Consider the following 57,671-nt stretch of genomic DNA (forward strand, 5'->3'; position numbering starts at 1 on the left):
ACGCGCCGCGCTCGACCGGATGAAGGAGGCGTTCGACCTGCTCGGCGCGTATGTCACCGAGCAGGGCTACGATCTGCGCTTCGCCATCGAGCCCAAGCCCAACGAGCCGCGCGGCGACATCCTGCTGCCCACCGTCGGTCACGCCCTGGCCTTCATCGAGCGGCTGGAGCGGCCCGAGCTCTACGGGGTCAACCCGGAGGTCGGCCACGAGCAGATGGCCGGGCTGAACTTCCCGCACGGCATCGCGCAGGCGCTGTGGGCGGGCAAGCTCTTCCACATCGACCTCAACGGCCAGAACGGCATCAAGTACGACCAGGACCTGCGGTTCGGCGCGGGCGATCTGCGGGCCGCCTTCTGGCTGGTCGACCTGCTGGAGACCGGAGGCTACGAGGGCCCGCGCCACTTCGACTTCAAGCCCCCGCGCACCGAGGACATCTCGGGCGTCTGGGCCTCGGCGGCGGGCTGCATGCGTAACTACCTCATCCTCAAGGAGCGCGCGGCCGCCTTCCGCGCCGACCCCGAGGTCCAGGAGGCGCTGCGCGCCTCGCGCCTGGACCAGCTGGGCCTGCCGACCCTGGACGAGGGCGAGACCCCGGCGGCGCTGCTCGCGGACCGCACGGCCTTCGAGGACTTCGACGTCGAGGCGGCCGCCGAGCGCGGTATGGCCTTCGAGCGCCTTGACCAGCTGGCCATGGACCATCTGCTGGCCGCGCGCGGCTGACCGCGTCCGGCTGGGCGTGCTCGGTTGACCGCGTCCGGCTGGGCGTGCTCGGCTGACCGCGTCCGGCTGGGCGTGCTCGGTTGACCGCGTCCGGCCGACCCTGTCCGGTTGACCGCGTCCGGCCGCTGGTCCCGCCCCCCGACGGGACCGGCGGCCGGGGCTCTCACCGGCTCAGGACTCCGGCAGCCGACCGCTCAGGACGACGGCTGCCAGCCGCCGAGCCAGTCGGCGATCTCGTAGTCCGCGGCCTGGGCGTCGGTCAGCTGCGGACGGTCCGTGCTCGCCGCACCGGAACCGGCGCCGGTGTTCTTGTACTCCGCGAAGCGGTCGTCCTTCCAGGAGAAGCCGCTCATGTCCGTCCACGGTGTGGTCTTGATCGCCGCTGACAGATCCGTATTGCGGACGATCGCCTGCGGATCGAGGCTGGCGTCGCCGCCCGCGTGCCAGGGACGGCCGAGATAGAACGACCGGCTGCTGACATCCCCGGTGATGTTGCTGTTGATGAACAGGAAGCCCTTCTTGCCGGCCGCCGTCGAGGGCGCCGCGACATAGCCGCCGGAGCTGCCGTCGTAGCGCTTGACCAGCCGGATCGCCGACTTGTTGATCACGGCGGAGGCCCGGCCGAAGATGAAGTCGACATTCCCCTGGATCCAGGCGTTGTTGACGTACACCCGGCCGACCTTGTCCTTGCCCGCGGAGTCCAGCAGCAGGGTGTCCTGGTCCCCGACCGCGCCGATGTTGTCCAGGACGATCCGGTCGCCCGCGGTGCGCAGCGCGACCGCCTGCTTGTCGGTGATGCTGGTGTTGCCCTCGTTGAAGTCGTTCACGAATTGCAGATTGCGGGCCTGGAAGTCATCGGCCTCGATAGCCACGGTCGCGCTGCCGCTGGTGCCGTAGGTGCCTCCGCCGGGCTTGGGGGTGCCGGAGGCGTTGTTGTAGACGATCGTCACATCGTTCTTGCTGCTCGTGGTCCCCACCAGCCGGATATGCGGCTTGTTGGCGGGAACCTTCACCGTCTCGCGGTACGTACCGGGCTTGATGGAGATGGTGACGGCGGACGGGTTGTTCGCCGGCACCGCGTCGACGGCCGCCTGCACGGTGGTGTAGGCGCCGCTGCCGTCCTTGGCCACCACGATGGTGGCCGCCGCGGCCGTGGGCGTGTCGGCTCCGGGCGTGGCGGCGTGGGCCGGGGCGACGGCGAGCCCGACGCCGGTGGCCAGGGCCAGGGAGCCGATGAGCGGAGCGGGGCGGCGGCGCCGGGGGCGCCGTGGACTGAGGGTCATGGTCGGTGACTCCGTCCCGTGGAGGCGTGCCGAGGGGGTTGACGCCTTACGGTCTCCACGGCCCGTCCAAAGGTTGCCGCCCCGCCGCTTTCGGCGTGGCCGGCTCTTCGGCCCGGCTGGCTCTTCGGCCTGTCTCGTCCACGGTCACCGGCCGCACCGGACGGGGCAACGCCGAACCGTGGTCCGGCCGCCCGTGCGGGCCGGCCCTTTGAGGCGTACTTCGGCCGCCCCGCGAGCCGGGGCGGCGGCCCGGGCCGCATCCTTCCGTACGGGCGGCCGGGCCCGCTACTTCCCTGAGGCCGGGCCTCGCGCCGTCCTTACCGGCAGCACCATCGGGATCGGGCAAACCTCCGAGCCCGAGGCCCGGTACCGGTGGCGGAGGGATACTGCCACCGGTACCCGGCCGCGTCAGCCGTCGGAGCCGGGCATCGCCAGCGCCGCCGCCGGGTCGTGTCCGGCCGGGCCCGCGGGCCACCAGCGGCCGCGCTCCCTGCGGTACGGCCACCAGCGGCCGTCGTGGCCGTAGCGCACCTGGAGATCGGCGCCCACCACCGTCCACCGGTTCGCCGTGGCGCGCAGCCGGGGAGCCCGCTCGTCCCCCTCCCAGGCGGCCGCGAGCTGGGCCCGAGCCCGTGCGAGGGCCTCCGCGTCCGGTGTCCACTCCTCCTCCAGCACGGTGAGCGCGGCGGCCCCGCCGTGCTCCCAGGCGCGGACGGCCCGCGCCAGATCGGTGCGGTCGCGCCCGCAGCCCGTCGCGAGCCGGGCGGCGACCGGGGCCGGGGGACCGGCGGCGGTCAGCCGCACCGCGTCCTGCCACACCGTCAGCCCGGCCGGGACCGGGGCGGTGGCGTGGCCGGGGGCGAGCGCCTCGGCCAGCAGCCGCTGGGCGCGTACCGCGGCGTCCGCCGCCAGGAACTCCAGCGCGGCCACGTCCAGCCCCTCGGCCGGGTCCGTGCCGCCCGCCAGCGCCGGAGGACGGCCGGGCGCCGCGACGGCGGGCGGGGGCCCGGGCAGCGGCGGCGGACCGGGCGCGGCGAACGCCTCCCGGGCCGGTACGCCCTCCGGAGCCGACGGAGCGGCGTCGTCCGCCGCCCGCGGAAGGTGCCGGGCGGCCCGCGCCGCGCTGCGCACCTGGAGCTCGTCCAGCAGCTCCCGCTCCCCACGTCCGCGCATCAGGAGCAGCACATACGGATCCTCGTCCAGCAGCCGGGCGAGCTGGTAGCACAGCGCCGCGGTGTGCGGGCAGTGGTCCCACGCCTCGCAGCCGCACTCCGGTTCCAGGTCGCCTATCCCCGGCAGCAGTTCGACGCCCACGGCCGCCGCGTCCTCGGCCAGCTGCGGGGGCATGTCGCGGTCCAGCAGGGCGGCGATATGGCCGGAGCGGTCCGCGACCACCTCCAGCAGCCGGTCCCATTCCGCGCCCGTGAACTCCCGCAGCAGCACATCGGACCGGTAAGGCGTGCGGTCGCGGTCCCGCACCACGGCGGTGACCCGGCCGGGGCGTACACACACCGCGCCCACCGCTCCCTCGCGCGCCTGCTTGCGGCCGCGCCTCAGCTGCTCGCCGTCCAGCGCCGTGTCCTCCAGGGCCTTCAGCCACGCCTGGCCCCACCAGGTGCGGGCGAAGCCGCGGCCACGGGCGGGCGGCAGTGCGGCGAAGGTGCGCTCGGACTCGGTACCGCTCATCGTTCGGTCCCCCTCAGCTCCACGAGCTCCGCCAGCTCGGAGTCGGTCAGTTCGGTCAGCGCGCCCTCGCCGGAGCCGAGCACGGCGTCCGCCAGCTCCCGCTTGCGCGTCAGCATCGCGGCGATGCGGTCCTCCACGGTCCCCTCCGCGATGATGCGGTGGACCTGCACCGGCTGGGTCTGGCCGATGCGGTACGCGCGGTCGGTGGCCTGCGCCTCGACGGCCGGGTTCCACCAGCGGTCGTAGTGCACGACATGCCCGGCCCGGGTGAGGTTGAGCCCGGTGCCCGCCGCCTTCAGCGACAGCAGGAACACCGGGACCTCGCCGTCCTGGAAGCGCCGCACCATCTCCTCGCGCCGCGCCACCGGCGTACCGCCGTGCAGCAGCTGGGCCGGCACCCCGCGCGCGGCCAGGTGGCCCTCGAGGATGCGCGCCATCTGGACGTACTGGGTGAAGACCAGGACGCTCGCGCCCTCGGCCAGGATGGTGTCCAGCAGCTCGTCGAGCAGCTCCAGCTTGCCGGACCGCCCGGGGACCACCGGCCGGTCCTCCTTCAGGTACTGCGCCGGGTGATTGCAGATCTGCTTCAGACCGGTGAGGAGCTTGACGATGAGTCCGCGCCGGACGAGACCACCGGTGCCGGAGATCTCGGCGAGGATCTCGCGCACCACCGCCTCGTAGAGTCCGGCCTGCTCCTTGGTGAGCGCGACGGCCCGGTCCGTCTCGGTCTTGGGTGGCAGCTCGGGGGCGATACCGGGGTCCGACTTGCGGCGCCGGAGCAGGAAGGGGCGGACCAGTTTCGCCAGCCGCGCGGCGGCCTCGGGGTCGCTTCCGCTCTCCACGGCCTGGGCGTAGCGCCTGCGGAACGCGCTATGGGTGCCCAGCACCCCCGGCGTGGTCCAGTCGAGGATCGCCCACAGCTCGGAGAGGTTGTTCTCGATGGGGGTTCCGGAGAGCGCCACGCGGGCCTTCGCGCCGATGGTGCGCAGCTGCCGCGCCGTCGCCGAGAACGGGTTCTTCACATGCTGCGCCTCGTCCGCGACCACCATGCCCCACGGCCCTGCCTCCGCCAGCCGCTGTGCGTCGAGCCGCATCGTGCCGTAGGTGGTGAGGACGAACTCGCCGTCGTCAAGGCCGTCCAGGCTGCGCGCGGAGCCGTGGTAGCGGCGCACCGGGGTGCCCGGCGCGAACCGCTCGATCTCCCGCCGCCAGTTGCCCATCAGCGAGGTGGGGCAGACCACCAGAGTGGGCCCGGAGGCTTCGGGGGTGCCCATACGGTGGAGATGGAGGGCGATCAAGGTGATGGTCTTGCCGAGCCCCATGTCGTCGGCGAGACAGCCGCCGAGGCCGATCGAGGTCATCCGGACCAGCCAGTCCAGGCCGCGCAGCTGATAGTCGCGCAGTGTGGCGGCCAGGGCGGAGGGCTGGGGCGCGGGCGCCCGCTGCGCGCCGGCGGTCCCCTCGGGGTCGGCGAGATGGTCCCGCAGGGCCGCCAGCCAGCCGGTGGCCCGCACCTCCACATCGGTGCCGTCGGCCTCCGTACGACCGGTAAGGACGGCACCGAGGGCGTCTGCGGGGGTGAGCTTGCGGTCCTGCCGGTCCCGGACGCGGCGCGCCGCCTCGGGGTCGAGGAGGACCCATTGGTCGCGCAGCCGTACCACCGGCCGGCTGGCCTCGGCGAGCCCGTCGAGCTCGGCGCGGGTGAGCTCCTGGTCGCCCACGGCGAACCGCCAGCTGAACCGCAGCAGCGCGTCGGCGGAGAGGAAGGCGGGGAACCGGGGCCCGGCGTCGTCCCGTGTCTCGTCCTCGCCGTCCGGGCCGATGACGGCGCGGGCGGTGAGCCCGCGGGCCAGCTCCCTCGGCCAGTGCACCTGGACCCCGGCGGCGTCCAGCGCCCCGGCCGCCGGACCGAGCAGCTCGGTGACCTCCTCGTCGGCGAGGTCGAGGGCGTCGGGCACGGCGGCCGACAGCAGCGGGGCGAGCGGCGCCCAGGCGCGGGCCGCGCGCCGCAGGGTCAGCAGGGCGTCCATACGGGCGCGCGGACCGAGGGCCGGGGTGATGGGCGAGGTGCCCGCCCAGACATCCGCGGCGTCCGCGACCAGCGCCGGATCGGTGAGGCTGTGCAGCTGGAGGACGGCACGGAAGCGCGGCCCGTCCGCCTTACCGTTTCCACCGACGCCGTGCAGCAGCTCGATACGGATCGAGAGCCGCACCCCCGCGTCATGCCCGGCGGCCACATCGGCGGCCCAGGCACGCTGTTCGGGCAGCCGCCGTGGCGCCGGGGCGGCGAAGGCGGGGCCGCCCGCGGCCAGCGCCGCCGCGGGCGAGCGCGGCAGCCCGTCCGCCACCGCGTCCAGGAACGCCCGCAGATGCCGCTCGGGCTCGGGCAGCAGCACCGGCCCGGAGACGGGCAGCGGCGTGGCGTGCGCCGTGGGCGGCATGGCGGCGGCCAGCTCACGCACCCGCGTCAGATCGTCGGGGGTGAGCGGGCCGACCCGCCAGGCGTCGTGGTCGGTGGCGCTGAGCCCGGGCAGCAGCCTTCCGCGGGCCGCGAGTTGGAGGGCGAGTACGGCGGCGGCGCCCCAGAAGGCCGTGGCGGGGTCGCACCGCCCCGGACCGGCCTGTGCGGCCCGCGCCCGGGCCCGGGTGAGCACCGGCAGTGCCTCGGCCAGGGGCAGCACGAGCGCCCTTACGGTGTGCGTCCGGACGTCGGGAGTGGTGGGGCTGGGGCCGGTGGGGTCGTCATGGGGAGCGTCATCGGTGCCGTCCACCGGGACGACGACCGTCAGTTCCTCGGCGGAGCCGGTGGCGGGGCCGGGCGGAGGCGCGCCGCCCGGCCGCCAGAAGGCGACCCGGCCGGTGCGTGCCGGGTCACCGGGAAGGAAGACCGCGGTGCAGCGGGAGAGTTCTGCGATGTCGGAGGGTGTTGCCGCGGAGGGTGGTGTCACAGCGCTGAGCGTTCCTCAAATTTGACTAGTCAAGCCGGGGCCGCCCGAGGGTACAGGATCGCGGCGCGGGGAGGAACCGGGTGCCGTCGGTGTCCGTTGTGTGGAGTGAGTGCGGCTATGGGCCGTGAAGGAGGCGGGTGAGATGTCCACACGCGCGAAGGTCGCCACCGGTGGTGTGGTGGCAGGTGTGATCCTGCTCTGGGTGTTGCCCTTCTGGGCTGCGCTGCTGGTGATCGTGGGAGTGCCGGCGGCAGCCTATCTGCTGCTGGATTCCTCCCAGCGCCGCAGGCTGAACAGGGTCACCCGTAAGCAGCTGGGACGCTGAAGCGGCCGGCCCGCCGAGCGCGGGGGCGTAAGGCGGCCGGCTGGGCCAGGGGCCACGGGCGGAGCGCACCCGGGAGTGACCGTGCAGTACCGATCGCGGACCGCCCGCGACCCTGCTCCGGGCCCGGCCGGGTGGGGGCGGTCATGCTCCGCCGAGGTCGGGGTGGCGTTCGGGGTCGCAGAGGGGACGCGGGCGGCCGTACGGGTGACGGGTCGCGTGCGTCGGCGTCGTGACCAGCCGGTCCGGCGTCCTTGGCCGGCCTCGTAGGGGACGGGGCAGGGCGTCAGGTCTCAGTGGGGCCGTACGGCGAGCTTGTCCAGAGCCGTCAGCAGCCCCGGCAGCTCGGGGCCGCGACCGACCGGCAGCACCTCGCCCGGTGCGTCGTCCAGCAGCACGAACGCGATGTCGTCGGTCCGGGCCACCATGCTCCAGCCCGGTCCGTCGGCCCGGAGCGTGCGCGCGTCACCGGAGGCGAACGCCGAGCGGATCCGCCCCAGCGGCGGGGGTGAGTCCAGATAGCCGCGCGCCTCTTCGAGCACCCGCCGCACGCCCCCGTGCGGCTTCTCGCCGGGGGACACGAACGTCACATCGCTGTCGACCTGCTCACGCCAGATCGCCCACTGGAGCGCGATCTCATCGGCGCCGAGCCGCCGCTGGGCCGGGCCCCACCGCTCGGAGTCCGGCGGCGACAGCGGCGCCCGGGAGGCGTCTCCCCCCAGCTCGGGGTCGGGCGCGGGATCATGGGGAGCCGGTACGCCCGGGGCGGCCACGGCCACCGCGAGCGGCCAGCCGGGAAGCGACGCGACCACCGTACGGTCCTCGATGGCCAGGGCGTACTCCATGCCGCAGTCCCAGGTCGCGATGGCGATGGCCACGAGCGATACATCGTCGGTGACCACCGTCCAGCGGGCGCCGCCGCCGTCCTGTCCCAGCACCAGTCCGTAGCCGGTGTCGTACGGCTCCAGCCCGAGCGCGGCACATGCCTCGGGATAGTCGTCGCCGAGCACGCTCGGGAATTGAGCGGGTGTCAGCAGCACCGCGGTCAGCACATACAGCGCCTCGTCGCGTGACTCCTCCGTGGCGGGCACGACATCCTCCTCTTGCGCATGCGGATCCGATGAGCGATCCGTCGTCGCGCACCTTAACCACCCAGTAGCCACGGAGTCGAGACATCGGGAGGCGGTCGGCCCTCAGTCGTCGGTCGCCGCCCGGAGCGTGTCCAGTGTGCGCCGCAGCCAGGAGAGTTCCGCCTGGCTGGTGGCCCGGGCGATGGTGAGGATGCCGCGCCGGAACGGATCCTCGACCTCTTCGGCCCGCAACGGGCGGTCGCCCTCGTAGAAGAAGCTCGACGGCTGCCGCAGAAAGGCCATCCGGCGCTCCAGCACCTCCGCCTGTGCCGACGGGTCGTCGAGGTGGCGAAGGAACGCCAGCACGGTGAACCAGCGGTTCTCGTCGGTGATGTCGACATCCGCCGGATGCGCGAGACGACGGCGCAGCTCCGCCTGCCCCTCGGCGGTCAGCGTGAGCACGTGCCGGGGCGCGGCCCCCGCGCCCGGCTGGGTCCGGCGGGCCAGCAGACCGGCCTTCTCCAGCCGCTTGATCGCCGGGTAGAGGGTGGACTCGGCCACGGGTTTCACATGTCCGGTCAGCGCGGCGATGCGCTTGCGCAACTCATAGCCGTGCAGTGGGACGTCGTGGAGGAAGCCCAGGATGGCGAGTTCGAGCATGACCGCATTGTGCCGCAACACCGCTGTACCTCGCGGATGCAGTACATCGGCAACGATGTACTGCATCCAGTCTACGGTCTGCTCGGGCCGGCAGGTCCGTTCCGGTCGGCCCTTCCGTTCCGGTCGGGCCTTCCCCTCCCGTTGGCCCTTCCGATCCTCAGCCGACTTCGCGGACGGCGAGCGCCAGAAAGCGTGTGTCCTCGTCGGTGTACGAGTCCAGGCGCCAGCCGGCGTCCGCCAGCAGCGGCCGCAGCTGGGGCTCCGCGCGCAGGTCGTCGGGGGTGAGGGTGCGGCCGTGGCGGGCGGCGAGAGCGGCCCGTCCCACCGGATGGAACAGCGCGAGCCGCCCGCCGGGGCGCACCACCCGGGCCAGTTCGCGCAGGTTCTCGCGGGGGTCGGAGAGATGGGAGACCAGCCCGGCGGCGAACACCGCGTCGAGGCAGCCGTCACGCAGCGGCAGCCGCGCCACATCGGCGAGGGCGAGGCCCGCGAAGCCGTCCCGGCCCTCGCGCAGGGCGGCGTCCAGCATGGCCGGGGTGAGGTCGACCCCGAGGACGGTCCCCTCGGGGCCGGCCGCAGCGCGCAGCGCGGGCAGCGCACGCCCTGTTCCGCACCCCGCGTCGAGCACCGCGTCCCCGGGGCGGAGCCCGAGGTCGGCGACGGCGGCGGCGTAGGCGGGACCGTCGTCCGGGAAGCGGCGGTCCCACTCGGCCGCCCTGGGGGTGAAGAAGTCCCGTACGGCGGCCGCACTGCTTCCACGGGAGGGCTCATGTGGCACGGAAACTCCTCGGGACACCTTGGACACTCGGGACACCTTGGATGCGACGGTGAAGCGCTGCGCTGAACAAGCAGCCTACGTCCGCTTTGAGTGCAGATTCGGACGCTCATCGATCGCTCTGGCATCTGACTCTGTCAATTTTCAACAGGTTCCGTAATGCGCCCTCAATGTGCGCCACTGCCGGGGCTAGCGTCCCTGGCCCAGGGGGGACACCTGGAGCGCCGCCCGGCGCGGCGCATCCCGACCGAGGGAGACCGCCCATGACCAAGCCGCGCAGCACCGCCGCACGCTCCATGGCCGATCTCGACCGGATCCTGGACGATCTGGTGGCCCGGGCCGCAGGCGTGCGCCATGCCGTGGTGCTCTCCCGGGACGGGGTCACCGTCAGCGCGTCCGGTGGGCTCTCCCGCCATGAGGCAGAGCACCTGGCCGCCGTCGCCTCCGGATTCCACGGCATCGCCGCGAGCGCCGGGCGCCGGGGCCGCGGCGGCCCGTCCCGGCGGACGATGATCGAGATGGCGGCGGGCACCCTCTTCGTCGCGGCGCTGGCCGACGGCGCGTGCCTGGCCGTGCTGGGCAGCGCGGGCGCCGAGCCGGCCGTGCTCGCCGAGGAGTCGGCCCGGCTCGTGGACCTGGTGGACCGGGGCCGCGGCTCATGGTCCCGCCGACGGTTCGGCCGGATGCGCCGGGGTACCCGAAGTGGCCCTCGGAAGATCGTTCCGACGACCACGGCGAAGGGATGCGGTGATGCGAGCGGTGACCTGGCAGGGCCGACATGATGTGCGGGTCGAGACGGTGCCTGATCCCATCATCAAGGAGCCGACGGACGCGATCGTCCGGATCACCACCACGGGGCTGTGCGGGTCCGATCTGCACCTGTACGAGGTGCTCACGCCCTTCATGACCCCCGGCGACATCCTCGGCCACGAACCGATGGGCATCGTGGAGGAGACCGGCCCGGAGGTGACGCACATCAAGCCCGGCGACCGTGTGGTGGTCCCGTTCCAGATCGCCTGTGGACACTGCTGGATGTGCCGCTCCGGTCTGCCGACGCAGTGCGAGACCACTCAGGTCACCGAGCACGGCATGGGGGCGGAGCTCTTCGGCTACACCAAGCTCTACGGCGCGGTGGCCGGCGGCCAGGCGGAATACCTGAGGGTGCCGCAGGCCCAGTACGGCCCGATCAAGGTGCCCGAAGGGGTCCACGACGACCGCTACGTCTATCTGTCCGACGTACTGCCCACGGCATGGCAGGCGGTCGAGTACGCGGAGGTGCCGCGCGGCGGCACGCTCGCGGTCCTGGGGCTTGGTCCCATCGGGAACATGGCCTGCCGGGTGGCGAGGGTCCAGGGCCTGGCCGACCGGGTCATCGGCGTGGACCTCGTCCCCGAGCGGCTGCGCCGGGCGCGCGCCGACGGCGTCGAGGTCCATGACCTCAATGACTTCTCCCGCCAGGAGGACCTGGTCGAGGCCGTCCTCTCGACTACCAGTGGCCGCGGACCGGACACGGTCATCGACGCGGTGGGGACGGAGGCCCACGGCAGCCCGCTGGGCCGGACCGCCCAGCGGGCCACGGGTCTCCTGCCGCGGGAATGGGCCGCCAAGCTCACGGAGAAGGCCGGGGTCGACCGGCTGGCGGCGCTGCGGCTGGCCATCGCGCTGGTGCGGCGCGGCGGAACGATCTCCCTCAGCGGGGTCTACGGCGGGATGGCCGATCCGCTGCCGCTGCTGACCATGTTCGACAAGCAGATCCAGCTGCGGATGGGACAGGCGAACGTGCGGCGCTGGGCCGACGACATCCTCCCGCTGCTGACGGACGACGACCCGCTGGGCGTGGACGGGTTCGCCACCCATCGCGTCCCGCTGGAGGAGGCACCCCGCGCCTATGAGATGTTCCAGCACAAGGAGGACGGTGCGATAAAGGTCCTCATGCGCCCGTAAACGTCGGATGGGCGGGGGTGCGTCATGAAGGGATGGATTTCGGTCGAATCTCGCTACTCGGCGACCCCGGAGAGCCCGAGCGCCTTGTCGATGCGCACCCTGACCAGCAGCTCACCCGGCACGCCGTTGCGGGCGCCGTACTCCTCCGCCCGGTCCTCTCCCATGTACCGGGCGGCGATCCGGGTGGCCCAGTCGCGGACCTGCCCCAGATCGTCGATCAGCTCGGCGCGCCCCCGCAGGGTGACGAAGGCGAACGGCGGCCTGTCGTCGTCCACGCAGATGGTGAGCCGGTCGTCCCGGGCCAGGTTGCGTCCCTTGACCGTCTCCTGACCTGTGTTGAAGACGAGGTCGTCACCGTCGAGCAGGAACCACACGGGGGCGAGGTGTGGACTTCCGTCGGCCCGCACGGTCGCCAGCTTCGCGGTGCGGGTGCCCTCCGTGACGAACTTCTGCCACTGATCCTTGGTCATGTTCTGTGCCATGTACCCATCCTGCGTCAATCAGCGCACAAGCGTGGGGTGCCGGGCGGGGCGGGTTGCCCAGACGGCGGCAGTGAGAAAGGCTGGCACGCAGCTGAAGGGGAATCGGGGAGGAATCGGATATGGCAGTGAACAAGGGGCTCGACTGGTTACTGGACGACCTGACCGAGCGGATCGCGGAGATACGGCATGCGCTGGTGCTGTCCAACGACGGCCTGGTGACGGGGGCGAGTTCCACGCTGGTGCGGCAGGACGCCGAGCACCTGGCCGCGGTGGCCTCCGGGCTGCACAGCCTCGCCAAGGGGTCCGGGCACCACTTCCGGACGGGCCGGGTGCGGCAGACGATGGTCGAATTCGACGAGGGCGTCCTCTTCGTCACGGCGGCGGGGGACGGCAGCTGTCTGTGCGTGCTCACCGGGCCCGACGCGGATGTGGGGCAGGTCGCCTACGAGATGGCGCTGCTGGTCAACCGGGTGGGGGAGCACCTGGGAGTCGAGGCCAGGCAGGAGAGCGGCGCACCCAGCTGATGCCGCGCGGAAGTTATCCACAGGCCTGACCGAGTGGCTTGCTTCGCGGCTATCGTCGTCACTGTCAGTGATTGAGGCAGTGCGGGGGAGGACGTCGCATGGCAGTGCGGGTGGATCAGGAGCTGAGGGAGAGCCAGGGGCCGTGGAGCCCGGAGTGGCTCGGCGAGCCGAGCGTACCGGGACGGGCGAGCGGGCCGGGAGACCCTGGCGGGCCGGCGGGGCCAGCGGGGCCGGGCGGATCGGGCGAGAGCGTCGCGTTCGGCGCGGCGGCCCGGGCGCTGGGGCTCAACACGCGGGAGTTCGAGCTGGCCGTTCAGCTGGGGAAAGTGCGCACCGTCAGCACCGGCCTGGGCCGTCGGGTGGCGTGCGGGGAGTTGCGGCGGCTGACCACCGCCGAGGGCTTCCCGGAGGCGCTCATCGCCCGTCTCCGCGTGGTCGGCACGGCAGAGGGCGCGGAGCTGCTCGGCATCACCCAGGGGCGGCTGACCCGCCTCGCGCGCGGGGGCTTCTTCGCTCCCGTCCGGTTCTATGTCAATCGCTATCGGGCCGTCGTATGGCTCTATCTGGCCTTGGACCTGACCGAGTTCGCCGTCAGGCAGCCGGAGTTGCTGAGCGGCCGCACCCCGCCGGGGCTGAGCGCCGCGTTGGCCGCCGGGGAGGACTGGCGGGCCGCCAAATGGCGCAGCCGAAGGATCGGCCAGCTGCTCGCCCAGACCGAGGATCCCTGGGAGCGTGCCTCGGTGCTGGCCTCGGTGCTGGGCTCCGTCGAGCTGGCCTCGGCCGTGTCCGATCCTTATGAGCGGGCCCATCTGCGGGAGCTCCGCCCCGCGCTGGTGCGGATGCGTCCCGAGGCGGGCGCGATCCGGGATGTCATCGACACGGTGGTCATGGCGGATGACCCACGGGAGATCCGGCGCTATCGGGCCGCCCTCGCCTCGTCGTTGGACGACGCCCGCCGGGCCCGGTCCGCTCCGCGCCCGGACGCCGGTCCGCCGCCGGTGCCCGATGACCGCGCCCCGGTTCCCGGGCGCCCGCGGAGTCTGTGGCAGAAGCTGATCGGCAGGCGATGAGTCACGGTGCGGCACGTCCCCGCGCGGCACACCACGGCGCGGCACACCACGGGAGGGCTCAGCCGCCGTCCGCGGCACCTTCGGCGGGCGGTAGCGGGCGGAACAACCCCTCTTGCACCACGGATACAAGGAGCCGCCCCGCCCGGTCGTAGATCCGGCCGCGCGCCAGTCCCCGGCCGCCCGTGGCCACGGGGGACTCCTGCTCGTAGAGAAACCACTCATCGGTGCGGAACGGCCGGTGGAACCACATGGCGTGATCCAGCGAGGCCATGTCGAAGCCCCGCGGGCCCCACAGCGGTTCGACTGGCACCCGCACCGCGTCCAGCAGCATCATGTCGCTCGCATAGGTGAGCGCACAGGTGTGCACCAGCGGGTCGTCCCCGAGCGGCCCCACCGCGCGCATCCATACGGCGCTGCGCGGTTCCGCGCCCTTGAGCTCCTCCTCCGTCCAGCGCAGCCGCTCCACATAGCGGATGTCGAAGGGCTGTCGGCGCTCCATCCGGGCGAACGCCTCGGGGAGCGTGCCCAGATGGGCGCGGACCTCGTCGGCGAGGGTCGGCAGGCCCTCCGGCCCGGGCACATCCGGCATCGGCAGCTGCTGCTCGATACCCGACTCAGGAGAATGAAAGGAGGCCGTCAGATTGAAGATCGTGCGACCCTGCTGGATGGCGACGACCCGGCGGGTGGTGAAGGAGCGCCCGTCCCGGACCCGCTCCACCTGGTACACGATGGGCACGCCCGGCCGACCCGGCCGCAGGAAGTACGCGTGCAGCGAGTGCACCGGGCGCTGCCCGTCGGTGGTCCGCCCGGCGGCCACCAGCGCCTGGCCCGCCACCTGCCCGCCGAACACCCGTTGCAGCGATTCCTCGGGGCTGCGGCCGCGGAAGATGTCCAGCTCGATCCGTTCCAGGTCGAGCAGATCGACCAGGCGCTCGGCGGGGTTGGTCATCGGTGGTGCTCCTTCACTGAGGGGGCCGGTCCGGTCCCCGGTGTGGACCGCGTCCAGGAGGCTACAGTTGGCCCACGTCGGTGACCCGGACCACCGCCCGGCCCTCCTCGTCGGAGGCGGCGAGATCGACCTCCGCCGAGATGCCCCAGTCGTGGTCGCCGTTCGGGTCGTCGAAGGTCTGCCGCACCCGCCACAGACCGTGCTCGGGGTCCTCCTCGATCCGCAGCAGCTTCGGCCCGCGGGCCTGCGCCCCGGTGCCGAGCTCCTCGTACTCCTCCCAGTACCCGTCCAGCGCCTCGGCCCAGGCGTCCTCGTCCCAGCCGGAGTCGGCGTCCATCTCCCCGAGCTCGGCGACCTTGTCCAGCGCGGCCAGCTCCACCCGGCGGAACAAGGCATTGCGCACCAGTACGCGGAAGGCGCGGGCGTTGGCGGTGACCGGCCGGACCTGGTCGGCGCGCTCCTGCGCCTCCTCCGCCGACTCCTCCTCCGGGTTGGCCAGCTGCTCCCACTCGTCGAGGAGGCTGGAGTCGACCTGCCGCACCATCTCGCCGAGCCAGGCGATGATGTCCTGGAAGTCATCGGACTTCAGATCGTCCGGCACGGTGTGGTCCAGCGCCTTGAAGGCGCTGGCCAGGTACCGCAGCACAATGCCCTCGGTCCGCGCCAGGTCGTAGAACGAGGTGAACTCGGTGAAGGTCATCGCCCGCTCGTACATGTCGCGGATCACCGACTTGGGCGAGAGCGGATGGTCGCCGACCCATGGATGGCTCTTGCGGTAGAGCCCGTACGCGTGGAAGAGCAGTTCCTCCAGCGGCTTGGGGTAGGAGATGTCCTGGAGCCGCTCCATGCGCTCCTCGTACTCGACGCCGTCCGCCTTCATCGCGGCCACCGCCTCACCGCGCGCCTTGTTCTGTTGCGCCGCCAGGATCTGCCGGGGGTCGTCCAGCGTCGACTCCACGACCGAGACCATGTCCAGGGCGTAGGAGGGCGATTCGGGGTCCAGCAGCTCGAAGGCGGCCAGCGCGAAGGTGGACAGCGGCTGGTTGAGCGCGAAGTCCTGCTGGAGATCCACCGTCAGCCGGACGATCGGGGTGCCCCCGTCCTCGCCGTCGACGCCCTGCGGTTTCACCTGCTCGACCACCCCGCCGTCCAGCAGCGAGCGGTAGATCGCGATCGCCCGGCGGATGTGCCGCAGCTGGTTCTTGCGCGGCTCGTGGTTGTCCTCCAGCAGTCGGCGCATCCCCTGGAAGGCGTTCCCGGGACGGGCGATCACCGACAGCAGCATCGCGTGGGTCACCCGGAACCGGGAGGTGAGCGGCTCGGGTTCGGAGGCGATGAGCTTCTCGAAGGTGTTCTGGCCCCAGTTGACGAAGCCCTCCGGAGCCTTCTTGCGGACCACTTTGCGGCGCTTCTTCGGATCGTCACCGGCCTTCGCGAGCGCCTTCTCGTTCTCGATGACGTGCTCGGGTGCCTGGGCCACCACAAAGCCCGCGGTGTCGAAGCCGGCCCGTCCGGCCCGGCCCGCGATCTGATGGAACTCCCGGGCCCGCAGCGTCCGCACCCGCTGACCGTCGTACTTGGTCAGCGCGGTGAACAGGACGGTACGGATGGGCACATTGACGCCCACACCCAGGGTGTCCGTACCGCAGATGACCTTGAGCAGCCCGGCCTGCGCCAGCTTCTCCACCAGGCGCCGGTACTTGGGCAGCATGCCCGCATGGTGCACCCCGATCCCGTGCCGGACGTAACGGGAGAGATTGCGGCCGAACTTGGTGGTGAACCGGAAATTGCCGATCAGCGACGCGATCTCGTCCTTCTCGGCGCGCGAGCACATATTGATGCTCATCAGCGCCTGGGCCCGCTCGACCGCCGCCGCCTGGGTGAAGTGCACGATGTAGACGGGTGCCTGCTGGGTCTCCAGCAGCTCGGTCAGCGTCTCGGTCAGCGGAGTCGTCCGGTACTCGTAGCTCAGCGGCACCGGCCGGGTCGCCGACCGCACGACGGCGGTGGGCCGACCGGTGCGCCGGGTCAGATCCTCCTCGAACCGGCTCACATCACCGAGCGTCGCCGACATCAGGATGAACTGCGCCCTCGGCAGTTCCAGCAGCGGGATCTGCCATGCCCAGCCCCGGTCCGGCTCCGCATAGAAGTGGAACTCGTCCATCACCACCTGGCCGATATCGGCGTCCTTGCCGTCCCGCAGGGCGATGGACGCCAGCACCTCGGCCGTACAGCAGATGACCGGCGCGTCCGCGTTGACCGACGCGTCGCCGGTGAGCATCCCGACGTTCTCGGTGCCGAAGAGCTTGCACAGCTCGAAGAACTTCTCCGAGACCAGGGCCTTGATCGGCGCGGTGTAGAAGGTGACCTCGTCGCGGGCGAGCGCGGCGAAGTGGGCACCCGCCGCCACCAGGCTCTTGCCCGAGCCGGTGGGGGTCGAGAGGATCACATTCGCCCCGGACACCACCTCGATCAGCGCTTCCTCCTGGGCGGGGTACAGCGAGATGCCCCGCTCCTCGACCCAGGTGGAGAACGCCTCGAAAAGCGCGTCGGGGTCGGCGTCGCTCGGCAGCTGATCGATAAGAGTCACGCACCTATACTGCCTGGTTTCCCCGCCGGGACGGGAACCGGCTGTAGGTGCGAAGATCGTCCGCCGCTAGGCTGTGCCGGGCCGAAGCAGTCAACTCCCGCTCGGAAGCGGGAAAGAACAGGGGCGGGGTACGACCATGATGGGACCGGCGCATTCGCTGTCCGGGGCGGCGGCCTGGCTGGGGGTGGGAGCGGCGGCCGCGGCGGCCGACCACGCGATGCCCTGGCCGGTGCTCGTCGCCGGCGCGCTGATCTGCGCGGGAGCGGCGCTCGCCCCCGACCTCGACCACAAGGCGGCGACTATATCGCGCGCCTTCGGGCCCGTATCACGGGCACTGTGCGAGGTGATCGACAAGATATCGTACTCGGTCTACAAGTCGACCAGGAAGGCGGGCGACCCGCGCCGCTCCGGCGGCCACCGGACCCTGACCCACACCTGGGTATGGGCGGTGCTGATCGGCGCCGGAGCCTCGGCGCTCGCGATGATCGGCGGGCGCTGGGCGGTGCTTGGCATCCTCTTCGTGCATATGGTGCTGGCCGTCGAGGGCCTGCTGTGGCGGGCGGCGCGGGTCTCCAGCGATGTCCTGGTCTGGCTGCTCGGGGCGGCCAGTGCCTGGATCCTCGCCGATGTGCTGCACAAGCCCGGCAATGGCTCGGACTGGCTGTTCAGCGCACCGGGCCAGGAGTACCTCTGGCTCGGGCTGCCGATCGTGCTCGGCGCCCTGGTCCACGACATCGGGGACGCGCTCACCGTCTCCGGCTGCCCGATCCTGTGGCCCATCCCGATCGGCCGCAAGCGCTGGTACCCGATCGGTCCGCCGAAGGGGATGCGGTTCCGGGCCGGCAGCTGGGTCGAGCTGAAGGTGCTGATGCCGGTCTTCATGCTGCTCGGTGGCATGGGCGGACTCGCCGCCCTCGGCGTGATCTGAGCCCCGGACGGGGCCGGGGCGGCCCAGGACCGGCCCCGGGTGGCCCAGCGCCGGCCCCCGGGGTGGTCCCGGAGCGCAGCGGGGTGGCCACGCCGGAGCGCGGCCACACCTCCCGCTACTGGTGCCAGGAGCGCCACAGCGCTGCGTACGCCCCCTCCGCCGCGACGAGTTCGTCATGGCTGCCCAGTTCGGTGATCCGGCCGCTCTCCACCACCGCGATCACATCCGCGTCATGCGCCGTGTGCAGCCGGTGGGCGATCGCGACCACGGTCCTGCCCTCCAGCACCCGGCCAAGCGACCGCTCCAGATGGCGCGCCGCCCGTGGGTCCAGCAGCGAGGTGGCCTCGTCCAGCACCAGCGTATGCGGATCGGCCAGCACCAGCCGGGCCAGCGCGATCTGCTGCGCCTGTGCGGGGGTGAGCGCGAGACCGCCCGAGCCGACCTCGGTGTCCAGGCCCTCGTCCAGCGCGCGGGCCCAGCCATCGGCGTCGACGGCGCCCAGCGCCGCCCACAGCTCGGCGTCCTCGGCGAAGGCGCGGGCCAGCAGCAGATTGTCCCGCAGCGAGCCCACGAAGACATGGTGCTCCTGGTTGACCAGGGCCACATGCTCCCGGACCCGCTCGGCCGGCATCCGCGACAGCTCAGCACCGCCCAGGGTCACCCGGCCGGTGCGCGGGGAGTAGATCCCGGCCAGCAGCCGCCCCAGGGTGGACTTCCCCGCCCCGGACGGGCCCACCAGCGCCAGCCGCGTCCCCGGGGCCACCTTCATGGACACCTCGTGCAGCACATCGCTGCCCTCGTGGTAGCCGAACCGCACCTCGTCCGCCCGCACCTCGCGGCCACCTGGGACCACGCCCTCGTCGGCCGGGCCCTCCTCGATCTCCCGTACCCCCACCAGCCGGGCCAGCGACACCTGCGCGACCTGAAGCTCGTCGTACCAGCGCAGGATCAGCCCGATCGGCTCGACCAGCATCTGCGACAGCAGCGCCCCGGTGGTCAGCTCGCCGATCGACATCCAGCCCCGCATCACACACAGGCCGCCGATCATCAACACCGAACCGGTGATCAGCGTGTAGCTCACATTGATCACCGGAAAGAGCACCGAGCGCAGCCAGAGCGTATAGCGCTCCCACGCCGTCCACTGCCGGATGCGCAGCTCGGACTGGGCGATCCGCCGGTCGCCCAGCCGGTGGGCCTCGATGGTCCGCCCGGCGTCCACGCTCTCGGTGAGGGACGCGGACACCGCCGCGTATCCCGCCGCCTCCGAGCGGTAGGCACTCGGCGCGCGGCGGAAGTACCACCGACAGCCGATCACCAGCACCGGGAGCGCCACCAGCACCGCGAGGCCCAGTGGGGGAGCGGTCAGGGTCAGCGCGCCCAGCAGCAGTCCGGTCCACAGCACGCCGATGGCGAGCTGGGGCACGGCCTCGCGCATCGCGTTCGCCAGCCGGTCGATATCGGTGGTGATCCGGGACAGCAGATCGCCGGTCCCGGCCCGCTCCAGCACCCCCGGGGGCAGACCCACCGACCGTACGAGAAAGTCCTCCCGCAGATCCGCCAGCATCTGTTCGCCCAGCACCGCCCCGCGCAGCCGCACCAGCCGGACGAACACGGTCTGTACCACCAGCGCCACCGCGAACAGCGCCACGGTGCGCCCGATATGAAGGTCCTTCTCGCCCTGGGAGAGATCCTCGACCACGCCGCCCAGCAGCTGCGGGCCGACCATGGAGGCGAGCACCGCGGTCGCGTTCACGACCATCAGCACGGTGAAGGCGACTCGGTGCCGCCGCAGCAGCTCCCGCACATAGGCCCGTACGGTGGTGGGTGTGCCGACCGGCAGCGTCGTCGCCGACTCCGGTGCGGCCGGGTCATAGGCGGGCGGTGCCACGCCGATCATGCCGACTCCTCGATCTGTTCCTCGATCCGCCCGATGTCTTCCCGTGCGGTGTCCTTCCGCGCGATGCCCTCTCGCGCGGTGTCCTTCCGGGCGATGCCCTCTCGCGCGACGTCCTCCAGACCGTGGCCGGTCGGCCCGGTGGACCGACCGGTCCCCCGCACGGCGGCCTCGCCGTCCGTCTCACGGGTCACGACCGCGCGGTACGCGGGATCCGTGCCCAGCAGTTCGCGGTGGGTGCCCACTCCCGCCGCCTCGCCGTCGGCCACGAACACCACCCGGTCGGCCCGGTCCAGCACCAGCGGGCTGGAGGTGAACACGATGGTGGTCCGGCCCGTCCGCAGCCGCCGCACCCCGTCGGCGATCCGCGCCTCGGTGTGCGAGTCCACCGCGGAGGTCGGCTCGTCCAGGACCAGCACCTCCGGATCGGTGACCAGCGAGCGGGCCAGGGCCAGCCGCTGCCGCTGGCCACCCGACAGAGAGCGGCCGCGCTCGGTGATCCGGGTGCGCATGGGGTCGGCGTCACCCCCATCGGCCGCCGACGCCTGCGCCAACGCCTCCAGCACATCGCCGCACTGGGCCGCCTCGAGTGCCTTCTCCGCCGAGACCTCCCCGGACCTCGGCACATCCAGCAGCTCGGCGAGCGTCCCCGACAGCAGCACCGGGTCCTTGTCCTGGACCAGCACCGCCGTGCGCGCCGAGGCCAGCGCCACCTCGTCCAGGGCGACTCCGCCGAGCAGCGCCGATGGCGCCCCGCCGGGTCCCCCGTCGTCCGGGCCGCCGTGCAGGGAATGCCCGCCGAGCCGGTCCGCCATCCGCCCGGCCGCGTCCGGGTCACCGCAGACCACCGCGGTCAGCACCCCGCTCGGCGCCAGCATCCCGCTCACCGGGTCGTACAGATCCCCGCCGAGCGGTCCGGTGGCCTCCTGCGCTTCCGCGCGCTCGCCCCCGTCCCCGGACGCCGTGGTGGCCGCGGTGGCCGTGGGGGGCGGGGTGTCCCCGGTGGCCGCGGTGTCCCTGGTGTCCGCGGCGGTCGCCCCCTCGCCGTCCACGGAGGAGCGCCCCAGCGCCAGCACCCGGGCCGCGCGCCGCGCGGAGGGCCGGGAGAAGGAGTACGCCATGGCGATCTCCTCGAAGTGCCGCAGCGGAAAGAGCAGAAAGGTGACCGCGCTGTAGACGGTGACCAGCTCGCCCACCTCGATCCGCCCCTCGCGGGCCAGCGACGCCCCGTACCAGACCACACCGATCAGCAGCAGCCCCGGCAGCGCCACCTGTACGGCCGCGATCAGTGCCCACATCCGCGCGCTGCGTACCGCCGCCACCCGCACCTCCTGAGAGGCGTTCCGGTAGCGGCCCAGGAACAGCTCCTCGCCGCCGATGCCCCGCAGCACCCGCAGCCCGGCCACGGTGTCCGAGGCCAGCTCGGTGGCCCGGCCCGCCTTCTCCCGCTGGTCGTCGGCCCGGCGCGCCGCGCGCGGCAGCAGCGGCAGCACGGCCAGCGCCAGCGCGGGCACACCGATCGCCACCACCACTCCCAGCGCCGGTTGGTAGAGCACCAGCGCCACGCAGAGGGCGACGGTGGTGATCGCGGCCGCGGTGAAGCGGGACAGCGCCTCCACAAACCAGCCGATCTTCTCGACATCGCCCGTGGAGACGGCGACGACCTCACCGGCCGCCACCTTCCGGGTGAGCGCGGACCCCAGCTCAACCGCCTTGCGGGACAGCAACTGCTGCACCCGTGCCGCCGCCGTGATCCAGTTGGTGACCGCCGCGCGGTGCAGCATGGCGTCCCCCAGCGCGGTGAGCGCGGTGAGTCCCACCATCAGCGCCCCGGCCATCGCCAGCCGGGAGCCGGAGCGGTCCACCACCGCCTGCACACCAAAGCCGATGGCGAGCGGGAAGGAGACCAGCGCGGCCATGTGCACCAGACCCCAGAGGGCCGCCTTGACCTGCCCGCCCAGCTGATTCCTGCCCAGCCAGTAGAGGAACCTCGGACCTGACCGCACGTCGGGTCGGCCGGGATCGGGGTACGGAAGATCGCGAATGTGCATGACGTCCCAAGGTCGGGCGGGCGGCGGAGGGAGGGGAGGGCAGGAGACGTGCAAGGCTGACGTTCCCACGGTGCGGAATTCAACTGGTTTTCCCGGGACCGGCCGGAACACGCCAATCCCGCATGCCGCACTGTCCTATGGGGGTGGGACGATGGAGACATGCGAATTTCCGGCACGATGTCCATCCGTGCGGCGGCCGCGGCCGCAGCGGCCCTCGTCCTTCTCACGGCCTGCGGCGACGGCGGCGGTGACGGCGGTGGTGACAAGGGCGCGGACCAGGGCAAACAAGCGCTGCGCAGCGGGGCGCCCACGCCGGATCCCACGCGTATCCCGGATGTGGGGGACAAGCTCCAGTCCCAGATCCCGGACCAGTCCCGTCAGGTCGTGGCGGTCTACGGCAAAGGGGTGAACTCCGGAGACGCGACCGTGGTCCTCTACACCAAGCAGGGCAAGGCATGGGAGCGGACGCGCAGTTGGACCGCGCACAACGGCAAGCGCGGCTGGACGACGAGCCATCATGAGGGCGACAAGCGCAGCCCGGTCGGGGTCTACACGCTCAGCGACGCGGGCGGTGTGCTGCCCGACCCCGGCGCCCGGCTGCCCTACACGTCGTCCGGCTCCTTCGCGGCCCCCCACTACTGGCCCAAGTCCCACTGGACGGACTTCAACTACGTCATCGCCATTGACTACAACCGCGTCAAGGGCACCTCGCCGCTGGACCAGACCCGGCCCGAAGGGCAGAGCAAGGGCGGCAGCATCTGGCTGCACATGGACCATGGCAGCGGCACCTCGGCCTGTGTCAGCCTCTCCAAGTCCGGTATGGAGTATCTGCTGAAGAACCTCGACCCCAAGCTGCACCCGGTGGTGGTCATGGGGGACAAGGCGCATCTGGCCGCCTGAGCGCGCCGCCAGGGATTTCCCGGCGGTCGCACGGATCCCGGCGGCGCGGTCGCACGGATCTCAGCAGCGGTGGTCCGGGGCGCCGGACAAGGTGTCCAGCAGCTCGCCCAGCGTCTCGCGCTGCCGATCGCTGAGCGGCGCCAGGATGTCCTCCGCGGCGGCCCGGCGCGCCCCGCGCAGCGCGCGCAGCGTCGAGCGCCCGGTGTCGGTGAGCTCGACGCGCACCACCCGGCGGTTGGTCGGATCCGGTACGCGGCGCACCGAGCCATGCGCCTCCAGGGCGTCCACCAGCGTCGTCACGGCGCGCGGGACCACCTCCAGGCGCTGGGCCAGGTCCGCCATCCGTGGCGGCTGGTCGTCATGGGCGACGGTGCGCAGCAGGCGGGACTGGGCGGGGGTGATGCCCAGCGGCTCCATATAGCGCTTCTGGGCGCGGTGCAGTCTGCGGGTCAGGCGCAGCAGCTGCTCCGCGAGGAGGCCGGATGTCTCGGGGGTGGGCATGATCGCAGTTTATCAGGACCGGGTTCATTGTGAGTATAGGTAACAATGAGCTATGCTCTCAAAATCCGCGCCGACGCGGCCACGGCTCGACCATGCCGTCATCATCCGCGTCGGCTTCCCTGACTCCAGAAGGAGCCCATGCGTCCCGACACACCTCCGTCATGGACACCGTCCACCCAGGAGCCCGAGCAGCCCGCCCAGGTGCGCCGCATCCTCCGGCTCTTCCGTCCCTACCGAGGCCGCCTCGCCGTGGTCGGCCTGCTGGTCGCCGCCTCCGCGCTGGTCTCGGTCGCCTCGCCGTTCCTCCTCCGCGAGATCCTCGACACCGCCATCCCCGACCGCCGCACCGGACTGCTCACCCTGCTCGCCCTCGGCATGATCGCCGCGGCCGTCGTCAACAGCGTGTTCGGCGTTCTACAGACCCTGATCTCCACCACCGTGGGCCAGCGCGTCATGCACGATCTGCGCACCGCGGTCTACGACCGGCTTCAGCGCATGCCGCTCGCCTTCTTCACCCGCACCCGCACCGGCGAGGTGCAGTCCCGTATCGCCAATGACATCGGCGGTATGCAGGCCACCGTCACCTCGACCGCGACCTCCCTGGTCTCCAACCTCACCAGCGTCGTCGCCACCGTCGTCGCGATGCTCGCGCTCGACTGGCGGCTGACCGTCGTCTCCCTGCTCCTGCTGCCGGTCTTCGTCTGGATCAGCCGTCGCGTCGGTGCCGAGCGCAAGAAGATCACCTCACAGCGCCAGAAGCAGATGGCGGCCATGTCCGCGATGGTCACCGAGTCCCTCTCGGTGAGCGGCATCCTGCTCGGCCGCAGCATGGGCCGGTCCGAGTCGCTCACCCAGCAGTTCGCCCAGGAATCCGAGCTCCTCGTGGGCCTGGAAATCCGCTCCAACATGGCCGGCCGCTGGCGGATGTCCACCATCGGCATCGTCATGGCCGCCATGCCCGCGCTGATCTACTGGGCCGCGGGCATCGCCCTCCAGGCCGGTGGTCCCGCCGTCTCCATCGGCACGCTCGTCGCCTTCGTCTCGCTCCAGCAGGGGCTGCTCCGGCCCACGGTGAGCCTGCTGTCCACCGGTGTGCAGGTGCAGACCTCCCTCGCCCTCTTCGCCCGCATCTTCGAATACCTCGACCTGCCGATCGACATCACCGAGCCCGCCGACCCGGTGCGCCTGGACAAGGTGCGCGGTGAAGTCCGCTTCGACGGCGTCGACTTCGACTACGACAGCGCGGCTCCCGGCCCCTCGGGCACATCGAAGGACGCCTCAAAGGGCGCATTGAAGGGCGCCTCAATGAGCGCGCCGAAGGGCACCCTGCGCGGCATCGATCTGACCGTCCCCGCGGGCGGCAGCCTGGCGGTCGTCGGACCGACCGGTTCCGGCAAGACGACCCTCAGCTATCTGGTGCCCCGGCTCTACGACGTGACCGGCGGCCGGGTGCTGATCGATGGCGTGGACGTGCGCGACCTCGACTTCGACTCCCTCGCCCGGGCCGTCGGCGTCGTCTCCCAGGAGACCTACCTCTTCCACGCCTCCGTCGCCGAGAATCTGCGCTTCGCCAAGCCCGACGCGACCGATGAGGAGATCGTGGCCGCGGCCGAGGCCGCCCAGATCCACGACCACATCGCCTCTCTCCCGGACGGCTATGACACCCTCGTGGGGGAGCGCGGCTACCGCTTCTCCGGTGGGGAGAAGCAGCGTCTGGCCATAGCCCGCACGATTCTGCGCGACCCGCCCGTCCTCATCCTCGATGAGGCCACCAGCGCCCTGGACACCCGCACCGAGCAGGCCGTTCAGGAGGCCATCGACTCCCTCTCGGCCGGCCGCACCACGATCACCATCGCCCACCGGCTCTCCACGGTGCGCGACGCCGACCAGATCGTCGTCCTCGACGGCGGCCGGATCGCCGAGCGGGGCACCCATGAGGAACTGCTGGCCAAGGACGGGCGCTACGCCGCACTGGTGCGGCGCGACGCCCATCTGTCGCCGGTGGTCCCCGCCGTCTAGTACCCGAAGCCCTATGCGGAACCTCCGGAAAGACGGCGGCAGCCTGAAAGACGCGGCACCGCGAGGCCAACGGTCACGCGGGCACGGTGCCGGCCGGGGCCGAGGTGTCCGTACCCTGCGCAGGGACCTCGCTCGCCGGATGGCAGACGATCCGACGTGTCGGGAGCTGCGGAGCGGCGCTCCCACCCCCGGAGTGCGCCGGTGCGCCGGCGTCCCCACCCCCGGAGTGCGCCGGCACCAGGTCCCTCAGCGTCTGGGAGGGCTCCAGGCCCAGCTCCTCGAGCAGCACCCGGCGGCATTGCTCGTACTGCCGCAGCGCCGCGCCCCTGTTGCCGGCGGCGAGATGCGCGTTCATGAGCACGCGATGAGCGCTCTCCCGCAGGGGTTCCGCGCGTACAGCGGCGAGTCCGGCGGCGACGGCCTCGCCATGGCGGCCCGCCGCCGTCAGCCGTTCGGTCATCGCCTCCAGGGCGTACAGCCGGAGTTCATGGTATTGCTCCTGCTCGACCAGCACCCACTCGTTCTCCGACCACTCCGGTAAGAGATCGGCCGAGAGATCCTCCCGCGTCTGCGCGGTGAGGATGTCATCGCACGGGTGCGACATATCGAGCAGCCGGTGCGCACGCGTCGCCGCCACATGGATATCCACGTCGATGTGTTTGCAGATCGCCAGTTCCTGGGTGGACGCGTCGATGACCTGATGCCCCGTGCGCGTGGCGCGCCATAACGACGACCGGAGATTGGCGTTGGCGCGGGAGGCCGTGACGTCCGGCCACAGCATTCCGGCCACATAGGTACGGCTGCGTGGCATGTTTTGCAGGGCGAGGAACGCGAGGAGGCGCTGGGCGCTGGAGGATATGGGAACGCGATTCTGATCGACCGACAACGCGAAACTCTTGAGCAGTCTCAACGTCATGACGTGGCCTTCTGCGCTCATCGGCCCCCCGGGGCGATATTGGCTCCAGTGACCCATCCCGTGCGTCCCGTCGGGATGCCCTAAAGCCATGTTACGAGCAGATCATGATCGTGTGTCCGGCCTTCCCGCCAAAGGAGGCTATATGGCCGGCCATCACCGGAACGTCGCGGCGACGTCACCCTTCCGGCTCGAGTGGACGTCACCCTTCCGGTTCGAGTAACTGGTCGAGCCAGGCGCGCACGGCGGTGAGTACGTCGTCGACCGCGCTCGCCGCGCTGGGGGCCGTCTGAGGCCCGCCCCCGATCGGCACGATGCGCGCACGGAACCCATCCGGCCTGCCGCCTTCCACCCAGACCCGGAGGATCAGGACACCGGTCCGTTCTGAGGGGATTTCCATGAAGGGACAATATGCTCGCCCGTGTCACCTCGGCGTTGTCGATGTGTGTCCGGGTTCGTCATCGTCGGCAGCGAAACGGACCGGTGACGTTCGTGTGATGTGCGTATCGCGGTCCGGCCACGCCGGTCCCGGCATCCTCTCGGAGCACGCTTTCGAGCGCGGAGAGGGGGAGCATTCGCATGGGCGACTTCGGCGTCATAGCCGACGTCTCCACGGTCATCGTGGACAGCCTGACCCAGGCCCTGCGCGGGCTCAGCCAGGTGGAACCGCCGATCGCGGAACTCAACGACCTCTCCGAGACGGTCCAGACACCACCGCCCAAACTCACGGTGTTCCTCTACGAGATCGCCGAGGACCCCACCTCGCGCAACCGGCCGCCGGTGCGCTCCCAGCCACCCGACCCACCGACCACCCGCAAGCCGCCGATGGCCCTGTTGCTGCGCTACCTGGTCACACCGTGGGGCGGTGACCAGGCCACCCAGCACCGGATGCTCGGACGGGCCCTCCAGACGTTCTACGACGACGCGATCCTGGACGGCGCACAGTTGTCCGGCAGCCTGGCGGCGAGCACCGACGCGCTCCACCTCAGCCTGACCCCGCTCACCTTGGACCAGAAGTCCTGGGTCTGGTACGCGATTCAGAAGCCGTACCGGCTGTCGCTCAACTACGAGGTCCGCGTGGTCAACCTGGACTCCGCCGTCGAGACGCCGGTCCACCCGGTGCAGAGCCGGGTCATCAGCGGGGCGGGGCTGCCATGAGCCGCTTCCTGCCGCTGGAGCGGTCGACGCTCCACAGCCCGGCCTGGTTCATACCCTTCGACGACTACGCCCGGCGGGTGCGCGCCGCCGGGGTCACCGTCCAGCTGGACCGCTACGAGGACGGCGACTGGCTGCCGCTGGACGACCCGGCGGTGCGCACCCCCAGTGCCGCCTTCGTCTATCCGGGTCTCGGCCGGTGCGCCGAGCCGTGGGCGGCCCGGCCGCGGCGCCACCGGGCCCGCTTCACGGCCCCCGGCTACCAGCCGCTGTACCCGGCCGACGGCCAGCCGTTCTCGGCCGCCCTGGTGGGCGTCGAGTTCCTGGTGCACCCGCATGACGACGGTCACCCGCCGCCGGTGGTGACCGAGCCCCGGCTGGTGCGGCTGCTGCCGAGCGCCTCCTTCCCGTATCCGCCGGGGCTGCGCACGGTGCACGGCGTCGTGGTCGACGCGCCCACGAGGGCGCCGATCGCCAATGCGCTGGTCGAGGCCGCGGGGCAGACCAGCCGGGACCTGACGCCATGGCATGAGCGCACCCTGTCCGACGCCGCGGGCGCCTTCCGGCTGGCCCTGCGGTGGGAGGGCGAGAAGGCCGGCGAGCACGCCGTCGAGGAGACCTTCCGCGTGCAGGCCACCGAGCGGCCGGGCCGGTCCGGATCGCTGGTCGTGCGGCTGCCCCAGGACACCGAGCGCCGGCACGTCATAGAGATCCGCGAGAGTTAAGGAGCCGTCCATGGCGGAGTATCTGAGCCCCGGGGTCTACATCGAGGAGATCGATGCGGGCCCACGGCCGATCGCGGGGGTGAGCACCAGTACGGCCGGAATGGCCGGGGTCACCGTGCGCGGTCCGTACACCGGCAAGCCCAAACTGGTCACCAACTTCCTGGAGTTCCAGAACACCTTCGGCGGATTCCTCCGCGAGCCGGACCCGCTGATGCGGGACACCTGGGCGAACGACCCGGCGGAAGGCGGCCGTTGGTGGCTGTTCCCGCTGGCCGTCAAGGGGTTCTTCGACAACGGCGGCCAGCGGCTGTACGTCAAGCGGGTCGCCAGCAAGCAGGCCAGCCCCTCCTCGGGGGTGCTGGGCCACGGCCTGGTGAGCCCGGTCACCGGCGACGCCGCCAAGGGCGCCACCCGTCTCGAACTCGGCCATCTGATCGGCTTCTCCGGCGTCGGGCAGCAGGTCCAGATCTTCCGCGGCGACGATCAGCAGTCGATCCACACCGCCGGGGTCGCCGCCTATGACGCCACCAGCCACCGGATCGAGCTGGACGCCCAGCTGCCCGCGGAGGTCAGGGCGGGACGCGGCGACTACGTCCAGATCGGGACGCGCAGCGCGGAGCAGACACTGGAGTTCGCCGCCGTCAGCCCCGGGTCGTGGGGCGACGCGGTGCAGGTGCGCATCCAGCCGATGGCCTCGGCCGCGCTCCCGGTGCTGCCGGATCCGCAGGAGGGCGGGCTGTTCGTCACCCGGCTGACCGCGGACGCCGCCGCCGACAGCGAGACCGTCGAGGTCGCCGCGGTGACCGGACTCGACCCCGATGAACTGCCGTCCGACGTGTGGGTGCAGATCGGCTCCGGCCGCTTCAAGGTCCAGGTGAGCCAGCCGGCGGACGGGAAGGTCACCCTGACCCTGCCCTCCGGCGCGACCCATGAGGCATGGCGCGGCGGACTCCTGGTGCGCCGGGTGCGTCGCGGCAACACCTCGGCGGGGACGACGCTGCGGGTCGGCGGGGCGAGCCGGCTCTACGAAGGCGCCGTGGTGCAGCTCGACGACGGCACCCATCTGACCGTCCGCACCGTCGAATCGATCGCGGCGGATGTCGTCACCCTCGATGGAAACGTGCCCGGGACGCTGTTCGAGACCGATCGGGTGCAGCTGATCGAGGCGCAGGTCGACGCCCGGTTCACCGACCCGTCCGGGGCCGTGGAGACCGAGACCCACCGCAACCTCCGGCTCACCGGCGACACACCGACCAGCTTGGTGACCACCCTGGCCGGCCGCTCGCGGCTGGTGCGGGCGACGGCGCTGGGCGCCCTGTCCACCGATCCGGCGAAGTTCCCCCTGCCCGCCGTCGGATCGTGGCTGAAGCTGGGATACGGGGACGACGCCTACGGGAGCCTGAGCGTGGCCGACTTCGTCGGCGAGGACGGCGGCAGCGGCAAGCGCACCGGGATCGCCGCTCTGGAGGACATCGACGAGGTGGCCGTGTGCGCCGTGCCGGGCATGTGGTCGGGAACGGTTGAATCGGCCCTGGTCACCCACTGCGAGCTGCTCAAGGACCGGTTCGCGATCCTCGATCCGCAGGACGGCCTGGACATCGAGGACGTCCAGGCGTTCCGCGAGCGGTTCGACACCAAGTACGCCGCGCTCTACCACCCATGGCTGGTCACCCGCGACCTGTCGGCGGGCCGCGATGTCGAGGTGCCGCCATCGGGCCACATGGCCGGGATCTACGCGCGCGTGGATGTGGAGCGGGGGGTGCACAAGGCACCGGCCAACGCGGTCATCCGGGGCATCCGGCTGACCGACGGCATCGCCCAGGACATCACCAAGCGCCATCAGGACGTGCTCAATCCCAAGGGCGTCAACGCGCTGCGGTTCTTCCCCGGGCTCGGCCACCGGGTCTGGGGCGCGCGCACCCTCTCCTCGGACAGCTCGTGGAAGTACGTCAACGTCCGGCGGCTGTTCCTCTATCTGGAGGAGTCGATCGAGGAGGGCACCCAGTGGGTGGTGTTCGAGCCGAACGACGAGGCGCTGTGGTCCCTGGTCCGCCAGACGGTTACCAACTTCCTCACCACCGTGTGGCGCACCGGCGCGCTCGCCGGAACCACCGCCGACGAGGCGTTCTTCGTCGCCTGTGACCGCACCACGATGACCGAGGACGACCTCGCCAATGGCCGGCTCATCTGTGTCATCGGCGTCGCGCCGGTCTTCCCGGCGGAGTTCGTGATCTTCCGGATCCAGCAGAAGACCCGCGAGACCCAACTCGCCTGAGAGCCCGAGGGAGTCCACCATGCCGCCCGTGACCAGAGACGATCCATACGCGTCCTATAACTTCAAGATCTTCGTGTTCAACGTAAGCGACGACGGGCTCGCGGTGAGCGGGTCCTTCACCGAGGCGAGCGGGCTGGAGCTGGAGATCCCGCCGATCGAGTACCGCAACGGGAGCGAGGACATCACCGTCCGCAAGATCCCGGGGCTGAAGAAGTTCACCAACCTCACCTTCAAGCGCGGCATCACCGGCCACGCCGCCTTCTGGAAGTGGGTGGCCGACGCGCTCAACGGCACGGTGAAGCGCACCCACGGCTCGATCGTGCTGTGCGACGAGAACCGCAACGACGTGGTGCGCTGGAACTTCGACCGCGGCTGGCCCACCAAGTACACCGGCCCGACGCTGAGCGCCACCAAGAACGAGATCGCCATGGAGACGCTCGTCCTGGCGGTCGAGAAGCTGGAGATCGAAACCTGATATGGCAGGCGAAGCGCTCCCCGGGGTATCCCTCGCGTTCGCGCCGCGCGGCCCCGACACCGAGCCGCTGCGCACCGACGTGGCGGCGTTCCTGGGCCGGCTCCGCCGCGGCCCGGTCGGCACTCCCGTGCGCGTGGAGAGCTGGAACGACGTCGTGGGCACCTTCGGGCCGCCGGAGGGCGCCTTCGCCACCCCGTACGCACTGCGCGGCTTCTTCGAGAACGGCGGCCGCACCGCCTGGGTGCTCCGCGTGTCCGGGCCGGCCACCACGGCCCGGACGGCGTGGACGGTCGGGCCGCTGAGCGGCTGGGACACCATGAGCTACCAGGTGGTGGCCACCAGCCCCGGCACCTGGGCCAACGGCGGGCGCGTCGCCATCCGTTACCAGGCCAGCACCGTCGCCGGACCGCCCACCGTGGGCGTCCGGGTGATGATGCCCGGCGAGCCGCCCGAGACCTTTCCCGGGCTGCCGCTCACCGGCCTGGCCGACCGGCTCACCGGATCCCGCTACCTCCGGCTGGTCCCGGACGGGCCGCCACCGCCACCGGGGCGGCCCGGCCCGATCTCGACGTCCTGGGACCTGACGCTCGCGGGCGGCGCCGACGCCGCGCCCACCCGCGGGGCGTACTCGGACGCCGTGACCGTACAGGCCGAACTGCCCGAACCGGCGCTGGTGGCGCTGCCGGACCTGGGCACGGACCTGTCCGGCGCCGCGCACACCGACTTGGTGCTCGAACTGCTGCGGAGCGTGGAGCCTTCGCACGACCGCCTCGCCGTTCTGGACGTGCCGCCCGCGCTGTCCTCCGTGGACGAGGTGGTGGACTGGGCCGGTTCCCTGGAGGCCACCGGCGACAGCGGGCTGCTCGGCTGTGCCGCCGTCTACCATCCGCCGCTGCGCACCCCCGACGGGCAGGATCTGCGCACCGTCCCGGCGTCCGGGCACGTCCTGGGCGTCATCGCCCGCCTCGACGGCGAGCGCGGGGCACACCACACGCCCGCGAACGCGGTGATCCTGGAGGCGGTCGACCTCGCCACCGAATACCCCGAGCCGCAGCAGGTCCGGCTGTTCGACGCGGGGATCGACCTGATCCGGTGCACCCGGGGGCGGGGGCTGATGGTGTGGGGCGGGCGCACCCTGTCCGCCGATCCGGGCACCCGCTACATCGCGCATCGACGGCTGGTGCACCTGCTGGTGCGCGCGATCCGGCGCGCGGCGAGCCCGCTGGTGTTCGACGTCAACTCGGCGGAGCTGAGGCTGACGTTGGTACGGGCGCTGACCTCCGTACTCCTGTCGGCCTTCCGGGCCGGGGCGCTCGCCGGGGCCCGGCCCGAGCAGGCGTTCCGGGTGGTGTGCGACGACACCAACAACCCGCCCGAGCAGGACCCGGGGCAACTGGTCTGCGAGATCGAGGTGGCCCCGGCCGTCCCCATGGAGTTCATCCGGCTGCGTCTCGTACTCGGCCAGGACCGAGGTCTGGAGGTGATCGAGGCGTGAGCCTGGATCCGCTGCCCAAATACCGCTTCCTGGTCACCCTCGACCCCGGCGACGCGTATCTGCCCGCCGCGCAGGCACTGCTGCTGCCGCTGGCCGCCTCCGGCGCGTTCCAGGAGGTCACCGGGCTCGGCGCGCAGTTGGAAGTGACGAGCTACCCGGAGGGCGGGCGCAACGACTCGGTCCACCAGCTGCCGCTGCGCCACTCCTGGAACCGGATCACGCTCAAGCGTGGCGTGGTGCGCGATCCGGGGCTGTGGTCCTGGTATCAGGCCGGGCTCGCCGACTCGCTGGGCGCCCGCCGCGACGGCGCGGTGATCGTGCTCGGCCCGGACGGTGCGCCCGGTGCGGCCTGGGCCTTCCATGGCGGGCTCGCCGCCAAGTGGACCGGCCCGGACCTGCACGGGGAGCAGAACGCGATCGCCATCGAGTCGCTGGAGATCGCCCACGAGGGGTTGACGAAGGTCTTGCAGGACGCCGCGGCGAGCGCCTTGCCGCGCCAGATCCAAGGGAGGTGACCGAGGTGCCGAAGGTGACCATTCACCACCTCGAGGTCCGGTTCCAGGTGGACGGCGACGACGGCGCCGTGTTCACCCGCCTGTTCAACCAGCACATCCAGGCGTGGGCGAAGTTGTACGAGGACCAGTGCGCACGCGCCAAACACACCGAGGCCGAACGGCGCTTCGGGGACGCGGAGGGCCGTTCATGAGCGTGACGCCCGTGTCCTTCGCCCGGCAGGGTGCCGCCCGGGCCCGGCTCGAGATCGTCCGGCCGGTGATCGCCGACGAGCGGCAGCGGCGGATCCCGCTGCGGTTCAACCCCACCGACTACAAGCTGAGCAAGAGCAACACATTCGCCGAGATCACCATCCCCGGTCTGGAGACACCGCCCCTCCAGTACGTGCGCGGCGGCACGGAGACCCTCACCGTACAGGCGCTGGTGGACACTTCCGACACCCTGGAGAACGTACGGAAGGCCTACGTCAACGCGGTGCGCAACCTGCTGCGGCCCGACAGCCGCGAACACGCGCCACCGGTCGTCCGGTTCGTCTGGGACGAGGAGGTCTTCACGGGCGTCGTGGAGAAGCTGGACGTCAACTACCAGCTGTTCCGGCCGGACGGCGTACCGCTGCGGGCCATGCTGGACCTCTCGCTCAAGGAGTTCCGCACCGCCGCCGCGCAGGTCGCCGAGACGCCCCGCTCTTCGCCCACGGTGGAGAAGAGCTATGTGGTGCGCCGGGGCGACACCCTCAGCTCCATCTCCGCCGCGCTGTACCGGCGGCCCGACGCCTGGCGGGAGCTGGCGCGCGCCAATGGCATCAGCGACCCACGGGACCTGCGGCCGGGCCGGGTGCTGACCGTGCCCCGGCTGGCGTGAGGAGCGCGCGATGAGCACTCCCACCCCCGAGGTCGCCTCGCCCGACCGGTACGCGCCCGAGTTCGACGTGCGCATCGAGGGCCTGGAGATGGACCCGTCCACCAAGAACGACATCATCGACATCAAGGTGAACCGGGACATCGACGAGCTGTCCGGCTTCGACCTCACCCTGAACAACTGGGACGACGCCAACTTGCGGTTCAAGCACAGCGATTCGCCCCGCTTCCGGCTCGGCGGCCGGGTCTCGGTCCGGCTCGGCTACGCCGACAAGCTGCTCACCGTCGCCACCGGGACCATCGCCACGCTCAGCCCGAAGTTCACCGACGGCGCGTCGCCCACCGTCCAGGTCAGCGGCGTGGACGGGCTGCTGCGGCTCAAGGACCGCAAGCCCACCGAGAACGAGACCAAGATCTACCGCAATCTGCCGGACTGGCGCATCGCCGAGCAGATCGCCCAGCGCAACCATCTGCGCATCGAGGTCACCCGGGAGGGACCCACCCATGACGTGGTGGTGCAGAAGAACCAGGACGACGCGACGTTCCTGCTGGAGCGGGCCAAGCGGCTCGACTTCGACTGCTACATCCTGCCGGACGCGAAGACCGGCGAGGACACGCTGTACTTCACCAAGCCGACCGACGGCCGCGACGGCCGCCCGATCCGGCTGTACCGGCTGGCGTACGCCCCCGGGCTGAGCACCGGCCCCACCGGCCGACCCGAGGGGCTGGTCCCCAACCTGATGGAGTTCACCCCGACGCTGACCGTATCCCAGCAGGTCAGCAAGGTCACCGTGCGCGGCTGGGACCCCCGTACCAAACAGCCGATCGCGTTCACCGCGACCGCCGAGAACCTCCCGGCCGGGCAGAACACGGCCGACGGGCAGAGCGGGCCGCAGGTCGCCGAGTCCACCCTCCAGGGCCGCCAGGAGGTCGTGGTGGACGCCCCGGTCGGCAGCGACCAGGAGGCCCGCGAACTGGCGATCAGCCTGCTGCGCGAGCGGGCCTACGAGTTCATCACCGCGACCGGCAAGGTGGCGGGCCTGCCCGAGCTGCGGCCCGGCGACAACCTGGAGATCTACGGCCTCGGCCACCGCTTCTCGGGCACCTACTTCGTCAAGCGGGTCGAGCACACCCTCAACACCAGTGGTTTCTTCACCCAGTTCACCGGACGGCGGATCCATCAGGGGGACCAGTGACCATGAGGGGCACGCCACGCGCCCGCTCCACCGACAAGCGCTACTACGGCGTGGTCGAGGCGCTCGTCGTGGAGAACGAGGGCGACGACGAGGGCCAGGTCAAGCTGAAGTTCCCGTGGTTCGACGACACCACGGTCACCGACTGGGTCCGGGTCAGCCAGCTCTACGCGGGAGGCGGCTACGGCTCGGTGTTCGTCCCCGAGAAGGGCGATGAGGTGCTCGTCGCCTTCGTCCACGGGGACATGCGGTACCCGATCGTGCTGGGCGGCCTCTACAACGGCGAGGACAAGCCGCCGACCGCCCGCACCGAAGGCCGCGACCAGAAGATCATCCGGACCCGGCACGGCCATGAGGTGCTCCTGGACGACACCCCGTCCAAGGCCGCCGTACGGATCACCTCCGCCGCCGGACACGTGGTGGAACTGGACGACCAGGGCAAGGCGATCCGCATCACCGCGGCCGAGGGCGGCAGCGTCACCGTGACCGCGCAGGGCGAGATCACGCTCAAGGCGCCCAAGCTGACGGTCGATTCCCCCTCCATCGACCTCGGCGGCGGCGCCACCGAACCGCTTGTGCTCGGCCACGCGCTGCTCCAGGCGTTCAACACCCACACCCATCCCTCCGCCGCCGGGCCAACCGGCCCGCCGACCCCGCCGCTCACCCCCGCCGTGCTGGCCAAGAAGGCGAGGACGGCATGAGCGAGGAGTTCTTCGGAACCGGCTGGCGGTTCCCGATCCTGCCCGACGCGTCCGGGCGGCTCGGCTACGCCGTCGGCGAGGAGAGCATCGAGCACTGTCTGCGGGCGCTGCTGCTCACCGGCACCGGCGAGCGGGTGATGCGACCCGAACTGGGCACCCGCGCCCAGGAGTTGGTGTTCGCGCCCGGCAGTGTGCAGAACCTGCGCGACCTGGAGCAGTCGATCGCCGTCGCCGTCCGCGACCATGAGCCACGGGTGGAACTGGAGGAGGTCCGCGCGGAGGCCGACCCGGCCGACGAGTCACGGATCACCGTCTCGGTCGTCTACCGCATCCGGCGCAGCAACACCAAGGCGAACCTGGTGTTCCCCTTCTACACCGGGCTCACCGGACTCACCGGGGGCACACCGTGACCCTGCCCCCGCCGAAGCTGGACGACCTCACCTGGGCCGACATGATGGCGGCCATCCGCCGCCGGATCCCCGCCGAGTCCGACGGCACCTGGACGCTGCACGCGCCCGTCGACCCCGGCGTCACCCTCCTCGAACTCTTCGCCTACCTCCTCGAACAGCGGCTGTACTGGCTCGACCAGGTGCCGGACGCGCTCGTGGTCGCCATACTGCGGCTGCTCGGCCTCGAACCGCCGCGCCCGGCCCGCCCCGCCGCCACCGTGCTGCGCCTGGCCGCCCGGCAGGAGGACGCCGCGGTCCCGCTCGTGCCCGCCGGGACGGCGCTCACCCGGGACCCCGCCGGGCAGGTCGTCTTCACCCTCGACGACGACGTGGCCGTGCTGCCGCTCGCCGAGGGCGGTGAGGTCACCGTGTGGACCGACCGCGACCGCACGGCCGACCTGCGGGCCCGGCGCGGTGTCGCGCTGCTGGCGGGCGACGGCGCCCCGGCACAGGTCCGGTTCACCCTGCCGCTCACCGGGGACCACCCCGCGCCCGGCCCGATCGGGCTGCTCGTGGAGCTGGACGCGCCCGCCGCGTCCCCGCCGTCGTGGCTGCCCGGCGCGGTCGCCGACGTACCGCCTCCCGCCGAGCTGACCTGGTCGTGGTTCCGGCCGGGCACGGACATCTCCGGTGCGTATCAGAAGGTCGAGGACGGCACGGGCGGGCTCAGACGGTCCGGTGTGGTCCGGCTCCATCCCCCGGCCGACTGGTCCACACGGGACACCGGGCTCCTGGTGTCCACCCCGGCCGCCACCTACGCGGCCCCGCCCCGCCTGCTCCAACTCGCCGTCAACGCCTCCGCCGCACGCCACCGCCGGCACCGCACCGTGAGCGGCGCCGACCTCCAGGACCAGATCGGCGCCTGGCTCAGACTGCCCGGCCAGCGCCTCGTCCTGCCGGACGCCGCCGACCGCCTGCTGGAGGCGACCCTGCGCCTGGCGGGCCAGGAGTGGCGCCCGGCACCGGACTTCACCTTCGGCTCCCCGGCCGACCGGATCTTCGTGCTCGACCGGGCCGACGGCGCGCTGGCGTTCGGCGACGGACTCACCGGCCGCGTCCCCCACCCGGACCCGGACGCGCACATCGACTACGTGACCGGCGGCGGCCGGATCGGCAACGGCGGCATGACCGACAACTGGCTCCCCGCCCAGGACCTTCCGGGAGCGGTCTCGGCCGCCAACCTCGTACGGGCCGAAGGCGGCACCGACCCGGAGACCGTCACCGAGGCGCGCCGCCGCGCCGCCGCCTCCCTGGGGGAGGTGACCCGCGCGGTCACCGCCGAGGACTACGTCACCCTGGCGCGTGCGACACCCGGCGTCGCCATCGCCCGCGCCCACCCGGCCGTCGGCGCGCACCCCGGCTTCCCGTGCGCCACGGTGCCCGGCGCGGTGACCGTCCACATCGTCCCGGCCGTGCCCCGCGACGACCTCACCCGCGAGGACTTCGTGGCCGCGCCGCTCCCCGACCCCGGGACGCTGCGCGCGGCCGCCGCCCACCTCCAACAGGCGCGGCTGCTCACCTCCGAGGTCTTCGTCCGGGCGCCCCGCTACCGCGAGGTGGCCCTGCGCGTGACCCTGTCGGGCGACCCGGCGGACGCCCCCCGCGTGTCCACCGTCCTCACCGCCGCGCTGCGCCGCTTCCTGGACCCGCTCGTGGGCGGTGAGGACCGGGACGGCTGGCCGTTCGGACAGCCGCTGCGGCCCTCGGCCCTGCTGCGGGCCGCACAGCGGGCGCTGGGCGACCTCGCGGACATCGCCGCCGTGGCGATCGGCCTCGACGGGGCCGACCCGGTCGAGGAGTGCGACGAGGTGCCGCTCGGCGCCGGGGAGCTTCCCGTCCTGCGGACGGTCCACACCCGGATCGTGCCCGCCGTCGAACCGGGGGAGGGGCTGGTATGACCGGCGAGGTGTGGTGGGAGAGGGACGCGCGGGAACGGGAGCGCGAGGACGGGCGGATCGTACCCGGCCCCGGCCCGACGGGCGCCCAGCCGGAACTGGTCGACGCCACCCGCGAGGCGGTCCGCGCCGACGTCCGCGGCCGGATCGCGGGCTACACCCCGGACTGGACCGACCCCGACCGGCAGGACGCCGGTGTCGCCCTCGTCCGCCTCTTCGGCACCCAGACCGAACCCGTACTCGGCCGCGTCAACCGGCTGCCGGAGAAGGTGCTGGCCGAACACCTGGCGACGGCGGGCGTGCGGCGCCGCCCGGCCGGAGCGGCGGCCACGCTGCTGGAGTTCACCGTCAACCCGCCGGACGGCGCCTCGGTGCTCGTCCCCGCCGGGTTCCAGAGCGCCGCCTCGACCCCGGTGGGCCAGGTCGTCTACGAGACGGACCAGGACCTGTACGCCACCCCGGCCGCCCTCGCCGACCTCGCCGTCCAGGAGGCCGGAACGATCCAGGGGCTGCCGCTGGGACCGGCCGGGCCCAGCCGTCCCTTCGAGCCCTTCGGCCGCGATCCGCGGCCCGGCAACGCGCTGTGGATCGGACTCGCCGGACCGGCCGCCCCCTATCCGCGCCTGTCGCTGGGCTTCGTGGTCGTCGCCGCTCCGCCCGCCCCCGCGGCCTCCGGCGGCACCGCGCCCCTGCCGCTGCCGCCCGCGCCGCTGCTGCGCTGGGACGTGCTGGACGGCACCCGGCTCGTCCCCGCCGAGCTGATGCGGGACTCCACGGCCGGGTTCGGCGCCAGTGGGACCGTCGAGCTGCGGGTCCCGCGGTCATGGCGGCCGGGCAGTCCGTCCGGCACCCGGCCCCGGCTGCGCTGGCTGCGCCTGCGGATCGCGCACGGCGCCTTCGCCGGACCCGCGCCCGTACTGTCCGGGCTGCGGCTGAACGTGGTCGCCGCCACCGCCGCCCGCACCATCCGCGACGAGCCGCTCCAGCCCGTCCAGGACCCGGCGGCGACCGGGCTGCGGCGCATGAAGCTCAGCCAGGTGCCCATCCTCGCCGGATCGGTGGTCATCGAGGTGGACGACGACACGGGCGGCGATGTGTTCGGCACCACGGCGGGCACGTCGACCCGAACCTCGTCCCGGTGGCGCGAGGTGGAGAGCCTGGCCGGATACGGCGCCGACGACCGGGTGTTCACCGTGGACCACGAGAGCGGCGAGGTGACGTTCGGGGACGGCGTCAGCGGCGCCGCCGTCCCGCCCGGCTTCCGCAACGTCCGCGCCGTGCGCTACCGCGTGGGCGGCGGCAGCGCCGGGGCCGTGGCGGCGGGCGCGGTCAACGGGGTGGTGACCGCGCTGCCGTTCGTCACCGGCGTGAGCAACCCCTTCCCGGCCTCCGGCGGAACGGACGCCGAGCCCGACGCCGACGCCATGCGCCGCGGCACCGGTGACCTGCGCGCCCGCGGCCGGGCCGTGGCCCCGGCCGACTACGGGCAGCTCGCCACCCGCGCGCCCGGCGCCTCGGTGGCCCGCGCCCGGGGGGTGCCCGGTCTGCACCCCGACTTCGCCGGGGTGCCGATCCCCGGCGTGGTGGGCGTCCTCGTCGTACCGCCCGTAACTCCGGGCGGCGACCCGGACGAACCGCCGGTCGCCACCGCCGCGACACTCAAGGCCGTCGCCGACTTCCTCTCGCGCGAGGCCGCCCCCGCCGGGGTCACGGTGGTCGCCGCCCCCGCGCCGTACCGCCGCGTCGGAGTGGAGTCCTGGGTGGCCCTCGACCCGGCCCTCGACCGGGCCGCCGTCCTGGCAGGGGCCGGGGACGCGGTGCGCACCTATCTGGATCCGCTGCGCGGCGGGGAGGACGGCGCGGGCTGGCCCTTCGGCGGCGCGCTGCGCCATACGGCGCTGGTCCGGCGGCTCCTGGCGGTCGAGGGCGTGCTGGCCGTCACCCGGCTCTCGCTCACCGTCGACGGAGTGCGCCGCCCGCCCTGCACCGACCACGCCCTCCCGCCCCACACCCTCGTCTGGCCGGAGCGCCCGCTGCTGATCCCGGTAGGAGACCAGCCATGACGTGCACCCCGCACCCCGCGACCTTCCGCCTCCTCGACGCCTACGTCGGCTGGGACCCGGGGGACCTCCAGCAGGACGACGGCATCGTCGGCTTCGAGGACCCGGCCGGACTCCGGCTCGCCCACCGCGGCGCCGCGCCGGAAGGCTCCACCAGGGACCGGCTGCTGCCGTGGTTCCCCGACCCCCGCCTCGCGCCCGGATGCCGGCCGTGCGGCTGGTATCTGCTCGTCCCCGGCGAGCGGCGGGTGCTGCGCCGTGACGGGTGCGGTGGCGCCTTCGCCCCCGTCTGGCCGCCCGGCTGCGACCCCGGCCCGCTGCGCGAACCGGTCTCGGTCGCCGCGCGCGGACACCGGCTGGCCGTGGTGGAGTCCGACCGGGTCCTGGTGTGGCGCCGCGAGGGCGGGCAACTCGCCGGTGTGATCCGGGCCGAGCGGCCCCGGCGGGCCGCCCTGGGGCCTGACGACGAGGTTCTGGTGGCCTGTCAGGGCAGTACGGACCTGCGGCGGTTCGACTCGGCCGGCGGCTTCCGGGGCGTGCTGCGCACCGGTGTGCGCGGCGAGATCATGGCCTTGCGCACCGGGCCCGAGCGGACCGTGTGGCTGCTCACCGACGACGGCGGACGGCTCGGCATCCACCGGGGCGGTCACCGCCGCCCCTTCCGCCCCGTCACCGTCGACGAACTGGCCGCGGGCCTGCCGCCGTCCACGCTCACCTCGGCCGACGAGGACGGTGAGAGCGGTGAGGGCGGATTCTGCCTGACCGAGAAGGGCCCGGAAGGCCCCGAGATCCGCTGCTTCAGCTGGCGGGGACTGCCCCGGGACCCCGCGCCGCCCGCCACCGACGCGTACGTCACCAGCGGTTCGTACCTCACCGCCCTCATCGACAGCGGCATTTCGCGGTGCCGCTGGCACCGTGTGCGCCTGGACGCCGAGGTGCCCGCCGGGACGGCGGCCGCCGTCGAGATCGTGGTGAGCGAGGACGGCCGGTACGACGAGAGTGACTGGCAGGCGTCGGCCCCGGGCATCATGGACTTCCTCGTCGACCAGCCGCCCGGCCGCTTCCTGCGGCTGCGGCTGCGGCTGTCCGGCGACGGGGGCTCGACCCCGGTGCTGCGCCGGATCCGGCTGGACTTCCCCCGCGTCACCAGCGCCGACCTGCTGCCGCCCGCCTTCCGTGAGGACCCCGCGGCCGACGACTTCACCGAGCGCTTCCTGTCGCTGTTCGACGCCACGCTCGCCCAGCTCGACCGGGTGATCGAGCGGTATCCGTCGCTCCTCGACCCGGCGGGCGTGCCGGACCGGGCGCTGCCGTGGCTGGCCGGGCTGCTGGGCCTGACGTTCGAGGCGGGCTGGGACGCCCGCACCCGGCGCGCGCTGCTGACCGCAGCCCCGGAGCTCTACCGGCGCCGGGGCACGCCATGGGCGCTGCGCGAGGCGGTGCGCATCGTGTTCGGGGTGTCCCCGGTCGTGGACGAGCCGGCGGCGGACCGCCGCTGGGCCCACCTGCGCGCGGCGCGGGACCAGGGCCGGGGGACGGACCGAGGGCTCGGCGCCATAAGGCTGTTCGGCCGCTCGGCGAGCCGCTTCCGCGTCGGCGGCACGGCGCTCGGCGCGGCGCCGCTGCGTGCCTTCGGCGCACCGGACAGCGACCCGTTCACCGCGCACGCGCACCGGTTCCGGCTGCTGCTGCCCGCCGGATCGGCGGACGTGACGGCGCTGCGGCGGCTGGTGGAGCGGCAGGCGCCCGCGCACACGGTGGGGTCGGTGCGCACCGGCGGCGCGGGCTTCGTGGTCGGATCGCGGTCCACGGTCGGCGTGGACACCGCGTTCGTCCCGCTGCCGGCGCCCGTACTGGGCGGAGCGAACCCCGTGCGGCTGAACCGCGACGGAGTACTGAGGCCGGGACCGAGAGGGTTGCGCCGAGGGGTGGGCGTGGGAGTCGTCTCCGCCGTCGGTATGCATACGCGAGTGTCGTGAGAGGACGGGGCGATGACCGAGACAGGACCATCGAGGACCGAGGAGTTCCACGCGCCACCACTGCGCCGGCTGCGGTACTTCCACGGCCAGATGCTGGGCGCGCGCGACTTCCAGCGCGAACAGGAGTACCACCGCGAGAAGTTGAGACTGCGCATGCGCTGTCTGCTCGGCTACGGCGTGGTGTGCGGCCTCCACGTGGAACCCGTGCCAAGGGACGAGGACGACTGCCCGCCCGACGACCCCGCCGAAGAGTCCGCGCGACCCGGGCGGAGCACGGAGGAGGGCGGCCAGGAGGGCGGCACCGGGCCGGAGCGCATCCGGCGCAGGGCCAAGGTGAGGATCACTCCCGGTCTCGCCGTGGACTGCGAGGGCAACGAGGTCGTGGTGCGCGGCGGCTGTGAGATCGACCTGTGGAAGGCGCTGCCCCCGCACGAACGGGACACCGACACCGTCTGGATCGGCGTCGAGTACGCCGAGCGGCCCGTCGAACCCACCCGCGCCGTCTACAACGACGCCTGCGCGGACACTGGCGACTGCGAGTTCGGCTGGACCGAGGAGTGCTACACGGTGCGGGTCACCGGCTGCGAACCGCCGGCGGACGAGCGCTGTGACACCTGCTGCGAGCCGTGCGAGCACACGGTGCTGTGGCTGGCCAGGATCGATTGCGTGGACTGGTACGAGCCGGTGCGCCGCGACCACATCCACATGAACGTACGCCGCCCGTTCGGCCGCCATCTGCCCACGGTGATCACCGGCGTCAACTGGATCCACGGCCACACCTACACCATCGACGAGGCCAAGGACCTCCTCGGCACCCTGGACCAGGACGGCGGGCTCGTGGTGCGGTTCTCCGCCGACGTACGGTCCGACACGCTGCGGCCCGGTGTGGTGGAGCTCCAGGTGATCGAGGGCGGCAGCGGCCGCAACGCCTCCACCTGGTACATGGGCGGCACCTTCGCCGATCCGGACCCGGAGTCCGAGGACCGCGACGAGTTCATCCAGGAGGTCCGCTACCGCCAGACCACGCGCGAGACGCTTCAGGACGGCGACCGCGTACTGATCACCGTGCGCGCCGCGTTCCTCCTCGACCGCTGCTGCCGCCCGGTCGACGGCACCCACGTGGGCGGGCGCGTCCCGCTCATCCGCACCGGCTCGACGCTGTCGGCCGAGCACGGCGGTGACGACTGCTGCGACCTCCCGCCCTCGGGCATCGGGCCCTGGACGTCCGGCACCGGCGCGGGCGGGGACGTCTTCGAGAGCTGGTTCTTCGTGAAGGAGCGCTGATCATGCGAACAGACTGCGGATGCGGCTGCGGTGGCGACGCCACCCGGACCTCCGCCTTCGTACGTCCTCGCTTCTTCGCAGGGCAACTGCTGACCGAGGACGACCTCAGCCTGCTGGTGGAGTACACGACGGCGAAGGCCAGACTGCGCAACCGGTCCCTGTACGGGCCGGGAGTCATCTGCGGCCTCGGCGTCACCTGCGATCCGTGCGGCGGCGGAACCGTGGCCGTCCACCCCGGACACGCGCTGGACTGCGCCGGGAACGACATCGTGGTGCCGTGCACCGAGCGGGTCGACGTCACCGCGCTGGTGCGGGAGCGGCGCATCAGCGCGCTCGGCGTGGACTGTGGGGAGGACTGCGACGACGACGGCGGGCGCCGCTACGGGCTCTATGCGCGCTACCGCGAGCTCCCCGTCGAACCGGTGGCGCCGTACGCCACCGAGGAGCCCTGCCCCTCGCCTGGATGCGTGCCCTCCAGGATCCAGGAGGGATACCAATTCGTCGTCAGGTGCGACGACTTCGAGGACCACCGCCACAACCCCGGCACCCGGCTCCTCGCGACCCTCGGCGACCTCGCCCGCGCCGACCAGGCCCGCACCCGCGACCGGCGGCTCGGGTTCTACACCGACGCCCTGACCGTCGCGTCGCTCGGCACCGGCCGGGCCTTCCGCTTCGACGCCGCCGACGCCCAGCGGTACGCCACCTCCTACGCGTGGCTGCGCGACAACGCGGGCGGGGAGGGCCCGCCCGCCCCGCCGACGGCCCGCGAGATGACCGAGCACGTCCGGGCGCTGGCCGCCGCCGTCGGCCGGTACGACACCTACGACGCGGCCGGGCAGGCCCAGCTCGCACGGGACTACCCCGACCTCGCCACCATGCGGGAGGCCCGGAGCGCCCTGGGCACGGCATGCGGGCGGCTCGGCGGCGCCGACCTGGAAGCGGCGTGGCCGGACCCGCTGCGCGCCGGGATCGCCCGCGCCGTCGTCACCGAGACCGCCGCCCGCGTCGTACCGGAGCGGGGCGACCCGGACGCGCCGTTGGAAGTGCGCATGCTGGCCCAGGGCACCCCGCTCGGTCACGCGCTGCGGGTCGAGTTCCGCGCGGACCTCGGCCTGATCCGGGAGTGGCTGCTGTGCCGTCTTGACCAGGCCACCGACCTCGCCGACTGCGCGCTGCGCCAGGACGTCGCCGCCGTCGACGTACCGCCGCCGCTGCCGTCCCCGCCGCCGGACAGCACCGAGAAGGCGACCATCGCCGAGGTGCAGCAGATCGCGGAGGCGGCCGCCGCACTGGGCACCTCCGTGCGCCGGTTCCTGACCGACGCGGCCTGCGCCACCCTCAACCCGCCGTGCGGCGACTGCACCGACACCGACGTCCTGCTCGCCCAACTGGAGCTGGACGGCTGCGATGTCGTACGCGTCTGCTCGGCCACCCGGGAACAGGTGCTGCCGGGCGGATCGGCGTACGGCGAATGGCTGCCCAAGCTCTACCGCCTACGCGAACTCGCCGAGCGGGTGTGCTGCCGGCCGGTACCGCGGTACCAGAAGCCGACCCTGCCGTCCGAGGGCCCGGTGGCCCGCCCGTACGCGGACGGACCGCTCGGCGACTGGCCGCGCACCGGGGACCTGGAGGAGATGCTGTCCCTGCTGCTGACCCCCGCGCCCGGCGAGACACCCCCCAAGGCGCTGCACGAACAGGTCTATACGACCCCCAGTGAAGTCACCGACAGCATGCAGGAGCTCGCCCGGCTCAGGACACGGGTCGCCGATCTCACCGCCGCCGTGGAGGGGCTGCGCGTCCAACTCGGCAGCGCGCGGACGCAGATGAGCCACCTGGAGGAGCGGGTGCCGAACCGGGCGCCGGACCCATCCGGAGAATCCGAGCAGGCTCCGGACCAGCCGCCCGAGCAGGGTGCCGGGGAGGGTGCCGAGCCCGCCAAGCCCCCGGCCAAGCGCGCCCGGTCGTCCCGAACCCGGAAGCCCGGTGAGACGCCATGATGGGCCCGCTGCGCCCCGCCTTCCACGAGGGCCAGGTGCTGGCCGCCGCGGATCTGTCGGCCACGGTGGAGTACGCGCGCGGCGTGGCCGCCCGGCACGCCCGCCACCTGCACGAGTGGGGCATCGTCGAAGGGCTCGGCCTCGTCACCCAGCCCCGTACCGACCCGCTGACGGGCGTCCGCCATGTCGAGGTGAGCGTCTCGGCGGGGATCGCCGTGGACGGGACGGGCCGCGAGGTGGTCGTCACCGAGCCGGTCGTGCTGCGCGAGAGCGACTTCGAGGAGGTCAACGGCGCGGACCCGTCGACCGACGAGCCCTATCCGGTCTTCCTCACCGCGGCCGACCGGGAACCGGCTGAGCCCGCCGGTCCCGTCTCCTGCTCCGGGAGCGCCACGAAGACCCGGGTCGAGGAGTCGTACCAGATCCTCTTCGGGCGCCTCGGCGACGAGCGGCTGGCCGCCGAGCAGCAGCCGCCCGCGATCGGCGACCCACCGGCCGATCCGCCCGTCCGCTGGCTGGTCCTGCTGGGCTATGTCCACTGGGCGGACGGCCACTTCAGCGGCGTCGCGAACGCGGCGCGCGGCGTCGCGGCGCGGTTCGCCGGAGTGCGCGCGGACACCGTCTCGGCCCGGTCGGGCGAGCTGACCCTGCGGACGGGCACGGAGACCCAGGAGGGCGAGCCGGCGCTGGTCCTGACCGGCGGCGAGACGCCGAACCTGGTCTTCGGCCTGTACCAGGGCGGTGGCGCGGTCGCTCCGCTGATGACCGTGGCGGCCAACGGCAACCTCACCATCGAGGGCAGCTTCGGCGGCCGGATGTCGGCCGGCAGCACGCTGGTGGCCTCCGGGACCGCCACCGACGGGATGCTGCTGCCGCTGCCGTCCGGCGTCACCCCGGAACAGGTCGCCGACGGCCGGGTCGTGATCCACGTCCAGCTGACCCCGCGCATACCGCCCCTGGCGGATTCGGCGCTGTTCAGCCCGGTGGAGGCCACGGTGGACGCCGACCGCCGGGTCCGCTGCCGGGTGCGCGTGTACGACCCCTCGGTGAACGGGAAGCAGCCGGTCGAACAGCCCGGGGTGGTCGACTTCCTCGTGCTGGCCACGGTCGCGGCGACGAACGGCGGTGGCTGACGATGGCTCTTTCCGTGGTGTACGCCGCCGACACCGGCCATGTCGTGGGCGCGCTCGCCCTGACCGGCGCCGATGCCCCGGCCGATGTGGCCTCGCTCGTCGGGCGCGCGCTGCCGCTGCGCGTCTCCCTGGGCGAGGGCCGCATGGCGACCCTTCCGCTGAACGCCAGGGACCTCGCCGTGGCGGCGGTCGACGATGAACCGGGTGCCCTCGCCCAGCCGCTGGCCCACGGGGTCGAGATGACGGCCGAGGGCAAGCCCAAACCGGGGCTGGTGCGCCTCGCGTCATGGACCGACGGGATCGCGCTGGCCACGGACGGGGTCACCGTCACCGTGAAGGTCGCCTCGGCCCGTGCCACCCCCGTGGTCGCCCTGGTCTCCGACGAGCAGGACACCCATGTGCTCACCGGGGAGATCCCCGCCCAGCAGACCCAGGTGAAACTGCCGGTGACTCTCGAGGCGGGCAGTGCGCACGGGGTGCTGGTGCTCGCGGTCGGCTGGGCGGGCCGCCTGGAGAGGCTGGGGGTGACGTGAACGGGCCCACCGCGCCTACGGCCGATGGGACCGACTGGACCGGCGGAATCGGCGGAATCGGCGGGTCCGGCGATGGCGGTGAGCCCGGCGAGATCACCGTGCGCCGGTGCACCGTCACGGTGGTCCGGCGCGGTGGGTGGAGCTGGGGACCCGAGCCACGCGGTCTGATCCGCCATGTGGTGGACGCCCTGCCGGAGTTGCTGGCGGACCACTTCGCCGAGCGGCTGGCGGCCGACGGGCCGGATGTGGAGATCACCGAGCCGCTGACCGTCACCGTACGGCCGGGCCGCACCGGCCGCTCGATGGGTGGCGGCTCGCCAGTTGAGGTCCACTTCGCCCCGGTGCCGGTCGTGGAACACCCCGTCGGCGAACCCGGCGGCGACGCCGGGGCGTTCGCGCGGTCCTTCGAGGAGTCGTTCGCGGCGGCCCCGGACCCGTGGACCGCCCCGGGCGCCGCCGCGCTCTTCGCCGAACTCGCCGAGCGCGGCGAACTGGACACGCTGCTCGCGCTGTTGCCGGACGCTTCGGTGCGGGTGTACTTCCTCGCCCTGTTCGACGTGGACGACACGGCGGCCGCACGGCTGCTCGCGGAACTCGTCGGGCGCGCCCTGGCCGCCGACCCTCCGCCCGCCCACCCGCCGCTCGGCGAGGCCGCCCGTACCGGCCTGGCCGAGGCGCTGCCCGAGCGGCTGCGCACCACCGTCGTGGGCGCCGACACGGCGGATCTGCCCCAGTTGCTCGCCGGCTTCCTGGCGTCGGCCGACCGCGAGGAGGCGGTACGCCTGGTCCGGTCCCTGGCCGGGCCGTATGACCCGGGCGCCGATGAGCCGCCCGGCGCGGCGGGCTCCACCGCCGCGCGTACCACCTCGGGAACACGCACCATCGCCGGGGCGCGGACCAGCGGCGAGGTGCGGGTGTGGTCCGCCCTGCCCTTCCTGCTCGCCGGGCCGCTGGCGCGCATCGGGTACCTCGACGCGATCGGGCCCGCCCTGGCCGGTATCGAACTCGCCGACGAGGCACCGCTGTTCGCCGCCGCCTTGGCGTACAAGGTGCTGGGCGAGACCACGCGGGGCTGGCGCCGCGCCGAACGGGACACCGAGGCCGCGGCCGCCTTCGCGGGCCTCCCGCCACCCGTCGCCGAGGAGCGGCTGACCGACTTCGCCCGCCAGGCGGGCCCCGCGCTCCCGGTCCTCGACGGAGTCCTGGCGCTGTCGGTGTGCCGGGGCCACGACCCCGCCGACCCACTGCTGCTCACGGGGGCCGACGACGGACTGCTCCTCGTCGACGCCCACGGCATGTTCCCCATCGCCTGGACCTCGGAGGCCGCCGGACTGCTGCCGCACTGGGAGTCCTGCGGGCGGCCGCCCGTGCTGCTCTGCGACGGGCCCCTGCCGCCCGGCACCCTGCGCGACCTGGCCTCGGCGGGCGTGCCGTTCCTCACCGGCGTACGGCCGCTGCGCGGCGATCCGGTGGCGCGGCTGCCCTGGCGCACCCCGCTGTGGGCCGCCGAGGGCCCGGCACCGGACCTGCGCCTCGCCGCCGAACTGCCCGCCCACGCCCAGCGGTGCGCGGACCTGGTCACCGCCCTGGTCACCGGGCGCCGGGCGGTGCCGCTCGCCCGGGACGGCGGTCTGGAGCGCACCGTCACCCTGGCCGCCGCGCTCGGCCTGTCCACGATCGCCTGGACGCTCTGGCGCGACCGCGAGACACCGGATCCGGTAGCGGCCCTGCATCGATTCGCCGACCTGGAGGCCACCGTGCGGTTCGAGGCCACGGCCGTCCGGGTGCGCGTCCCGATGGGACGGCGCCATGCGGACCTCCTGGGCGGCGGCCTGCTCGCCGATGTGCCCGACGTGGCCTGGCTGGACGGCCGGACCCTGACCTTCTCGGCCGGGTGAGACCCATGGGCGTAATCGCGGTGGAGCACATGCGGCTACGGCTGGCCGGCCTGCACGGGGCGCTCAGTGCCGCCGTCGAACGCCAGGCCCGGCTCGCCGCCCGGCTCACCAGGCCCGACCTCACCCCGTACTGCGTGACCGACGAGCAGGTCGACGTACTTCTCGGCGAGGTGCGCGCCTTCACCGACACCATGGCCGAGCCCTACGCGCCCCCGCCGCCGGAGCCGGAAGCCGAACGCGACCTGAGGCGGCGCGCGTCCGCCGAGGGCCTGGCCCTGCCGCTGGACGCGCTCGCCACCCGGTTCGGCCTGACCCGCGCGGAGCAGGACGCCCTGCTGCTGGCCGCCGCGCCCGAACTGGACCGCGGCTACGAGCGGATCTACGCCTACATCGTGGACAACCTCAACCGGCGGCTGCCCAGCGTGGAACTGCTGCTGGCCGTGGGCGCGGACAGCGCGGCCGCACGCCTCGCCCTGCGCCGCTCCCTCGGCCCGGCCGGGCCGCTGCGCCGCTACGGACTGCTGCGCGCACACGGCGAGGCCGCGGTCGAACTCGCCCAGGAACTCCTCCCCGGACCCGGGGTACTGGACTTCCTGCTGGGCTGGGGCGGCGATGTCGGACTGCTCGGCCACGACCCCGGCGAGGTCGCCCCGCCGGAGCCGCGCGTGCTGTCCCCGTACCTCTCCTCCGAGCGGCTCACCCGGCTGGGCCGGGCGCTGGGCTCCGGCGATATCGACCTGGCCGGGCTGTGGGGCTGCCCGCCCGACGGCCAGCTCGACGCCGTACAGGCGCTGGCCCGGGCCGCCGGGGCACCGCTGCGCACCCTGACCGACGACCCCGAGGCCGATCTGCGGACGGCCGCCGTGCTGGGCGCGGTGCTGTGGATCCCCACCGACGATCCGCACGGCGAGCCGGGGCGGGCCACCGCCGACGCGGTGTCCGCCGCGCTGCTCCGCTCCCGCGTACCGGTGTGCCTGACCGGCCTCAGGCCCTGGCGCCCGGCGGCCCTGCTCGCCGCCCGCGCCTACGCCGAACTCACCGTGCCCGTACCCGGGTTCACCGACCGCCGCGCCATGTGGTCGGCCGCCCTGCCGGACCTGAACGGAACCCTCCTCGAAGACCTCGCCGTCCGCTACCGGATGAGCGGCGGCGAACTGCGCGCCGTCGCCTCGGTCGCGGACGCCGGGGCGCGCCTGGCCGGCAACGGACACCCGGAGCCGGTGGCCGCCCACGTCGAGCCCGCGATCGCCACCGTCACCCGCGGCCGCGGCGGCAGCGCCGTCCACGCGATCACGCCCCGCCGCACCGTCGACGACCTGGTCCTGCCCGACGTCCAGTTCCGCCAGATCCTGGAGATCGCCTCGGCCTTCCGCGCCTGGCCCCGGATCGCCGAGAGCTGGGGCTTCGCCCGCCGCTCCGGGCACGGCGGGGTCAAGGCGCTGTTCACCGGTGAGCCGGGGACCGGCAAGACCATGTCCGCCGAGATCGTCACCGGCATGCTCGGCCTTGAACTGCTCAAGGTGGACCTCGCCCAGGTCGTCTCCAAATGGGTGGGGGAGACGGAGAAGAACATGGAGATCGCGTTCCGGCAGGCCGAGGAGAGCCACGCGGTGCTGCTCTTCGACGAGGCCGACGCGCTGTTCGGCAAGCGCGGCGAGGTGAAACACGGCACCGACCGCTACGCCAACCTGGAAGTCGGCTATCTGCTCCAGCGCCTGGAGGCCAGCGACGGCCTGGTCATCCTGACCAGCAATCTGAAGGACAACATCGACCCGGCCTTCACCCGGCGCTTCCACTTCGTCGTCCACTTCCCCCGCCCGGCCGCCGCAGAACGCCGCCGGCTGTGGCGCCTCGCCTTCCCCCGGGAGGCCCCGCTCGCCCCCGACGTGGACCTGGCCGCCCTGGCCCGCCTGGACATGACCGGCGCCGCCATCGCCGCGGCGGCCCGCACGGCGGCACTGGCGGCGGCGGACGGGGGCGGCGATACGATTGCCATGCGCCATGTCGTACGTGGTGTGGCACGCCAGTTCCAACGCGAGGCCCGTCTGCTCCGCCCGACCGAACTGGGCCCGCACGCCCATCTGCTCGACGACGCATCCCAGGGGTGAAGCCGATGCTGCCCACCGAACCCCCGCTCTCCCTCCACCGCCTGCTGGCCCCGGTCCCGTCGGTCCGCCCGCAGGAGGTCGCGACGGCGGTACGGCAGGGGGCGGCCCCGAGCCCGGCACCGAACCCGGCCCCGAGTCCCGCTCCGGCGCCCGTGAGCAATGCGACGGTGGCCCGTGCGGCGCACCCTCCGGCCACGGTTGGGTCCTCGCTGCTGGCCGGTCAGGACCAGTCGGGGAACGCGGCCGTGGCCCGTGCCGCGCTGCGGGCGGTGCCGGGCGTGGTGCCGCTCATGGCACCCGCGCCGCAGACCACGACCCCGAGGCCGTGAGCCCCGGCCTCCGGTCCACGGGGTAGGGGAGGGTCACGCACGACAATCCCGGGTGCTTCAGCCGCCCCCATGCGAGGCGGCCCGGCGCTGGAACTCCTCGATCAGCGGGACCAGTTCGCGGATCTCGGCCACGGTCTCCTCGTCGACCGGGTCGGTCCGCACGTTCGCGGGGTCCCACGTCTCGTTCTCCAGCCAGTCGACGTACTGCGTGTGGTGCTCGCGCAGGACGGCGAGCAGGGAATCGCCGCAGCGTCCTACCTCGTTGTGCGGCTCGACGTCCTTCCAGATCCCGAATACGGTCGTCCGGCCCGCCCCGAGCTCGGCGAGGCTGTAGCAGTGCACCCGGCCGCCGTGCTCGAGGTTGACGTTGACGCCGACGAACAGGGGGACCAGGTCCGGGTCGCGGGCGAAGACCCTGCGCGTGATGTCCGCCATCGGATCGGGCCGCTCGGGCAGGCCACCGCGCTCGGGGGGTACGGCCAGCCGCCAGGGCAGCAGGGGGAAGTCCACCATGAGGTCCAGGGAGTGGGGGCCCGCGTCGGCGAGTACGAAGAACTCCTCGGGGAAGCCGACGCCGTAGCACTCCCGTACCACCTCGCGGGGCCCGAGCCCCTGCGCGTAGCGGGCCCTGGCCAGGCCGGCCAGCGACGCGTAGTCGTCTCGTGACGGCTCGGCGGGCATACGCCGCGGCGCGTCCTCGGTCACTCCGGCCCCTCTCCGGTCCGCTCGGCCTCCATGATGCTCCTCAGCAGCGGGGCGAGCTCGCCCCAGACATTCTTGAGCGCGTCGGCGGTCAGCGCGGTGATGATCCGGCGCGTCACCTTCCGGGCCTGCTCGACCACCTGTCCGGCCTGCGGTGTGCCCGCCTCCGCCAGGGTCTGGGCCAGGCGCTTGGCGTCCTCCCTGAGCTTCTTGGCGCGCGCTCTGATCACCACGCTGTGCACGGTCCGCCGGGGATCGTCGACCATCAGCTTGACGACCTCTTCGACATGGACGAAGACGATGTCCTGGAGTTGGGCCTGTAGCCTCGCCCACGCCTTCTTGCTCATGCCCTGCGGCTTCGGGGTGGACAGGATGAACTCCTGTGCGAGCCGTGTGGCGCTGGCCGTGGACTGCGACTGGAGCACCAGGGCGTAGGCCCGGTGGCTGCGGCGGGCGATCTCCTCCGCGCCCAGCCTCGGATCGAGACCTTCGCCGCGCTCGGCGCCGACCACCTTCCGCGGGGTCACGGAGAGACCGCGCTTGTCGTCGCCCGGGGCCGGGCTCGTGGTCGTGCTGGCCAGGGGCGCGTAGACGATGGAGAAGCCGTCGCCGAACAGCTCCATCAATTTGATCTTGAGTTTCCGGCCCTCGGCACCGCCGATGGGGTACAGCTCTCCCTGGGCCCCGAGCAGGCCCTGGGTCCGGGGGTCCTGGAAGATGCCCGGGGAGCCTTCCTTGTCCCACGCCTTGATGAGCATGTTCGGCTCGGTCGGGTAGAGCATCTGCGTGTAGCGCTTGTCGATGGCCTCCCGGATCGCCCGGTCCACCTGGTTGGAGAGCGTCGTCAGCTGGACGGTGCGGGGATCGGCGTCCTTCTTCCAGTCGAAGTTCTCGAAGGTGTAGCCCCCGATGGTGAGCAGCGGGTGTTCCCGCATCTCGCCCAGCACCCTGGTGTAGGCGGCCAGGACGCCCATCCCCTTGGTGGTCGACACACTGGTGTCGGCGTCCTGGCTGACGATGTGGACCTGCTTGTTGGCCTTGCTGAGGATGTCCACGGCCTTCTTGGTGTACGAGGAGCCGAGCACCTGCTGGCGGAAGACGCCATAGGGAAGCGCCTTCTTGTCGCGCAGGCCGGATTCGTTCTCCTCCGCGAGCTTCCGCTTGCCGTCCGTTTCGAGGCCGCGGTACTTCGCGCGCACCTCGGTCAGAGGGGCGTTGCCCTGCTCCTTCCCGCCCTGGACACGGACCCACCGGGGCGTCCAGACGAAGCCGAAGACGGCCGCGACGAGCTTGCTCGGCGGATTGACCATGCCGATGGCCGCGCTCAACTCGCTCTTGTTCTTCTCGGGTTTGAGGCCCTCGAAGGCGTTGACGCCGATGACGACGGCGGTCCTGGCCGCGGCCATGTCCTCCGACCCGCCCCCGGGAACGTCCCACGCCGTACTCAGATACCGGAAGGCCACCGAGGGGTTGCTCTCGATCTCGGAGGGAATGGCCGCCATGTTGACGACGAAGCCGATGAAGGGGTCGTCGCTCTGCCCGGCGGGCCTGATCTCGTGCAACTGCGCGACCGTCGGTCCGTACCTGTTGACCTCCATGCGGCCCTGCGCTCTGGCGATCTTGTACGGGAACTCGTCCTCCGACAGGGTCTCGACCGGCGTGTCCTCGCTCGGGTTGATGGTCACTCTGATGCGGTACTTGCCCTCCGCGATCTTCTTGAGCTGGATCCGGGTGAGGCCGTGCCGCCGCTTGATCGGACCGAGGCCGCGCCGCACCGTCTTGACCGTGGCCGCCTCCTCGTTGAGCAAGTGCGTCGCGTCGCGCACGGCGGCGTCCAGGGCGCGCTTCTTGTCCGCCTCGGTCCGCTTGTCCGGCCGCTTCTCGGGCCGCTTCTTCTTCGGGTCGCGCCTGCGTTTGGGCCTGCGCCGGTCGGGGCGGCGCCGCTGGTCCGGACGGGTCCGGCGGCGCGGGCGCTTCCGGTCCGGTCGGCGCTTCGGCTTCGGCTCGGGCTTCTTCTTCTCGAACTTGAGCTTGATCTTGGACCAGAGCTTCTTCACCAGCCCCACGATCTTGTCGATCACCCAGTCCACCGCTCGGTTCACCGGCTTGGACATCGCCTGGACGATCTGCTTGACCTTCGCGGCGATGCCGCCCACGCCCAGGATCGCGGCCAGGACGCCCAGCAGGACCGGGATGGAGCGGGCCAGCGCGCTTTCGATGAGGCCGGGTACGCCGCCGCTGCCGCCCCGCGCGATCGCGATGACCGCGTCGAGTACGGCGTTCACGAACTCGATGATCTGGCGCGCCTGAGTGACGACGAAGCGCACGATGTCGATGATCAGCTTCACCGCCCGGACGAACGCCGACGCGGGGTTGAGCAGCGAGATCACCCACATGATCCCGGCGACGACGATCGTCGGCGTGACGTAGGCGATGACCTTGTCCAGCAGGTCCTTCTTCAGGTCGCCCACGCGTGTCTTGAGGTCGTCCCACATCCCGGCGACGCCCCGCTTGCGGACCTCCGCGACCAGCGGCACCGCGGTCTCGGCCGCCGCGACCGCCGGTTCCATCTTCGGCACCTTGCGGACGATCCGGGAGCGGATGTTCTGCCAAGTCAGTCCGAGCAGGGAGGCGAGCATCTTCAGCACGCCCTGGACGTCGAACTTCGCCGGCAGTTCGATGCCCGCCTCGGCCGTCTTCCCGAGCAGCCAGGACAGGATGCCCTGATGAAGATGGTGGCCGATGTTCCGCAGGAACTGCCGCAAGCCCGCGCCGACGGCCGAGACCAGGTTGCGCAGGAAGCCGATCGGATCCTTGAGGATCAGCATGACCGCCGACGCGGCCTTGGCGAGGACCGACAGCAGCAGCCGCTTCAGCTCCACGATGGTGTTGATCACGGCCTTGACGGCGTCCACGGCCTTGGCCACCAGGCCCTTGTTCTTCTCCTTCTCCGCCGCGATCTCGTCGTCCACGGACTTGAGCGCGTCGGTGTACTTGGTGGCCAGCGTGTCGACGAGTTGCGTGCCCTTGTCGTCCACGGACTGGGTGAGCTCATCGAACTTGTCGGCGAACTCGGCGGCCGCCTGCTGCCCAATGGACCGCAGCTCGGGCGGAAGCTTGCGCACCGCGTCCCGCAGCTCGCCCCGGCCCTGCGCGATACGGCGCTTGGCCCGGTTCAGCTCGGTGCCGATGGTGTCGGCGACATCCGAGATCACCTGCCGCATCCGGCGGACGTAGTTGTCGCGGGCCTCCTCGAAGATCTTGTCGGCTTCGGCGGGCAGCCCGGCGAACTTGTCCCGCACCCAGCGGAGTTTGCCCGTCACACCCGAGTACCGGCGGTCCTTGTACTCGTCCATCTTCCGCTGGTGCTCCGCGGTGAACGCGTCCCGCGCCGCCTTCTCACCCCGGCCGAACTGGTCGTCGACCAGCTTGTCGAGGCCGTTGAGAATGGCCTCGACATCCTTCTTCATCGTGTCGAAGACCCCTTGCAGGACCGCCGTGACCTGGGCCCGCTTCTCCTCGTCCCGCCCCTTGGCACCGGACTTGCCCGTCCCGACCTGCTGACCGGTGCGCACCCGCTGGGCGCCCATCGCGCCCATGGCGGCGGCGCCGAGCCGCCTCGCCTGCGCGGTGGCCGCGTTGAGCTCCTTCTTCTCATGCCCGCGCATTCGGCCGGGGGCCACTTCGGAGTGCCGTTCGGCGGCCTTCTTCTCGCCCAGGGCGTTCTTGAACGTCGGCTCGTTGGACTTCTTCAGCTGCGCCTCGGTGACCTGCGCGTCCGCCATCTGCCGGTCGACCCGTGCGGGGCCGGCGGAAAGGTCTGTGGCCGACGGCGGCAGTTTGTCCGGTACGGCGTTCGCCGGGTTGGGTGTGCCCGGGGTCCCAGGGGGCCGGTCCGGCGTCAGGGGTACGACCTTCTTGGGGACGGCCGCCGAGGTGTCCGGCGGGGCGGCGGTGGTCGTGGCGATCTGCTCGGCCGAGTCCGCCTTTCCCTCGCCGACCTTGCCGTGCACCTCCGCGCGCACCTCATCGGCCTTGCCGGAGTCGGCGAACTTGTCCGCCTCGTCGAGGTTCTTCGGTGCCTTCTCGGCGATCGCCTTCTCGACCGCCCTGATGAACGCGTCCTTGTCGAAGTCCTTCGGCTTGGCCTCGTTCATCTTCTCGGCGTTGGCGGTCTTGCCCTGCGCCTCTTCGTCGTCCTTCGGTGGCCGGGCGGCGTCCTGCGCGGCCCCGGCCTCCGCCTTCGGGGGCGGGTGCGAGGCCGCCACCGAGCGCTTCTTGCGCCGTACGTCCTTCTTGAGCGTCGCGAACTTCGGGTCCGCTCCCGGGCCGGGACGCGCCTTGACCTCGGGGGCGGTGGGGGAGGCCGCAGCGGCGGGCGCCGTCTCCGCCGTCTCCACCCGCGCCGTTTCGGCCGTGGGCGGCTGCTGCCGAGGGGCGGTTTCGGTGCGGCGGGCCGCCGCGACCGCGCCATTGCCGACCGTGTCCTGTCCGGCGGGCCGCACTCCGGTGGAGGAGGGCGGCGGCGCCGCGGGTCCGCGTCCGCCGGACAAGGCCGCGGTCACCGCCGCGTTGGACAGCGGCACCTGGGGATGACCGAAGTCGTGTGCCCGGGAGCGACCGGGGTCGCGCACCTCTGGCCGATCCTGTGCGGGGGCCGATACCGTCTTCGACGCCCTGGGCCGCGGGGCGAGAGCCTTCGGCGGTGGCATCGGACGGAACCCCTCCCACGCGTGTCGGTGCCGACAGGAACGTGGCGTCCCGCTGACACTCCCCGACGAGGGTGGCAGCATGGGCGTGACGGGCCCGTCACTCCCGTGTTCTCCCGGCGTCTCCACGAGCGTGGGAAAGCCTCTCGGTCACAGAGGGCCGAGCAGGGCGGTGGACCGACAGCCAACAGGGGTGGTTGGACACAGCGCATCCGGGGTAGGGAGGCGGTGGGACGGCCACGCTCAGACGTCGCGGTCCGCGCGGTGAGTGCACCCGCGCGCACGGGGTCAACAGCTCCCGCCTTTGTCTAAGGGAATTTGCAGAAGTTGTCCGCAGGGGCCTTGCGGTGCGTTATCGGGCCGACGGCGAAGCTAGCATCGACATCGAGCCAGCCGGTGTAGCCGCCGACGACCTCGCTACATGGGTTATGCAATCGATGGAGGAGTCTTGGTCGACGCCCCGCACCCCCCTGTGCCAATGCCTACCAAGCGGAGCCGCCCCTTCAATCCTCCGGATGGTTACGCCCCCCTGCGCGAGCAGGAGCGGATAACGCGCATGACTTATCCGGGCGGCACGCCCGGGTGGCTCGTCCTGCGCCATGCCGAAGCGAAGGAACTGCTCACCCATAAGAGCTTCAGCGCGCGGCAGGAGGGGTTGGTTTCTCCCGTCCCCACCGAGTTGCAGTACGACGGCCGCCCGGCCGACCCCGGCGCCTTCGCGAAGACGGACGACCCGAGCCACAGTCAGTACCGCAAACTGGTCACCGGCTTTTTCACGGTCCGGCGCACGCGTCAGCTCGCCCCCATGATCGAGCGTATCGTGCACGAACAACTCGACGACCTGGAAAAGGCCGGGCCGGGCGCCGATCTGGTGGACGTCTTTACCGATTCCGTTCCCTCCCGGGTGATGTGCGAGATGATCGGCATCCCCGAATCGGAGCGGAAGACCCTCCAGCGGCACGTGGAAACACTCGGA

At 72.4% G+C, this 57,671-nt stretch carries 46 protein-coding genes and 1 pseudogene (2 of these 47 cut by a window edge); 31 read left to right on the top strand and 16 right to left on the bottom strand.

Annotated features, from left to right (window positions below; genetic code table 11):
- Positions 1 to 721, top strand: the 3' portion of a protein-coding gene (gene xylA, locus ACJX2R_RS45400) for a xylose isomerase (protein ID WP_262697582.1). The gene continues 452 nt to the left of window position 1, outside the view; 721 of the gene's 1,173 nt are visible here — the last part of the coding sequence; its start codon lies beyond the left edge, outside the window; the stop codon is at positions 719 to 721.
- 194 nt (positions 722 to 915) lie between these two features.
- Here xylA and ACJX2R_RS45405 read toward each other — a convergent pair.
- The 3 genes and pseudogenes from ACJX2R_RS45405 to ACJX2R_RS45415 form a co-directional block, all read right to left on the bottom strand.
- Positions 916 to 1,896: pseudogene (locus ACJX2R_RS45405) on the bottom strand (pectinesterase family protein); the annotation flags it as partial.
- A gap of 516 nt (positions 1,897 to 2,412) precedes the next feature.
- Positions 2,413 to 3,690, bottom strand: coding sequence for an SWF or SNF family helicase (locus ACJX2R_RS45410; RefSeq protein ID WP_413104862.1), 1,278 nt, complete (start codon positions 3,688 to 3,690; stop codon positions 2,413 to 2,415).
- On the bottom strand, positions 3,687 to 6,638 hold the full coding sequence (locus tag ACJX2R_RS45415; RefSeq protein WP_413104863.1) for a DEAD/DEAH box helicase: 2,952 nt from the start codon (positions 6,636 to 6,638) through the stop codon (positions 3,687 to 3,689). The genes ACJX2R_RS45410 and ACJX2R_RS45415 overlap by 4 nt, the downstream gene beginning before the upstream one ends.
- A gap of 142 nt (positions 6,639 to 6,780) precedes the next feature.
- Between ACJX2R_RS45415 and ACJX2R_RS45420 the strand changes: the two genes are divergently transcribed.
- Entirely contained in the window at positions 6,781 to 6,963 is a 183-nt protein-coding gene (locus ACJX2R_RS45420; protein WP_413104864.1) for a hypothetical protein, read from the top strand.
- A 290-nt stretch (positions 6,964 to 7,253) separates the two neighbouring features.
- Here the strand turns inward: ACJX2R_RS45420 and ACJX2R_RS45425 are convergent, their stop codons facing one another.
- The 3 genes from ACJX2R_RS45425 to ACJX2R_RS45435 all read right to left on the bottom strand — a co-directional run bounded on the left by ACJX2R_RS45425 (position 7,254) and on the right by ACJX2R_RS45435 (position 9,468).
- Positions 7,254 to 8,051, bottom strand: coding sequence for a hypothetical protein (locus ACJX2R_RS45425; protein WP_262697579.1), 798 nt, complete (start codon positions 8,049 to 8,051; stop codon positions 7,254 to 7,256).
- A gap of 102 nt (positions 8,052 to 8,153) precedes the next feature.
- Positions 8,154 to 8,690, bottom strand: a complete 537-nt coding sequence (locus tag ACJX2R_RS45430) for a PadR family transcriptional regulator (RefSeq protein ID WP_413104865.1) — start codon at positions 8,688 to 8,690, stop codon at positions 8,154 to 8,156.
- Positions 8,691 to 8,847: 157 nt separating this feature from the next.
- Positions 8,848 to 9,468, bottom strand: a complete 621-nt coding sequence (locus ACJX2R_RS45435) for a class I SAM-dependent methyltransferase (RefSeq protein WP_413104866.1) — start codon at positions 9,466 to 9,468, stop codon at positions 8,848 to 8,850.
- Positions 9,469 to 9,728: 260 nt separating this feature from the next.
- Here ACJX2R_RS45435 and ACJX2R_RS45440 point away from each other — a divergent pair, with 260 nt between their 5' ends.
- Together ACJX2R_RS45440 and ACJX2R_RS45445 are read left to right on the top strand one after the other, a co-directional pair.
- Complete coding sequence (locus ACJX2R_RS45440) at positions 9,729 to 10,247, top strand: roadblock/LC7 domain-containing protein (RefSeq protein WP_413104867.1); 519 nt, start codon at positions 9,729 to 9,731, stop codon at positions 10,245 to 10,247.
- Entirely contained in the window at positions 10,216 to 11,409 is a 1,194-nt protein-coding gene (locus ACJX2R_RS45445; RefSeq protein WP_413104868.1) for a zinc-dependent alcohol dehydrogenase, read from the top strand. The genes ACJX2R_RS45440 and ACJX2R_RS45445 overlap by 32 nt, the downstream gene beginning before the upstream one ends.
- A 53-nt stretch (positions 11,410 to 11,462) precedes the next feature.
- Here the strand turns inward: ACJX2R_RS45445 and ACJX2R_RS45450 are convergent, their stop codons facing one another.
- The gene (locus ACJX2R_RS45450) at positions 11,463 to 11,891 is read right to left on the bottom strand and encodes a PPOX class F420-dependent oxidoreductase (protein WP_413104869.1); all 429 of its coding nucleotides are present in this window, start codon (positions 11,889 to 11,891) and stop codon (positions 11,463 to 11,465) included.
- Between the two features lie 119 nt (positions 11,892 to 12,010).
- Between ACJX2R_RS45450 and ACJX2R_RS45455 the strand changes: the two genes are divergently transcribed.
- Positions 12,011 to 12,415: a roadblock/LC7 domain-containing protein gene (locus ACJX2R_RS45455; RefSeq protein ID WP_020865999.1), complete on the top strand. Its 405-nt coding sequence runs from the start codon at positions 12,011 to 12,013 to the stop codon at positions 12,413 to 12,415.
- A gap of 98 nt (positions 12,416 to 12,513) precedes the next feature.
- Positions 12,514 to 13,485 (top strand): DUF6397 family protein, encoded by a 972-nt coding sequence (locus tag ACJX2R_RS45460; RefSeq protein WP_413104870.1) that lies wholly within the window; start codon positions 12,514 to 12,516, stop codon positions 13,483 to 13,485.
- Positions 13,486 to 13,543: 58 nt separating this feature from the next.
- Here the strand turns inward: ACJX2R_RS45460 and ACJX2R_RS45465 are convergent, their stop codons facing one another.
- Together ACJX2R_RS45465 and ACJX2R_RS45470 are read right to left on the bottom strand one after the other, a co-directional pair.
- Complete coding sequence (locus ACJX2R_RS45465; RefSeq protein WP_413104871.1) at positions 13,544 to 14,434, bottom strand: acyl-CoA thioesterase; 891 nt, start codon at positions 14,432 to 14,434, stop codon at positions 13,544 to 13,546.
- A gap of 61 nt (positions 14,435 to 14,495) precedes the next feature.
- The gene (locus ACJX2R_RS45470) at positions 14,496 to 17,024 is read right to left on the bottom strand and encodes a DEAD/DEAH box helicase (protein WP_413104872.1); all 2,529 of its coding nucleotides are present in this window, start codon (positions 17,022 to 17,024) and stop codon (positions 14,496 to 14,498) included.
- 136 nt (positions 17,025 to 17,160) lie between these two features.
- Here ACJX2R_RS45470 and ACJX2R_RS45475 point away from each other — a divergent pair, with 136 nt between their 5' ends.
- Complete coding sequence (locus ACJX2R_RS45475) at positions 17,161 to 17,952, top strand: metal-dependent hydrolase (RefSeq protein WP_262697570.1); 792 nt, start codon at positions 17,161 to 17,163, stop codon at positions 17,950 to 17,952.
- Positions 17,953 to 18,067: 115 nt separating this feature from the next.
- On the opposite strand, the gene ACJX2R_RS45480 is transcribed toward ACJX2R_RS45475, so the two are convergent.
- Positions 18,068 to 19,849 (bottom strand): ABC transporter ATP-binding protein, encoded by a 1,782-nt coding sequence (locus ACJX2R_RS45480; protein ID WP_262697569.1) that lies wholly within the window; start codon positions 19,847 to 19,849, stop codon positions 18,068 to 18,070.
- Positions 19,846 to 21,897, bottom strand: coding sequence for an ABC transporter transmembrane domain-containing protein (locus tag ACJX2R_RS45485; RefSeq protein WP_413104873.1), 2,052 nt, complete (start codon positions 21,895 to 21,897; stop codon positions 19,846 to 19,848). The genes ACJX2R_RS45480 and ACJX2R_RS45485 overlap by 4 nt, the downstream gene beginning before the upstream one ends.
- A gap of 159 nt (positions 21,898 to 22,056) precedes the next feature.
- Between ACJX2R_RS45485 and ACJX2R_RS45490 the strand changes: the two genes are divergently transcribed.
- The gene (locus ACJX2R_RS45490; RefSeq protein WP_413104874.1) at positions 22,057 to 22,797 is read left to right on the top strand and encodes a L,D-transpeptidase family protein; all 741 of its coding nucleotides are present in this window, start codon (positions 22,057 to 22,059) and stop codon (positions 22,795 to 22,797) included.
- Positions 22,798 to 22,857: 60 nt separating this feature from the next.
- Here the strand turns inward: ACJX2R_RS45490 and ACJX2R_RS45495 are convergent, their stop codons facing one another.
- Positions 22,858 to 23,298, bottom strand: a complete 441-nt coding sequence (locus ACJX2R_RS45495) for a MarR family winged helix-turn-helix transcriptional regulator (protein WP_413104875.1) — start codon at positions 23,296 to 23,298, stop codon at positions 22,858 to 22,860.
- Between the two features lie 138 nt (positions 23,299 to 23,436).
- Between ACJX2R_RS45495 and ACJX2R_RS45500 the strand changes: the two genes are divergently transcribed.
- Entirely contained in the window at positions 23,437 to 25,317 is a 1,881-nt protein-coding gene (locus ACJX2R_RS45500; protein WP_413104876.1) for an ABC transporter ATP-binding protein, read from the top strand.
- A 73-nt stretch (positions 25,318 to 25,390) separates the two neighbouring features.
- On the opposite strand, the gene ACJX2R_RS45505 is transcribed toward ACJX2R_RS45500, so the two are convergent.
- Positions 25,391 to 26,290 carry an AfsR/SARP family transcriptional regulator gene (locus ACJX2R_RS45505; protein WP_413104877.1) on the bottom strand — a complete coding sequence of 300 codons (900 nt, stop codon included), beginning with the start codon at positions 26,288 to 26,290 and terminating at the stop codon, positions 25,391 to 25,393.
- A gap of 142 nt (positions 26,291 to 26,432) precedes the next feature.
- The gene (locus tag ACJX2R_RS45510; protein WP_413104878.1) at positions 26,433 to 26,630 is read right to left on the bottom strand and encodes a hypothetical protein; all 198 of its coding nucleotides are present in this window, start codon (positions 26,628 to 26,630) and stop codon (positions 26,433 to 26,435) included.
- A gap of 179 nt (positions 26,631 to 26,809) precedes the next feature.
- Between ACJX2R_RS45510 and ACJX2R_RS45515 the strand changes: the two genes are divergently transcribed.
- The 21 genes from ACJX2R_RS45515 to ACJX2R_RS45615 are packed head-to-tail and all read left to right on the top strand — an operon-like array spanning position 26,810 to position 51,284.
- Entirely contained in the window at positions 26,810 to 27,388 is a 579-nt protein-coding gene (locus ACJX2R_RS45515) for a DUF4255 domain-containing protein (RefSeq protein WP_413104879.1), read from the top strand.
- Positions 27,385 to 28,110 (top strand): carboxypeptidase-like regulatory domain-containing protein, encoded by a 726-nt coding sequence (locus ACJX2R_RS45520; RefSeq protein ID WP_413104880.1) that lies wholly within the window; start codon positions 27,385 to 27,387, stop codon positions 28,108 to 28,110. The genes ACJX2R_RS45515 and ACJX2R_RS45520 overlap by 4 nt, the downstream gene beginning before the upstream one ends.
- 10 nt (positions 28,111 to 28,120) lie before the next feature.
- Positions 28,121 to 30,385: a phage tail sheath family protein gene (locus ACJX2R_RS45525; RefSeq protein WP_413104881.1), complete on the top strand. Its 2,265-nt coding sequence runs from the start codon at positions 28,121 to 28,123 to the stop codon at positions 30,383 to 30,385.
- Positions 30,386 to 30,404: 19 nt separating this feature from the next.
- The gene (locus tag ACJX2R_RS45530; protein WP_201847538.1) at positions 30,405 to 30,860 is read left to right on the top strand and encodes a phage tail protein; all 456 of its coding nucleotides are present in this window, start codon (positions 30,405 to 30,407) and stop codon (positions 30,858 to 30,860) included.
- Position 30,861: 1 nt separating this feature from the next.
- The gene (locus ACJX2R_RS45535) at positions 30,862 to 32,355 is read left to right on the top strand and encodes a phage tail sheath family protein (protein ID WP_413104882.1); all 1,494 of its coding nucleotides are present in this window, start codon (positions 30,862 to 30,864) and stop codon (positions 32,353 to 32,355) included.
- Complete coding sequence (locus tag ACJX2R_RS45540; RefSeq protein WP_262697559.1) at positions 32,352 to 32,870, top strand: phage tail protein; 519 nt, start codon at positions 32,352 to 32,354, stop codon at positions 32,868 to 32,870. Before ACJX2R_RS45535 ends, ACJX2R_RS45540 begins: the two co-directional genes overlap by 4 nt.
- Before the next feature lie 14 nt (positions 32,871 to 32,884).
- A complete protein-coding gene (locus ACJX2R_RS45545) occupies positions 32,885 to 33,061 on the top strand; it encodes a putative phage tail protein (RefSeq protein WP_243146402.1) in 177 nt (58 codons plus the stop codon).
- On the top strand, positions 33,058 to 33,729 hold the full coding sequence (locus tag ACJX2R_RS45550; protein WP_201847530.1) for a CIS tube protein: 672 nt from the start codon (positions 33,058 to 33,060) through the stop codon (positions 33,727 to 33,729). The genes ACJX2R_RS45545 and ACJX2R_RS45550 overlap by 4 nt, the downstream gene beginning before the upstream one ends.
- Positions 33,730 to 33,739: 10 nt before the next feature.
- Positions 33,740 to 34,921 (top strand): phage late control D family protein, encoded by a 1,182-nt coding sequence (locus ACJX2R_RS45555; RefSeq protein ID WP_413104883.1) that lies wholly within the window; start codon positions 33,740 to 33,742, stop codon positions 34,919 to 34,921.
- Between the two features lie 2 nt (positions 34,922 to 34,923).
- A complete protein-coding gene (locus tag ACJX2R_RS45560; RefSeq protein ID WP_413104884.1) occupies positions 34,924 to 35,619 on the top strand; it encodes a phage baseplate assembly protein V in 696 nt (231 codons plus the stop codon).
- Positions 35,616 to 36,029, top strand: coding sequence for a GPW/gp25 family protein (locus ACJX2R_RS45565; protein WP_413104885.1), 414 nt, complete (start codon positions 35,616 to 35,618; stop codon positions 36,027 to 36,029). Before ACJX2R_RS45560 ends, ACJX2R_RS45565 begins: the two co-directional genes overlap by 4 nt.
- The gene (locus tag ACJX2R_RS45570; RefSeq protein ID WP_413104886.1) at positions 36,026 to 37,966 is read left to right on the top strand and encodes a putative baseplate assembly protein; all 1,941 of its coding nucleotides are present in this window, start codon (positions 36,026 to 36,028) and stop codon (positions 37,964 to 37,966) included. Before ACJX2R_RS45565 ends, ACJX2R_RS45570 begins: the two co-directional genes overlap by 4 nt.
- Positions 37,963 to 40,026 carry a putative baseplate assembly protein gene (locus ACJX2R_RS45575; protein ID WP_413104887.1) on the top strand — a complete coding sequence of 688 codons (2,064 nt, stop codon included), beginning with the start codon at positions 37,963 to 37,965 and terminating at the stop codon, positions 40,024 to 40,026. Before ACJX2R_RS45570 ends, ACJX2R_RS45575 begins: the two co-directional genes overlap by 4 nt.
- Complete coding sequence (locus ACJX2R_RS45580; protein ID WP_413104888.1) at positions 40,023 to 42,002, top strand: phage tail protein; 1,980 nt, start codon at positions 40,023 to 40,025, stop codon at positions 42,000 to 42,002. The genes ACJX2R_RS45575 and ACJX2R_RS45580 overlap by 4 nt, the downstream gene beginning before the upstream one ends.
- Before the next feature lie 12 nt (positions 42,003 to 42,014).
- On the top strand, positions 42,015 to 43,286 hold the full coding sequence (locus ACJX2R_RS45585; protein ID WP_413104889.1) for a hypothetical protein: 1,272 nt from the start codon (positions 42,015 to 42,017) through the stop codon (positions 43,284 to 43,286).
- A 2-nt stretch (positions 43,287 to 43,288) separates the two neighbouring features.
- On the top strand, positions 43,289 to 45,283 hold the full coding sequence (locus tag ACJX2R_RS45590) for a hypothetical protein (protein ID WP_413104890.1): 1,995 nt from the start codon (positions 43,289 to 43,291) through the stop codon (positions 45,281 to 45,283).
- Complete coding sequence (locus ACJX2R_RS45595; protein WP_413104891.1) at positions 45,280 to 46,416, top strand: hypothetical protein; 1,137 nt, start codon at positions 45,280 to 45,282, stop codon at positions 46,414 to 46,416. The genes ACJX2R_RS45590 and ACJX2R_RS45595 overlap by 4 nt, the downstream gene beginning before the upstream one ends.
- Before the next feature lie 2 nt (positions 46,417 to 46,418).
- Entirely contained in the window at positions 46,419 to 46,949 is a 531-nt protein-coding gene (locus tag ACJX2R_RS45600; RefSeq protein WP_413104892.1) for a hypothetical protein, read from the top strand.
- The gene (locus tag ACJX2R_RS45605) at positions 46,946 to 48,847 is read left to right on the top strand and encodes a hypothetical protein (RefSeq protein ID WP_413104893.1); all 1,902 of its coding nucleotides are present in this window, start codon (positions 46,946 to 46,948) and stop codon (positions 48,845 to 48,847) included. Before ACJX2R_RS45600 ends, ACJX2R_RS45605 begins: the two co-directional genes overlap by 4 nt.
- A 5-nt stretch (positions 48,848 to 48,852) precedes the next feature.
- Positions 48,853 to 50,955 carry an ATP-binding protein gene (locus ACJX2R_RS45610; protein WP_413104894.1) on the top strand — a complete coding sequence of 701 codons (2,103 nt, stop codon included), beginning with the start codon at positions 48,853 to 48,855 and terminating at the stop codon, positions 50,953 to 50,955.
- A gap of 5 nt (positions 50,956 to 50,960) precedes the next feature.
- A complete protein-coding gene (locus ACJX2R_RS45615; protein WP_413104895.1) occupies positions 50,961 to 51,284 on the top strand; it encodes a hypothetical protein in 324 nt (107 codons plus the stop codon).
- A gap of 57 nt (positions 51,285 to 51,341) precedes the next feature.
- Here ACJX2R_RS45615 and ACJX2R_RS45620 read toward each other — a convergent pair whose 3' ends face one another.
- On the bottom strand, positions 51,342 to 51,989 hold the full coding sequence (locus tag ACJX2R_RS45620) for a hypothetical protein (RefSeq protein ID WP_413104896.1): 648 nt from the start codon (positions 51,987 to 51,989) through the stop codon (positions 51,342 to 51,344).
- Positions 51,986 to 56,620, bottom strand: coding sequence for a hypothetical protein (locus tag ACJX2R_RS45625; RefSeq protein ID WP_413104897.1), 4,635 nt, complete (start codon positions 56,618 to 56,620; stop codon positions 51,986 to 51,988). Before ACJX2R_RS45625 ends, ACJX2R_RS45620 begins: the two co-directional genes overlap by 4 nt.
- Before the next feature lie 631 nt (positions 56,621 to 57,251).
- On the opposite strand from ACJX2R_RS45625, the gene ACJX2R_RS45630 reads away from it, so the two are divergent.
- A protein-coding gene (locus ACJX2R_RS45630) for a cytochrome P450 (protein ID WP_413104898.1) crosses the window boundary here: on the top strand, positions 57,252 to 57,671 show its 5' end (the start). The gene runs 675 nt beyond the window's last position; only the first 420 of its 1,095 coding nucleotides appear in the window; it begins with the start codon at positions 57,252 to 57,254; the stop codon falls past the right edge of the window.

This window comes from Streptomyces sp. Inha503, assembly GCF_047215865.1.
Lineage (GTDB): Bacteria > Actinomycetota > Actinomycetes > Streptomycetales > Streptomycetaceae > Streptomyces > Streptomyces lycopersici.

Bases quoted from the DNA above. Each gene is read 5' to 3' on its own strand.
- ACJX2R_RS45410 (WP_413104862.1), bottom strand. From the start codon at position 3,690: ATGAGCGGTACCGAGTCCGAGCGCACCTTCGCCGCACTGCCGCCCGCC.
- ACJX2R_RS45420 (WP_413104864.1), top strand. From the start codon at position 6,781: ATGTCCACACGCGCGAAGGTCGCCACCGGTGGTGTGGTGGCAGGTGTG.
- ACJX2R_RS45430 (WP_413104865.1), bottom strand. From the start codon at position 8,690: ATGCTCGAACTCGCCATCCTGGGCTTCCTCCACGACGTCCCACTGCAC.
- ACJX2R_RS45440 (WP_413104867.1), top strand. From the start codon at position 9,729: ATGACCAAGCCGCGCAGCACCGCCGCACGCTCCATGGCCGATCTCGAC.
- ACJX2R_RS45445 (WP_413104868.1), top strand. From the start codon at position 10,216: ATGCGAGCGGTGACCTGGCAGGGCCGACATGATGTGCGGGTCGAGACG.
- ACJX2R_RS45450 (WP_413104869.1), bottom strand. From the start codon at position 11,891: ATGGCACAGAACATGACCAAGGATCAGTGGCAGAAGTTCGTCACGGAG.
- ACJX2R_RS45455 (WP_020865999.1), top strand. From the start codon at position 12,011: ATGGCAGTGAACAAGGGGCTCGACTGGTTACTGGACGACCTGACCGAG.
- ACJX2R_RS45460 (WP_413104870.1), top strand. From the start codon at position 12,514: ATGGCAGTGCGGGTGGATCAGGAGCTGAGGGAGAGCCAGGGGCCGTGG.
- ACJX2R_RS45465 (WP_413104871.1), bottom strand. From the start codon at position 14,434: ATGACCAACCCCGCCGAGCGCCTGGTCGATCTGCTCGACCTGGAACGG.
- ACJX2R_RS45475 (WP_262697570.1), top strand. From the start codon at position 17,161: ATGATGGGACCGGCGCATTCGCTGTCCGGGGCGGCGGCCTGGCTGGGG.
- ACJX2R_RS45480 (WP_262697569.1), bottom strand. From the start codon at position 19,849: ATGATCGGCGTGGCACCGCCCGCCTATGACCCGGCCGCACCGGAGTCG.
- ACJX2R_RS45485 (WP_413104873.1), bottom strand. From the start codon at position 21,897: ATGCACATTCGCGATCTTCCGTACCCCGATCCCGGCCGACCCGACGTG.
- ACJX2R_RS45490 (WP_413104874.1), top strand. From the start codon at position 22,057: ATGCGAATTTCCGGCACGATGTCCATCCGTGCGGCGGCCGCGGCCGCA.
- ACJX2R_RS45495 (WP_413104875.1), bottom strand. From the start codon at position 23,298: ATGCCCACCCCCGAGACATCCGGCCTCCTCGCGGAGCAGCTGCTGCGC.
- ACJX2R_RS45500 (WP_413104876.1), top strand. From the start codon at position 23,437: ATGCGTCCCGACACACCTCCGTCATGGACACCGTCCACCCAGGAGCCC.
- ACJX2R_RS45505 (WP_413104877.1), bottom strand. From the start codon at position 26,290: ATGGGTCACTGGAGCCAATATCGCCCCGGGGGGCCGATGAGCGCAGAA.
- ACJX2R_RS45510 (WP_413104878.1), bottom strand. From the start codon at position 26,630: ATGGAAATCCCCTCAGAACGGACCGGTGTCCTGATCCTCCGGGTCTGG.
- ACJX2R_RS45515 (WP_413104879.1), top strand. From the start codon at position 26,810: ATGGGCGACTTCGGCGTCATAGCCGACGTCTCCACGGTCATCGTGGAC.
- ACJX2R_RS45520 (WP_413104880.1), top strand. From the start codon at position 27,385: ATGAGCCGCTTCCTGCCGCTGGAGCGGTCGACGCTCCACAGCCCGGCC.
- ACJX2R_RS45525 (WP_413104881.1), top strand. From the start codon at position 28,121: ATGGCGGAGTATCTGAGCCCCGGGGTCTACATCGAGGAGATCGATGCG.
- ACJX2R_RS45530 (WP_201847538.1), top strand. From the start codon at position 30,405: ATGCCGCCCGTGACCAGAGACGATCCATACGCGTCCTATAACTTCAAG.
- ACJX2R_RS45535 (WP_413104882.1), top strand. From the start codon at position 30,862: ATGGCAGGCGAAGCGCTCCCCGGGGTATCCCTCGCGTTCGCGCCGCGC.
- ACJX2R_RS45550 (WP_201847530.1), top strand. From the start codon at position 33,058: ATGAGCGTGACGCCCGTGTCCTTCGCCCGGCAGGGTGCCGCCCGGGCC.
- ACJX2R_RS45555 (WP_413104883.1), top strand. From the start codon at position 33,740: ATGAGCACTCCCACCCCCGAGGTCGCCTCGCCCGACCGGTACGCGCCC.
- ACJX2R_RS45560 (WP_413104884.1), top strand. From the start codon at position 34,924: ATGAGGGGCACGCCACGCGCCCGCTCCACCGACAAGCGCTACTACGGC.
- ACJX2R_RS45565 (WP_413104885.1), top strand. From the start codon at position 35,616: ATGAGCGAGGAGTTCTTCGGAACCGGCTGGCGGTTCCCGATCCTGCCC.
- ACJX2R_RS45575 (WP_413104887.1), top strand. From the start codon at position 37,963: ATGACCGGCGAGGTGTGGTGGGAGAGGGACGCGCGGGAACGGGAGCGC.
- ACJX2R_RS45580 (WP_413104888.1), top strand. From the start codon at position 40,023: ATGACGTGCACCCCGCACCCCGCGACCTTCCGCCTCCTCGACGCCTAC.
- ACJX2R_RS45585 (WP_413104889.1), top strand. From the start codon at position 42,015: ATGACCGAGACAGGACCATCGAGGACCGAGGAGTTCCACGCGCCACCA.
- ACJX2R_RS45590 (WP_413104890.1), top strand. From the start codon at position 43,289: ATGCGAACAGACTGCGGATGCGGCTGCGGTGGCGACGCCACCCGGACC.
- ACJX2R_RS45595 (WP_413104891.1), top strand. From the start codon at position 45,280: ATGATGGGCCCGCTGCGCCCCGCCTTCCACGAGGGCCAGGTGCTGGCC.
- ACJX2R_RS45600 (WP_413104892.1), top strand. From the start codon at position 46,419: ATGGCTCTTTCCGTGGTGTACGCCGCCGACACCGGCCATGTCGTGGGC.
- ACJX2R_RS45610 (WP_413104894.1), top strand. From the start codon at position 48,853: ATGGGCGTAATCGCGGTGGAGCACATGCGGCTACGGCTGGCCGGCCTG.
- ACJX2R_RS45615 (WP_413104895.1), top strand. From the start codon at position 50,961: ATGCTGCCCACCGAACCCCCGCTCTCCCTCCACCGCCTGCTGGCCCCG.